Here is a 56,204-nt window from a genome sequence, read left to right as displayed (position 1 = left end):
GACTGAGGAACAACCAAGGGAAGCCGCATGACCATCAGAACCATTCTCGTCGATGACGAGCCTCTGGCCATTCAGGGCCTGCAGCTTCGGCTCGAACCGCACGAGGATGTCGAGATCGTCGACACCTGTTCGAACGGGCGGGAAGCGATCCGCTCGATCAAGACCAACAAGCCGGACCTCGTCTTCCTGGACGTGCAGATGCCCGGCTTTGACGGCTTCTCGGTCGTCCAAGGACTGATGGAAGTCGAGCCGCCTTTGTTCGTCTTCGTCACCGCCTATTCGGACCACGCAGTGCGCGCCTTCCAGGCCGATGCCGCCGACTATCTGATGAAGCCGGTCGAGGAAGACCGGCTCGCCGCGACGCTCGACCGCGTGCGCCAGCGGCTAGCCGAGAAACGCGGCGTCGAGGAGGTCGATCGGCTGAAGGAAGTGCTGGCCGAAGTGGCGCCCGAGGCGGCCGCCGAGATCGGCGATGGCGGCGGCGAGGCGCCTTCTGCGAGCCGCTTCGAGAAGATGATCAACATCAAGGATCGCGGCCAGATCTTCCGCGTCGACGTCGATACGATCGAGCGCATCGACGCGGCAGGCGACTATATGTGCATCTACACCGCCGAGAACACGCTGATCCTGCGCGAGACGATGAAGGACCTGGAAAAGCGTCTCGACCCGCGACGCTTCCAGCGCGTCCATCGCTCCACCATCGTCAATTTGGATTTGGTTAAGCAGGTGAAGCCGCACACCAATGGCGAATGCTTTCTGGTGCTCGACTCAGGCGCACAGGTGAAGGTTAGCCGCAGCTACCGCGATGTCGTCGCCCGCTTCGTGCATTGATCGACCGCCTCACCTTCGTCATTCCCGCGAAAGCGGGAACCCAGGAGTCTTGATCGCAAGCTTCGGGAAGCTGGGTCCCCGCTTTCGCGGGGATGACGAGACATGATGAACCAGAGCGAGAAAGCACGCGCCTTCGCGGCGCTCCATAAGCCGGGGCAGCCCCTGATCCTGTTCAACGCATGGGACGCAGGCTCCGCCAAAGCGATCGCCGACGCAGGCGCAAAGGCGATTGCGACTGGTAGCTGGTCCGTCGCCGCTGCATACGGCTTTGGAGACGGCGAGGGTCTGCCATTGGACCTCGCGGTCGCCAATGCCGCCCGGATCGTTGCCACCGTCGAACTGCCGGTCACGCTCGATTTCGAGGGCGGCTATGCGGTCGATCCGTCCCGTGTCGGCGAGAATTTCGGACTGGCGCTCGCGGCCGGAGTAATCGGCTGCAACTTCGAGGATCGCGTGGTTGGCGGCGAGGGTCTGCACCCGGTCCATGTCCAGGCAGCCCGTGTCGAGGCGCTGCGCCGTGCCGCGGAGCGGGCCGGCATTCCCGCCTTCATCAACGCGCGCACGGACATCTTCCTCAGTTCCAAGCCCGACACGCACGACCGCGCCGCCGCCGATCATGCGCTGGAGCGGGCTCGCGCCTATGCCGGTGCGGGTGCCAGCGGCTTTTTCGTGCCTGGCCTTGCCGATGAAGGCCTGCTCGCCCGAATCTGCGAAGCCTCACCGCTGCCGGTCAACGCGATGATGTTCCCCGGCATGCCGAGCGCGAAGCGCCTCGCCGAACTGGGTGTCGCGCGTATCAGCCATGGCCCCGGCCCTTATCGCCAGGCCATGGCGGCGTTGACAGATGCGGCAAGGGCGGCGTTCGCCTGACGGCAACATTTCAGCCATTGAGCGTTTCTCTCGGAAGAGAATGCCGGAGGCGAAATGATCCTGTTCCTGCTGCTCCAGGCCTCAGCGCCCGACATCGAGTTCAACGCCAATGTCCGCGCCCGCTCCGTGACGATCGAGAAGCAGGGCGATGCCCGGCTGACCGTCCATGCCGAGCCCGAGGGCGAGAGGCTGGTCGATGTGCAGGCTCCCAAGGCGAACGGGCGCAAGACGCTCGACAATGTCGAGGTCACCATTCGCGCTCGCGCCAGCGTCGCCGATCCACAGGCGGCGCGCGTCCAGGTCGAGAGCGGTGAAACCTCCCCGCCGCAATGACGTTACGGCTGCACAACAGGGAGAATAAGATGCGCAAGACTGCCCTTTTTGCCGCCGCGGCCGCTATCCTCACCATCGCGGCTCCCGCCGAAGCGCAGGACCGCAATCGCCGCATCGTTGGTGGCGGCCAGCCCTCTCAGCTCGCGCAACAGGCGCTGTCCGGGCAGAACCAGCCCGACGTGCTGCTCGATGTGCCCAACCTCTCCGTCGACGAGATCAACCTGGAGGTGAACAACCTGCAGGTGCACATCGCGCTCGATGCGCGGCTCGCCAATCTGCTGAAGCTCACCGCGGGCGCCGATGCGTCGATCGACCAGGTGAAGATCGGGATCAAGGGCGTGCAGGCGCAGGCGACGTTGATCGTCCGGCTCGAAAATGTCCGCGCGATCATCGAGCGCACGCTGCAGACGCTCGACAACAACCCGCAGCTGGTCACTCAGCTGCTCAATACTGTCGACAACACCGTGAACACGGTCGGCGGCGTCGCCAACAACACGGTTGGGACCGTCGGCGGCATCGCCGGGACGGCGCTGCGCAGCGGCCAGGTGCTCGACCTCGCCCGCTCCGGGCTAACCGAGCTGTCCAGCACCGTGAACAATGCCGGTCAGACCGTTCGCCGTCTGCGGGACCGTGGCGGACGCCTGATGGAGGTGATCACCGATACGGCCGGCCGGATCGTGTCATCGCGATCAGTTAGCCAGTAGACTTCCCGTTCGTATCGAGCGACGTCGAGATACGCTTCTCGACTTCGCTCGAAGCGAACGGACTATTTCGTGGCGGCGGCCGCCACTACCTTCGGCGCCGGCGCAAACGGCTTGATGCCGAACTCGGGATAGACTTCGGCCGGATAGTAGAAGGCGCCATCCTTCACGACCATGGCGATGCGCTTGATCGCCTTCAGTTCCTTGGTGGGATCACCCGGCACCAGGAAGAAGTCCGCGAACTTGCCCTTTTCGATCGAGCCGAGCTGCTGATCCTGGCCCAGATAGGCGGCCATGTCCCAGGTCGCGCGCTTCAGGATCTGCGCCGGCGTCATGCCGATATCCTGATAGAGTTCGAGCTCGCGATGATAGGTGAAGGAGCCGCCAGTGTCGGTGCCAGGCACGATCATCACGCCGCGATCGTGCAGCATGCGGATGGTCTGCACGATTTTATCATAGGCGCCGCGATAGGCGGCATCGTCGCCTGGTGCCGATGTGTCGATCCAAGCCTGCTTGAGCGATCGTTGGGTGCCGATCGGCATATGCTCGAAATAGTCGGCGGCGCCGCGCGCGACCGCGCCGTTGCGATTGGTGAGCAGGTTTTCGTGAATGCCCAGTGTGACGTCGATCGGCACTTTCCGCTCGACCATCAGATTGACCGTATGCTGGACGCGCGGGCTGTTCAGGTCGAGGCCCGGCAGGCGCTTGAGCGCAGTCAGGCGGAAGAGGGTGCGCGTGTCCTCGGTCGGCTGGATCACCCAGCCGAGCATCAGCTGATTGATGTGCGTCAGCTCGTCGAAGCCGGCGCCGATCATCGCATCGGCATTGGTGAAGGCGGGCACATGGCCCAGCACCTTCAGACCCAGCTTCTTGGCCTCGGCGACCATCGCAGGCACCCAGGCCGGGTTCATGCTGTTATAGGATTTTATCGCCCAGAAATCGCGCGCGGCATACCAGCGGGCGGCGTCAATCGCTTCCTCCTGGCTATTTACCAGCATGCCGTTGTTGGAGCTGAACGGGCTCTTGCCTTCGATGAAGCCGGTGCGGGTGATGCGCGGGCCGGCGATCGTGCCGCTCTCGATCCGCTCGATCAGCGCCGCAAGGACTTCGTTGTTGTTGCCCATGTCGCGCATAGAGGTGACGCCAGCCATCAGGTTCAGCAGCGCGCCTTCCTGGCTGGTATGGGCATGCATTTCGTAGAGGCCGGGGATCAGCGTGCCGCCGGCGCCGTCCACGACCGTCTCGCCTTTGGTCGCGGGGCTGCCGAGCGGTTCGACGGCGGCGATGCGGCGGCCGTTCACGACCACTGCGACAGGCCCGGTCAGCGCCTGCGTCTTGGGATCGAACACTCGCACGTTGCGGATGCGGACGGGACCCGCATAGCGGTGCGCGACCTTCTTCTGGATATCGACGAAGCGGTCGGTGGACCACTTGGCGGCCAATTCTTTCAGCCGGTCGGCCTCCGCTTCATAGCCGGCGCGGATGATGGCGAAATTAGGGCTGACCACCGCGAACATGTTGCCCTGCGGGTCGAGCAGCACGGAATCGGGCGACGTTTCGATCCCGCTAATGTCGTAGCGCGTGATCTGGAGCGGTCCGCCGGAGCCTGCCACGCTCAGCGTCTCGCCCTTGGTCAGCCGGAGCGTGCCGCCAGGCAGGGCCGCGATGCTGTTGCCGCCCGCCTTCATGATAGCCCGGGCATAGAGCCCGGTCGCCCAGGGGCTGCCGCTTTGCGTCACATAGACGCCTTTGGCGGGCGCGCTGCCCTTGCCGGTCGAGTCCGTCCACGTCGCCTTGGCGCCCTCACGCGCGAAACGTTCGTCAACCTTGGAGCCGAAGGTGGTGGTGCCGGTCACGTCCCAAGCAACCGGCAGACCTTCCGCGCCGAAGCGGATCGTCTCCTTCATCGTCGGCCCGCGGCCGTTATTCTTGAAGTCATAGTCGATCGTCGCGCGGTCGCCCTGCACATCGGCCTTCAGGTGGCCGACGCGGGTGGTGCCAACGATGACGCTATAGTCCTGCAGTTCGGCGGCGGCGGGAGTGGCGATAGCGGCGGCGAGTGCGGCCCATGCCGCGGTGCTGAAAAGCTTCATATCGCAACGACTAGGCCGCGCATTCGGCGCTTGCAACGGGATCGGATAAGGGCGCTAGGTGGTTGGGCCAGATGATGAGTTCCGCAGTCTCGACCACGCAGCAGCGTCGTATCGGCCTGACCCTGGCCGCCGCGATCATGGCTGCCTGGCTGACGGTGCATATCGGCGGCATCTTCTTCTGGCGATTGGAGCTCGGCCATGCGCCCGCTCTGCTGGCGGTAATCCTGCTGCAGGCTTGGCTCAGCACGGGGCTGTTCATCATCGCCCATGACGCAATGCACGCTGCACTGGCGCCGGGCCAGCCAAGGCTGAACCGCGGTATCGGCACACTGGCGCTCGCCTTCTATGCGGGTCTTTCCTATCGGCAGCTCGCGCCCAAGCACGCGCTTCATCACCGCCATGTCGGTACTGAAGGGGATCCGGACTTCCACGCGCCCGAGCCGACCCGCGCGCTGCCCTGGTTCCTCAGCTTCTTCCGCAGCTATTACACTCATGGCCAGCTCGCCCGCATCACGCTCGCAGCGATCGTCTATCTGCTGCTGGGCGCGGGCCTGTTGAACATCGTCATCTTCTGGGCGGTGCCTGCCTTACTTGCGCTCTGGCAGCTCTTCTTCTTCGGCACCTATCTTCCTCACAGGCATGAGCAGGGTGGGTTTGCCGATCATCACCGCGCGCGCAGCACGCGCCTTTCGCCTTGGCTGTCGCTCGTCACTTGCTTCCACTTCGGCGGCTATCACCACGAGCATCACCTGCACCCGGCGACACCCTGGTGGCGGCTCCCCCGATTGCGGCGGGAGCTTGGCTGAACAGCCGATGGATCAGCGCGGCCGCTTCTTCGACGCCTCCCAGCCTGCGCATCGCATAGGCCATCCGCTCGGCATTTTGCCGGTGGGAAGCGGTCTCCAGCAGCGTTCTTAGCTCTCCGGCGATAGTATCCGCGTTCCGCCGCCTCGGCAGCAGCCTTCCGGCACCGGCATGGACGACCCGCGCGGCGGTGCCCGGCTGCTCGAAGGCGATCGGCGCCATCAGCATCGGCACACCCGCGCCAAGCGCATCAAGCACGGTGTTGAACCCGGCATGGAGGGTCGCAGCGGAGCAGCGGGGCAGCACCGAAGGCTGGTGCCAATGCGAACGCACGATCGGATCGCCAGGCAGCTGCCGCGCCGCAGCGTCGTCGAGCTTGCCGCCATGCGCCACCACGGCGCGAGCACCCACCCGCGCGCACGCTTCCGTCATCTCGGCGAACAGTCCTGCGCGCCCTCCTTGCAGGCTGCCAAGCGAGCAATAGACGAGCGCACGACTGTCGTCAGGAAGCTCCGGGTCTGTCGGCGGCGTATCGCGCCAGGGTCCGCAATAATGGAAGTTGGCCGGCAGTTCGCGTCTGGGAAAATCCAGCGCCTCCGGACATTGGGCGACTTGCAGATGCGGGGAGAAGCCTTGGTTCTCCTGCGGATCGAGCGCCCACGCAGAAGCGGCTCGCTCGACCACGCGGGTGATCGGCCGGGCGAAGAGATCGGCAAAGCGATAGCCGGTGGCGTTGCGCTTCAGCCCGGCCGCGTCGTGCCTATAGGGCCAGCCGATGAAGGGCGGCGGCACGGCCGGCTCGCGCAGCAGCGGCAGGCCGGTGACGCTCGTCGCCCAAGGCAGTCGCAGATGCCGCGCGGCCAGCCCGCCTGCAGCCTCTGTCGAATCCGCAATCACCGCTTCCGCCCCGATCCGCTCCAGAGCAGCAGGCAGGTCTTCCAGCAACATGCGCGTGATCGCCGCCGTCTCGCTGATCATCCGAAAAAAGCCGAACGGCCGCGACGCTCGCGCCAGCACCTGCGTGTATCGCGCCAGCGCGCCCGGTCCATGGGTGCGCGCGCCGACCGCTTCGAAGGAAAAGCCTGGCACCAGCGCCGCCGCATCGGCCATGTGCACGAAAGTGACTCGATGCCCCCGCCGCTCCAGCGCCCGCGCGAGCACTTTCAGCGGGTCGTAATGGCCCGGCACCGGCGGCGCGATGATGGCGATGTGGCGAGGCATATCGCTCGCTAGCAAGCCGCTCGTATCAAGCGAAGTCGAGATACGCTTCTCGGCTTCGCTCGAAGCGAACGGGAAAGATCTATCGCCGCCCCCGATACCGTGCCGCGTCCACCGCTTCGGCCAGGTCCGCGACGGCGTTCAGCCCAGCCCGAACGACATCTCCCGGCGTCGGCAGCGCCAGTTTCTGCGCCTGGAGCAGGAAGCTGGTCTTGCGGACATTTGCTTCCTGCGCGCCGTCCACCGTGCCGTCGGGCTTCGGCTCGTGCAGATTGTCGCGGCGGTTGAGCACGCCGGGGTCCCCGGGACTTTGCTGCGCTTCCACGCCGAAGGCCTGCATGGCGAGGTCGGTCAGCCGCGGCGCGACCTTACCGGCGAGGGAGATCGCATAGCCGCCACCGCCGACATAGAGCTGCCGCCGCGGATGCTCGCAGGCGAACAGGATCGCGTCGGCCACCAGCCGCGGATCGTAGAGGGGCGGCGGCAGTCGCGGGGGCGCGTCCATATAGTTGCGGGCATGCTCCGGATACGGCGTGTGGATGGCCGCTGGCTTGATCAGTGTGACGGAGATCGGTGCGCCTTCCTGCTCCAGCTCCATCCGGAGCGCATCGGTGGCTGCCTGCACGGCGGCCTTTGACGCCGAATAAGCGCCCTGCAGGATCATCGCGCGGTCGGACAGTACGGACCCCAGATTGACGATCGCGCCGCCCTTAGCGCGCAGGTGCCGCGCGGCGGCGAGCGAGCCTTGCAGCACGCCGAAATAGTTGACGTCGAAGATACGGCGGTGATCGGCGAGCGTCACTTGCTCCATCGTCCCGTAGGTCGCCGCGGCGGCATTGTTCACCCAGGAGTCGAACCCACCGAACTGCTCGATCGCGGTGTCGGCGATCCGCTCGACATCGGCGGGGTCGGACACATCGGCGGCACAGACGGCTACGCGTGCGCCCCGCGAGCGCAGCCGTACGGCGACCTCTTCCAGCGCATCGAGGTTGCGCGCGGCAAGCACGACGGTGGCGCCGCGGGCAACCGCCTCCTCGACAGTCGCCAAGCCGTTGCCGCTGGTGGCTCCGGTGACGACAATGGTCTGCTGCTCGATCGGCTTCAGTCTAACGGCCATGCGAGGCTCCTTTCGGGAGCCGAACCGCCTCCTTGCCCGGCTGGTTCCTACGCGGCCCTGCTGCGCCTGGAGGTCAGTTCGTGCAGGCCCTGGAGGGCAGCGCCGAGCGCATGCTCCCGGCTGCCCATGGCGGCTGTCAGGATAGGCCGCGCTCTGGCCAGATACTCGCTCGGGCTCAGCCCCATGAAGCGCTTGAAGTCGCGGTTGAAGTGCGAATGGTCGACATAGGCGCCGTCGAGCAGCTGCCCGATCGGACGGGGTTCCTCGGTGGCAAGCACGGCGAGAGTGCGCAGGAAACGTTGGCGGCGCAGCAGCAGCTTGGGTGTGAAGCCGAAACTGCGCAGGCAGATGCGGACCAGCGCGCTTTGCGAAAGGCCGGTGCGGGTGGCGAGGCCCTCGACGGTCGCAGTCGTGGGATCGAGCAGGGCGGCGTGCACGGCGCGGATCTGCGGTTCCTTCCGGTCACGAGTCTTAGCTCGCCGGGCGAAGAAGGCGTCGAGCCGGTCGAACATCGCGGCCTCGCTCGCATCGCCGAGCAGTTGTTCCCGAAGCGTCGCCACTTCGTCGCCCAACTCGCCGACGGGCTGGGTGATGGCATCGGCGAGAGCGTCCGCCGGCGTGCGGATCAGGGTCGTCCAGCCAAGTGGGGTCAGGCCGATACCGAGAAGCTTGCCCGGCCGCGCCACGACCGGGCGCGCGCGGCTGGTGGGGCCGAACAGGGCGACGGTCAACCCCTCGACCGGCCGGCCGTCAGCATCGAGCGCGTGCCACTCGCTGTGCAATCGAATGCGCAGATTGCCCCATTCCGGATGGAGCAGGTCCTCGACAGTGGCGGAGGGCGGGCCCTGCAGCTCGATCACATAATAGGACGTGATCAGGTCGCGCACCGATTCGGCCGGCACGCGAAACCGCATCGTCACCGCGATTTGTTCGGTCATCCCGCACCCACCCCTGTTGCACCCCTTCAACCGGGTAAGTCGCGTCGTTGCAATAGCTTATTCGGGCACGGCCGATCTTGTCCGTGCCGGGACGGTACAGCCCCGTCTACGGCAGCTGCAGTTTCGTCGACGCGGCGTTCACAGACCGGGGGATTGCGGCCAGTCAGGCCCTGCGACCCGAGGCATTCGAAAGAATGCTGACTCTAAAGCCCGGCTGGCCCCACGCCATGCCGGGCTTTCTTTTTCGCCCCTTCCACCTTCGTCATCCCCGCGGAAGCGGGGACCCAGCCCTTCTTGTTCTTGTCGCTGGCGATGCTGGGTTCCCGCTTTCGCGGGAATGACGAAAGAGAGGCAGTATCAAGCGGCCAAGGAAGGCTGCTGCTGCGAGGAAGCGGGCCGTCGCACGAGCGGCATTCCGAGCACCACGCGGAAGCCGGATTCGTCCCGATGGACCGCCATTTCGCCCTGAGCGCCGAAGCTGAGGCGCAGCCGTTCGCGGACGTTGGCGAGGCCGACGCCAGTGCTGGATCCTGACGCGGCGTCGCCGGCACCGGTGTCGCTGACTTCAAGCTCCAGACGGCGGTCCTTCTCGCGCGCCGCGATGCCAATCATGACCGGCATGCGCGATGGCGCCACCGCATATTTGACGGCGTTCTCAACGAGCGGCTGAAGCAGGAAAGGTGGCACTTGCGCGTCGCCGAGATCGTCCGGCAGGCTGATCGAAGGCGCGAGTCGATCGCCGAAGCGGACGCTCTCGATCTCGAGATAATTCTCGAGCATCTCGAACTCTTCCTCGACCGTAACCAGTCGGTCAGGATCAGCCGCCAGGCTGCCGCGCAGGAAGGAGGAGAGCCGGTCGATCATCGACTCCGCGTCGCGCGGACGGCCGGACACGACCAGGCTGGAGATGGCGTTCAGCGTGTTGAACAGGAAATGCGGGTTGAGCTGGAAGCGCAGCGCCAGCATCTGCGCCTCCCGCTCGCGCTGACGGGCCTCGTCCAGCAGATGCTGGTTCGACTTGAGCGCCGCATAGGCCGCCTGAAAAGCGAGAAGCGCCGCCAGCATGCCGCTATTATAGGTGTTGATCGTGGCGGCGCGGACAAAGGCCTGGCGATAGTCGGTCACCATCGTCCCGGCCCAGATGCGTAGCTGCGTGTCCCAGAGCGCCTGAAGCAGGGCGACGATGACCACCGCCACCGTGACGATTGACCAGCGCAGCACTGGCTGCAGCGCAGCCGTGCCCTTCAGCACAAAGTAAAGATGGAAACCGATGAAGCCGTCGACCAGCATCATCGGTACGCCGATCGTCAGCGACTCCCGAAAGCTGTCGGGTCCGCGAAAGAAGCCGGACAAGGTGAAGACCAGCAAAGTGAAGCAGTTGAACGCGATGGTCAGCGCGATGGCCGCCCGAAGCTGCTCCCGATTCTGCCCCCCGCTCATGCCTGGAGCCTATCAGCGGCAGACGCGTGAACAAAGGCTTAGCTGCGTTCTTTGGTCGCCGAAAACCGAAGCGCCGGATTGCGCTCCTTCACATAGTTCAGCTCCCAGGCGTCCTTGGCCATGAAGACGAGCGCACCGTCGCGGTCCTCGGCCAGCGCGCCGCGATGAATGGAGGCGAAGGCGTCCAGGTCCTTCGCGTCGCCGGCGATCCACCGCGCAGTGTCCCACGGCGAAGCCTCCAGCTTCGCGTCGACCTTATATTCGGCCTCCAGCCTGGAGATCAGCACCTCCAGCTGCAGCTGGCCGACCACGCCCACCACCCAGTTGCTGCCGACCTGGGGGTAGAAGACCTGGATGATGCCCTCCTCGGCAAGATCGTCGAGTGCTTTCCTGAGCTGCTTGGTCTTGGTCGGGTCCTTGAGCGCGACGCGGCGCAGCAGCTCCGGCGCGAAGTTGGGGAGGCCTGTGATCGTGCGCGGCGGCCCGTCCGTCAGCGTATCGCCGACGCGGAGCGTGCCATGATTGGGAATGCCGATGATGTCCCCGGGCCAGGCCTCTTCCGCCGTCTCGCGGTTCTGGGCGAAGAAGAGGATCGGCGAGTGGACGGCGATCGCCTTGCCGGTGCCGACCTGGTTGAGCTTCATGCCGCGGCGGAACTTGCCCGAACAGAGCCGCATGAAAGCGACCCGGTCCCGGTGCATCGGATTCATGTTCGCCTGCACCTTGAAGATGAATCCAGTAACGGCCTTGTCGTCGGGCGAGACCGGCTCGGGGTCGGCCGGCTGCGGGCGAGGCGACGGAGCGAAGCGGGCCAGCGCCTCGATCAGGTCCTGAACCCCGAACTCCTTCAGCGCCGAGCCGAAATAGACCGGCGTCAGGTCGCCGTTGCGATAAGCGACTTCGTCGAACGGCGCATAGCCGGCCTCGATCAGCGACAGCTCTTCCAGCACTTCGTCGGAAAGGGCGGGAGCCGGATCCACGCTGCCGTCAGGACGGAGCAGGGACTTGGCCGCCAGCTCATAAAGTCCCTGATAGGTGCCGCCCATGCCGACCGGCCAGTTCATGGGGCTGACGTCGAGCGCCAGTTGCGACGCGACTTCGTCGAGCAGGTCAAACGGGTGCCGGCCTTCCCGGTCGACCTTGTTGATGAAAGTGATGATCGGCACCGAGCGGAGGCGGCACACCTCGAACAGCTTGCGCGTCTGCGCCTCGATGCCGCGCGCGGCGTCGATCACCATGACAGCGCTGTCGACCGCGGTCAGCGTGCGATAGGTGTCTTCCGAGAAGTCCTCGTGGCCGGGTGTGTCGAGCAGGTTGAAGGTGAGACCGTCACGCTCGAACGTCATCACTGACGAGGTGACCGAGATGCCGCGCTGCTGTTCGATCTTCATCCAGTCGGACCGGGCGCGCCGCGCCTGCCCACGCGCCTTGACCTCGCCCGCCGCATGGATCGCGCCGCCGAACAGCAGCAGTTTCTCTGTCAGCGTCGTCTTGCCCGCGTCGGGGTGTGAGATGATCGCAAAGGTCCGCCGATCTGGGCGGTCGATGGGGCGTGATGACATGGAATGGAGCCTGGGATGATCGGCGCTGTCGAAGCGAGCGCAACGCGCGCCCCTTAGCGGCATTGCGGCGGCTTGGCGAGTATCCGCCGGACCGCCGCTCGTTTACCATATTGCTTCGGAACCGGAATGAGTTGCTGTGGTTGTTCTTCCGAGATCATCTGCAGTTTCGTCGCGAAGGTGGGAACGTCGCGTGCTGAAAAGAGTGCATCACCGAGGTTTGTGGACGCCGGCCGAGGACGAGACGCTCAGGCGGATGCTGGCCGGCGGGTCCTGGCTCCACGAGATAGCGGACGCGCTTGGCCGCTCGCAGGAGGCGGTGCGGACCCGCGCCAACATCCTGCACCTGCCGGTCAAGTCTGCGCCGCGTCACGTGCTGCAGGGCCAGAGATTGCGGCTGCGGCTCGGCTGAACGAAGAGACGCCGCCGGCCAAAGCCGGCGGCGTCGAGTCCGCCTGAGAGGGTCGAGAGTTCAGGCGTAGGCGATGCGCGTGTTCCGCCGGCGCGCAGCGGTGCCGGCAAGCGCAAAGCCGCCGATCATCAGGGCCCAGCTCGCCGGTTCCGGCACGGCGGTGACATTCTGGGTCACGGTAAAGCGCAGGCCGGTGGAGTCGCCGGCGAAGTTCCCGGCATTGTTGACGCCGATCCCGATTACTTCCCCGGCATCGAGGTCGAAGGTGCCGCTGAAAGTGCGCGTGGCCCCCGGCGTGCCGAGAAAGCCACTGGCGAAGACGTTGGTGCTGCCGCTCGCGTTGGTGAGCGCGAATATGCCCACCGATGTTGAGGTCGTAAGCGCGTCCAGCGTGGCCTCGAAGCTATATTCCCCTGCAGTGGGTGCGATGAAAAAGCCGATCAGCGAGCTTGCCGAGCCAGGATGAACTAGCAGCCGGTCGAGCGGCTGATACGGATGGCTGGACGAGGGAATGCCGGTCGACTTGAAGACGCCAGGCAAGCCAAAGGCGCCGTTCTGCAGTCCGAGACAGATCGTGTTGTTGATCACGCAGCTGACGGAAGTCAGCGGCGTTAGGTTCTGGTCGACGGCGGAGACCCAGCCGAATCCGCCTGCTCCTTGTGTGCCGTTGAAGCTGGTGAAGGCATCATAGGTGACGGCCTGCGCGCCGCTCGAGAGCAGCAGCGCCACGGCTGCGACGATAGACTTCCTCATAACTCTACCCCTGTTGACCCGAAGCGGAACGACTCGGTCCGCGCGAGAATAGTGAAATGGTTAACCATTGAGGATCAGCCACATGGCCTATTTTTATATGCTGATCCGATATGGGACAGGCTTGACCGGAGCGCTCCTTTCCCGTCCGGGAACCGGATGGACCTGGACGGACTGCTGATCCATTATTTCGGCACGGCCGAGTTGGCCGGGCTAGACGATCCGGCGCTGGCCGATGGAAGCGCGGCCCTGCTGCTGGACTTCGGGCTCGAGCGGGAGCCGGGCCGGAAGTTCGCGCTGTGGGCGCTGCTGGACGCGATCGGACGCGCGCCCTTTCCCGCGGATGCTTTTCCTGATCATCCGGAGCTCAAGCGGGCGGCTGAAGATTATCTGTCTGCTTCGGAGCGGCTGTTGCCCGATGATTGAGCGGCTTCATTCTCGGCGAGATTGGCCCGGACGATCGCCGCTGCCGCTTCGATCAGGGCCCGCGCGGCGAGGATGTCGTTCCGCATCACCTCGTCAATCTGCACCGCTAGCCGCGCGACGATCTCCTCGGCCTCGTCTGCGCAGGCGAGCAAGCGTTTGTCACCTTCGATCAACCGAGCAGCTGCACGCTCGTCATCACGGATCGCCGCCGGAAAGCAGCTCGCGTCGGTTTCGGCCAGCCTCAGGGCCGTGTCCTGCAACTCGGCGAGGCGCGCATCATTGGTGTCGATCCCCGGCCGGTCAGGATTATGCTTCAGCGTGATCGCCGCTGCCTTGCGCGCGCAGGCGATCCCAAGGGCAAGGGCAGCCGCCGCAGCGACGCCTGACCCCGGCGCTGGTGCGCGCGAGGCAATGGCGCTGGCCAGCGCCTTGAGTGACTGATCCGCAATCGACTCCATGCGCGCTCCCTCGCTAAGGCCCGCCGCCATGACGGCTGCCGATCTCCGCGACCTGTTCCTGACAACGCTTACCCGCCGCTTCGGGGGCAATCGCCGGCGCTGGCGCATGGTGATGGGGGAAGTGAAGCTCTATTCACGCGCCACCCACCCGCACTGCAACTGGGCGGTGACTCCCTCGGGCAGCGCGTCCGAGAATAGCGCCGTGGAGGCCGTTGCGGACGATCTCCGCGCCGCCCACCCCATTATCGGCTAGGCCGCGCGGCTGGTGCTGGCCGTCGTCCAGGCGAGATGAGGCAGGGCGATGGACCGGCCGCCGCCCAGATCGTTGCGGATCACGATCACGCCCCGCTCCTCCATATAGCCGAGCAGGCGCTTGACGCGCCCCAGCGACGCCGTGCCGTAGATCCGGGCGAGTTCCCCGTCTTCAGGGCACGCGGCGCCGTCCCGGGCTGCCCGGGCGATTGCCATGAAGGGTGCCAGCATGTCTTCAGGAAGTGCGGCGCCGATCGCCAGCGCCTCCGACCAACTCTCCTCGTCATTGATGCCGGCCAGCGCCAAGGCGAACAGCTTCCGGAACTCCGAAAGGCTCGGCACTGGGGCAATGCCGCCCATGCGGCAGCCGATGGTGAAGTCCTGGTAAAGCGCCGGCGCGGGCTGGCCGGTGAAGCTGGCGGCCAGGCTGCGCAACACGCCCTGCAGTCTGTCGCCACGATCTTCGTCGCTGAGTTGCGGCAATTCGGGAAGTGCGGGTGGCGCCTGGATCGCATGGATCAGCTCGGCAGGCCGGGGTGGCGGAGGCGGCGGCGCAATTTCGCGCGCTGGCGCCGGTCCGGGCTTCAACAGCAGTTCGCTGTCCGCTGCGCCGGGTAGGGGCAGCAGCACCGGAGCCGCATGGTTCGTGCCCGTCTTCACCGCGCCGACGCGCACGAGAACCGGCCGCCGTGCTATGGCAGGGCCTAAGCCGAGGAACTGCCCTCGCTCCAGATCGCGGATCGCTTCGGCCTGACGCCGCTCCATGCCCAGCAGGTCGGCGGCGCGCAGCATGTCGATGTCGAGAAAGGTGCGGCCCATCAGGAAGTTGGAGGCTTCCGCCGCTACATTCTTGGCGAGCTTAGCCAGCCGCTGCGTGGCGATCACGCCGGCGAGTCCGCGCTTGCGGCCGCGGCACATCAGGTTGGTCATCGCCGAAAGCGAGGCCTTGCGCGCGTCGTCCGCAACTTCGCCGGCAGCGGCGGGCGCGAAAAGCTGCGCTTCGTCAACCACGACCAGCGCCGGAAACCATTGTTCGCGCGGGGCATCGAACAGCGCGTTGAGGAACGCCGCCGCGCAACGCATCTGATCGTCTACCTCCAGGCCTTCGAGGCTGAGCACCGCCGACGCCCGGTGCTCGCGGATGCGCGCGCCGATCGTCGCAACTTCGCTGAGCGAATAGGCGGGGGCGTCGATCACCGTGTGCCCGAACGCGTCGGAGAGGGTGACGAAGTCGCCTTCGGGATCGATCACGACCTGCTGGACCGTGCCCGCGCTGCCTTCGAGCAGGCGGCGCAACAGGTGCGACTTGCCGGAGCCGGAGTTGCCCTGGACCAGCAGCCGCGTCGACAGCAACTCCGCCAGGTCCAGCCCGACGCTCCCGCCGCGCTCATCGGCGCCCAAATCCACGCTCACGCTCATGCCGCCGCGTTTCCGCCAGCCGCCCGAGTCCGGGCAAGGCCAAGCCTCGAAAAAGCTGGGGACTATTTGGCTACGGCGAGCATCCGCACGATCCGCACGATCCGCACGTTCCGCACATTTTGCACGTGCAACTGCAAACTTCCCGCTCGATCCAGATCGGAACAGCCCATCCACATTTCAAAGAGCCAGGCATAGCGGCAGCGGCGCGGCGCGAAGCCTATCCGAACGCCGGGCGTGTAGGACAGGAGAAAATATCGGTCAGCGTGACGCCCGAATTCAGCGTTTGCGCCGCCTCGCCCGCCGCTCTTATGGTCGCCGCCTGACCTGATCCCTGGGGGACCGATGACCCGTTTCGCCGCGCTGCTGCTTGCCTCGACGCTGTTCGTTTCGCCGGTCCTTGCCGCCGAGCCGCCTGCCAAGGTGCTGGCGGGGACCGCCACGCAACCTGGGCTGATCCCGCTCAACGTCGATCGTAGGGGCGGGCGCATCCTGGCCTCGCTTCCTGCACCGGACCCGGAGGGCGTCTCCGGCCGCTTCATCTACACGAGTGCTCTGGAGACGGGTCTCGGCTCGCCCGCACTGGGCCTGGACTATGCGCTCAATTCGGGTTCGCGCATGCTGGTGTTCCGCCGCGTCGGCAAGAAGGTGGTGGCCGAGCTGGAGAATCCGCGTTTCCGTGCGTCAGGAGCGCCTGAGCAGGAGCAGGCAGGCGTCAAGCGATCCTTTGCGACTTCGACCATCTGGATGGGCGATGTCGCAGCCGAGAATACGGACGGCAGCTTTCTGGTCGATCTCGCGCCCTTCGTCGCCCGCGACGATCTCGGCATCGCGCGCGCTCTGAAGGAGCAGGAGAGCGGCGATTGGAAGCTGGTGCCCGAGTTGAGCGTCGCCGACCCGAACGCCGCCCGCGCCTTCCCGAACAATGTCGAACTCGAAGCGCGACTGACCTTCACCAGCAACAAGGCGGGGCCGGAGATCGAGAATATCGCACCCGCCTCGGGCAATGTCAGCTTCACGGTCCGCCATTCGCTGATCGCGCTGCCTGAGCCGGGCTATGTGCCCCGCCGCTTCGATCCGCGCGCGGGCAGCTTCGGCACCCAAGTGGTCGACTTCAACGCGCCGCTAGGCGGGCAGCTGGTCTATGAGCTGGCGAACCGCTTCCGGCTGGAAAAGACCGATCCGAACGCCGCCCGCTCGCCGGTCAAGAAGCCAATCGTCTTCTTTATCGATCCGGCCGCACCCGAGCCGATCCGCACGGCGCTGCGCGAGGGCGTCGCCTGGTGGCGCGACGCGTTCGAGGCAGCAGGGCTGGTCGATGCCTTCCGCGCCGAGATGCTGCCGCCGAGCGCCGATCCGCTCGATATCCGCTACAACGTCGTCAACTGGGTCAATCGCGCGACCCGGGGCTGGTCATATGGCCAGGCGATCACCGATCCGCGCACCGGCGAGATCATCAAGGGGCAGGTGCTGCTGGGATCGCTGCGCGTGCGGCAGGACCTGATCATCTATCAGGCGCTGGTCGGGGCCAATCTGACCGGCACCGGCGATCCGAACGATCCGGTCACCGCCGCGCTGGCCCGCATCCGCCAGCTTGGCGCGCACGAAGTCGGCCATGCGCTCGGATTTGCCCATAATTTCGCGGCGAGCATCGGCGGCAGGCAGTCGGTGATGGACTATCCGGCGCCCCGCGTGCGGCTGGTCAATGGCCGTCCGGACCTCAGCGATGCCTATGGCGTAGGCGTCGGCGATTGGGACAAATTCGCCGTTGCCTGGCTCTACGGCGCCCGCACGGACGCGGAGGCGCAGCCGGTCATGGCGGCGGGGCTGGCGCAAGGTCTGCGCTATGTGCCGGACCAGGACGCCCGCTCGCCCGACGCCCCGCACCCGATCGGAAGCCTATGGGACGATGCCGCCGATCCGGTCGCCGAGCTGCGGCGCGTGATGGAGGTGCGGCAGGCGGCGGTCGCCGGCTTCGGTCCGGCGGCGCTGCGCTACGGCGATCCGCAAGCGCAGCTGCGCCGATCCTTCGTGCCGATCTGGCTGCTCCACCGCTACCAGGTGGAGGCTGCGTCGAAGCTGCTCGGCGGCGTCGACTTCAACTACTCGCTGGTGGGCGATCAGACCGCGGCGGCAACGCCGGTCGATGCAGCGCGGCAGAACGCCGCACTCGACGCACTGCTGGACACGCTAACGCCCGCCGCATTGGCGGTTCCGGCGCAGCTTCAGCCTTTGCTGTCCGCCGGCTGGTCGGGCGAGAATGACCGGCAGACCGATATCGAAGTAATTCGCACTGCCGGCGGCCCCATCTTCGATCCCTTCGCCGCGACTGAGACGGCGGCGGCGGTGACGCTGATCGACCTGCTCGCGCCCAACCGGCTCAACCGGCTGGAGATACAGAGCCAAAGCGATTCGTCGCTGCCCTCGGCGCACGACCTGATCGACCGGCTGATCGACCGTACCACCGGCCGGCCCGACAGTGCGGTCCAGCGGAGGATCGCGACCACCACGGTGCTGGCGATCGCCCGCACCCAGCGCGACGCGACGCTGTCGCCGACGATCGCGCTGGCCCTGTCGGAGCGGCTGAACCGGCTCGCCACGCAGCTGACCCGGGCGAAAGGCGACGGCGTGCAGGGGGACTGGAGCCGGGGCCTTGGACGCCTGCTTCTCGACCGCGAGGCGCTGAACGCCGCGCTCAACGACCAGCGGCGACTGCCGCGCGTCCCACCGGGCATGCCGATCGGCTGAGCCAACCTCTTATCGAACGCCCCTGTCCCAAAAGGGACGATGTTACGATGACATAGGCCAGATGGGTGGTTGACGAGTCCGCGCGCCCGCATGCAGATTGCCGACGGCTGGCCCACGGTCAGTACACTCGACCTGCGCAGCCTCGCCATCTCAGACCCGCGCGCGCGCACCTTCATTCAGCTTCTCGACGGCAGCCGCGACCGCGTTGCTCTGGCCGCGGACTGGGCAGCGACTGGCCATGACGTGCCGATCGAAGCGGCGCTCGCCATGGTTGCCAAGGCAGGCCTTCTGCGTGCCTGAAAAGCTTGATCTTTGGTGATGCGCGGCACAGACTTGAACCTCAGCCCAAGGGATTAGGCACACCATGGGGCAGCCGGCCGCGCGCATCACCGATATGCATACTTGCCCGATGGTGACGGGGCTGGTGCCGCATGTCGGCGGACCGATCTCACTGGGCTCGCCGAACGTGATGACCGGTTTTCTCCCCCAGGCGCGGGTGACGGACATGCTGGTCTGCGTCGGCCCGCCGGACATGATCGCCAAGGGCTCGGCGACAGTCAGGGTCAATAATCTCCAGGCCGCCCGCCTTGGCGACAACACCGCGCATGGCGGCGTGATCGTGGTCGGCCTGCCGACCGTTCTGATCGGTGATGCCGGTGGCGGCGGGGGCGGCGGAGGCGGAGGAGGGGGCGGCGGCCCTGGGGGCGGCGGCGAGGCAGGCACCAACACCACCGACATCGCGCCCGGCTGGGCGGTGATGAAATATTCGAACATCCCGTTCCAGCGCGAGACGCTCAAGGCCGCGGCGGCGAACGGCACGCCGTTCTGCGAAATCTGCATGGGCGGCAAGAACGCGTGAGCCTTCAGCGACTGTACGCGGTCGTCGACCCGGCGGTGGAGCCGCGCCTCTATCCGCTGCTGAAGGTGATGGGTGAGCCGGATGCCCAATGCCTCTTCGCCGGCGACATCCCCGAAGGGCTGCGCGAAGTCTCGCCTCACATCTTTCCTCTGGAGCGCGGCACGGAGATCATGCGGCGGTGGGTCCAGCATGGCATCGGCCAGCCTTGGGGCGTGTTCCTCGAAGCGCCGGGCGATCTGGCCGAGGTGCGCCGCCACATTCGTCGTTTTCTGCAGGTTCGCCTGCCCGACGGCGAAGGTCCCGTGCTGTTCCGCATCTGGGACCCGCGCGTGCTCCCCGTGTTTCTGAAGGCGAGCGAAGCCGATCATCTGCAGCAGCTTTACGCGCGCTGCACCGCCTATATCGTGCCGGTCGCGACGCAGCTGGAGCGCCTCAGCTGGTCGGGGGGAGCGGTCCAGGCCACGCCGCTCACCTGGAACCAGCTTGCGGCCGCGGCGGGTGCCCTCGCGCAAGCGGCCTGACTCTCGTCGGAAAGCCGAGTTCGTTTGTCTAACCCTGCTCGCCTCGATGCCGCAGCTGGTTGAAGCGCACCGCTCCCGTTCGATGGAGTGTGCGTTGAGACCGTTCCTGCTTGCGACCCTGATGATCTCGACCGCGGCGACTGCGCAGCCGCACCCGCCCGGCCAGCCGCCGCGCACGGACCTCAGCCGGCATGACGACGAGTTCTCGGGTGCGGCGCTGGACGCGAAATGGACGCGCTTCGACCAGCGTTACGGCTGGCCGGACAAGCTGAAGCGCTTGGATGTCGGCGCCACGGTGCCGGGCGCGCTGCACCTTCAGCCTTATCACGGCGCATGGGTGCGCGACCTGAACGCGCCCTTCCTGTTCCAGACGATCGACGGCGATTTCGATGTTCGGGCGCGGGTGCGGGTCAGAGGCGCCAGTGGCGCGATTCCCGGCGGCACCTGGTCGCTGGGCGGCCTGATGGCGCGAACGCCAAACGGCCTCGATGCTGCCAGTTGGGAGCCGCGGCGTGAGAATTGGCATTTCGTCACCACCGGCGCCGGCCTGGAGCGCGGTGTGCCGGTGACGGAGACCAAGGGCACGTACAACAGCTTTTCCTCGCTGAAGCTGCGGCCGTTCCGCTCCGGTTGGGTCGAGCTTCGGCTGGTGCGGGTCGGCATGACCCTATTCGCCCTGGCCCGGGAGGAAGGCGGCGCCTGGCGCGTGCGCGACCGCTTCTATCGTATGGAGCCTAACCCGGTGATGCAGGTCGGCCTGATCGCCTACACCACCAGCGACGCCGTCCCGCCGCAGCGCGAGGACCCGGTGCGGGAGAACAAAACGGTGCTCGCCGACGCTCCGGTCGATATGCTGATGGACGTGGACTGGATCCGTTTCCGGCGGCCCGCTCCGGCGATCGACTGGAAGTGGCAGACCCAAGTCCGCGAACATCCACTCGCCGATCCCAATCTCAGCGAGGCAGAAATCCTGGCTGCACTAGGAAGTTGAGCTTGCCGGGCCAAGCGGGTCGGGCTCGCATCAGCGAAGGGGTTAACATTTCCGTGCACGCCCGACCTCTCCGTGGGCGCGGACGCAACTTTATTACCTGGTTTGAAGATGCAGCGCAATGAAACAACGGCGCGGAAGATCAAGCACTTAGTCGACGTCCTATTTTGGGACGCGGGCAAGTTAGACTTTGACAATCCTGGTTAACAGGCATGAACTGTCGCCTGGCTCATTTCGAGTCGGTTTGCGGGGCAGGGGGTTACCGTCCATCAGTGGCGCTGTCCCCGCATAGGGGTAAGGGGAACATCAACATGATCGTCAGAAGCATTGCCTCGCTGGCAGTGGTCGCGTCCGTGCTCGCGGGCACGGCGGCGCTTGCCCAGGATACCAAGTCGGCGCGGCTCACCGCCCGACTGCCGCGCGCCATTGTCGATCCGGGCGCGCCGGGCGTCGATCCTGCCGTTGTGACGCAGGGCCAAGGCTTTTTCGCGCCGAGCCCGACGGTGTTCGGCAATCAGCCGCATTCCGACAAGCGTGTGCTCAAATCGTTCAACGCGCTCGGCGATTACGACACGCGCCTGCTCGGCCGCGCACTCGTGCCGCCCGACACGATGGGCGCCGTCGGCACCACCCAATTCGTGCAGCTGATCAATGGCGCCTTCGGCGTGTTCGACAAGAACACCGGCAATCTGCTCGGCGGCACCAGCGATGTCGGCTTCTGGCAGCAGGTGGGCCAGGCCGGAACCGGCGGCGACCCTCGCATCCTGTTCAACCACCAGAACCAGCGCTGGATCGCGATCGGGTTCGGCGCGCAGAACAAGGATATCAACATTGCGGTGTCCGACACCGCCGACGCGCTGGGCAACTGGAAGTCGACCAAGTTCGAAGGGCTGGCGGAGTTTGCGCCCGGCTTCGCGACGATCGCAGACTATCCGACGCTCGCAATGGACAATAACGCGATCTATATTGGCACCAACAACTTCCGCCAGGAAGTCGCTGGGGGGCCGACTGGTTATCGCGGCACCAGCCTGTTCGTGTTGGACAAGGATAATATCTTTGACGCGGCTGGCCCGAGCCTCACGAACATGCAGGTGTTCAACACGCCCTTCGTTTCAGGCGGCGTGAACGACACCACGCGCGGTTTCGCGATTCAGGGCGTCAACTCGAACGAAGCAACCGATGGAAAGGGGCACATTGTCGCCGCGTCCGCGTTCGTGAACGGCGTGCTGGCCTATGACATCCTGAACGCCGGCACTGGTGCTGCGACGCAATCCGCGTCTCAGCTCATCTACACCGACTATACCGGCAACGCGCCGGCTCGTCAGCCGGGCCGGCCGGGCCTGACTCCGCTCCGCAACATCGACACGCTCGACGACCGGATCGGCAGCAATGCCTGGGAAGTGAACGGCAAGACCTATTTCACCCACACCATCACGATCCCGGGTACCGACCGGACCACCGTGCGGGTGACGGTGATGGACTCGAACACCAAGGACGTCATTCAGACGCTCGACCTGGGTGAGGCCGGTTACGATTATTACCAGGCGGCGTTGGCGGTCACCAACGGTACAGCGGTGGTGGCCTATAACCGCTCCGGCTATGACGCGACGGACGGCAAGATCCGCATCTATGCGCAGACCTTGGGCATGCTCAGTGACGGCCGCCTCTACCTCTACGGCGACGCCATTCTGGCCAAGGAAAGCCACACCGCCGGCTATCTGAACGGCAATCCGGAAGCGACCGGCGTGCCCAACGGCCGCCAGCGCTGGGGCGACTATGCCGCCGTGACGCTCGACCCCACCGACGACCACACCTTCTGGGTCATCGGCGAATATGCCGCTGATCCCTATGAGGTGACGCGGCCCGGCTATCCGGCCGCGTCCGGCTTCTCGCGCTGGGGCCAATATGTCGTGGCGGTCGATGCCTCGGTTCCGGAACCTGCGACTTGGGCGATGATGATCGCAGGCTTCGGCATGGTCGGTTTTGCCGCCCGCCGCAGCCAGCGCGTCACCGTTCGCGTGACGATGGCCTGACCAGGTGCGGCCGCGCATACTCGAGGGCGGCCGCAGCTTGTTTGCAACCGGAAGGGCGTGGCGTTTCGGCGCCGCGCCCTTTCTGCTTGGATTGACCGCAATGACCCTTGCGCCAGCCACTCTGTCCGTCGGCGACTGGGGCGGCGAGCAGGTTATGCTGACCGTCGGTGCCGACAAGGCCGTGCTGCGCCTCGGCTGTGCGGAGGGCGAGTTTGCGATGCCCGTCGCGCTCGGCCGTGACGGCCGCTTCTCCCAGGCGGGAACGTACATGGCTCATGGCGGCGGCCCATCCACCGCTTCCGATCGGCCCGCGCGCGTGCGCTATGAAGGGACGCTGAGTGGAAGCCAGCTGACGCTGACTGTCCGAAACGGGAAATCGGTGGACAGCTATCAGCTCGCCCATGGCGTGCAGTCCAAGGTCATTCGCTGCCTTTAGCGGAAGGATCTTCCGACGCTGAGCTCCAAATTCTTGCCCCGCGCGTCAGCGTCCGCGGCGCTTGCGGTGGCTTTCCAGGTCCAACACGGCATTCTCGCCATCTTCGGGCAGCAGGCCGAGGCGGCGGGCGACTTCCTGATAAGCTTCGACTTCGCCGCCAAGATCGCGGCGGAAGCGGTCCTTGTCGAGCTTTTCGCCTGACTCCATGTCCCAAAGGCGGCAGCCGTCGGGGCTGATCTCGTCGGCGAGGATCACACGGGCATAGTCATTGTCCCAGATGCGGCCGAATTCGAGCTTGAAGTCGACCAGGCGGATGCCGATGCCGGCGAACAGGCCGCACATGAAGTCGTTAACCCGGATTGCCATGTCGGTGATGTCGTGCATCTCCTCCTGGCTGGCCCAGCCGAAACAGGCGATATGCTCTTCACTGATCAGCGGATCGCCGAGCGCATCGTCCTTGTAGTAATATTCGACGATCGTCCGGGGGAGCTGGGTGCCTTCCTCAATGCCGAGCCGCTTGGACAAAGTGCCGGCGGCGACGTTGCGCACCACCACTTCGATCGGGATGATCTCGACCTGACGGATCAGCTGCTCGCGCATGTTCAGGCGGCGGATGAAGTGGGTCGGCACACCGATGGTGCCGAGCAGGGTGAAGATATGCTCGGAGATGCGGTTGTTGAGCACGCCCTTGCCACTGATCGTGCCCTTTTTCTGAGCATTGAAGGCGGTCGCGTCGTCCTTGAAATACTGGATCAGCGTGCCCGGCTCGGGGCCTTCGTACAGAATCTTGGCCTTGCCTTCGTAAATCTGGCGGCGGCGGGCCATGGCATGCTCCTCGGGCCTAGGCCCAGACTTGAAAAGAATGCGCCCCGGAAGCGCGGAAAAGGGCGCGGCCGAGGCGGGGGCGCCCTCTTAACGCAACGCCGGAGAGGGTGCAATCGAGCCGCTCAGATCACCCGCTCGCCGATCACGTTGCCGGACACCATGTAGCGGCAGACCAGAATGTCGTCGGCGCTGGTGCTGGCGATGCCGCAGCCGATGCGGGTCGTCTGGCGCCAGATCAGCTGGGTATAGTGGCCGACCGCCTGCAGGTCGCCGCTGCGCGATACGGCAGGAAAGACGCCGGGCTTGAAGTCCGCCTTCTCGTCAATCCAATAGCCGACCATTTCCTCGGGCGAATAGGCGCCCTTGGTGCCGGTCCAGAGATTCTCTCCGGCCGTGGCGCCGTCGAATGGATTGGCCGGCGAATGCTCGAACTTGCCGGTGCGGGCGAGATGGTCGGCCCAAGCCTGGGCCTGGGCGGCGAGCCGGTCGTCCCATTGGAGCGGGCGGACACCGAGCGTGGTGCGCTCGCGATTGTGGCTGGCGAGGATGCGCTCGGCGAAGGCGGAGTCGCGGTCGATGCCGCCCGTCATGAGCGGCATCGCGGCTGCCAGCGCCGCGGCCATAATCCCCTTCCATCCCCGCACGTTGGTCAAGATGCCCCGCAGATCCTTGCTACAGCCTTACAGTTCGGCTGCGTAACATCTCGGCTCATGCCCATCAGTGCTTCAGGTCACCGCTTCGCCGATGACGTTGCCGCCTTCGGAATAGCGGCAGACGAGGATGTCTTCCTTTTGGGAGCGCGCGAGCGCGCAGCCGACCTTGCGCGTGCTGCGCCAGATCAGCTGGGTGTAATGACCGACCTTCTCGAGATCGCCGGAGCGCGACACGGCGGGGAAGATGCCGGGCCTGTAGTCGTGCTTTTCATCGACCCAGTATCCGACCATCTCTTCGGGCGCCCAGGCGCCGGGCGTGCCGGCCCAGAGATTCTCGCCCTGAACATCGGGATCGGACGGGTCGGCCGGTGAATGTTCGAAGCTGTTGGTGCGGGCCAGCGCATCGGCCCAGATCGCGGCATCGGCGGCAAGTGCCTTGTCCCAAGCGAGCGCGGGTACGCCGACGCGGAGGCGCTCACGGTTATGCGCGGCGAGCAGCCGCTGCTCCAGACCGGCAGTGCGGTCGACCGCTCCGGTCATCAGCGGAGCTGATGCGGCGACGGCCGCCGCCCAGAGAATCCGGAGCGATTTCATCGCTCTCCACTCTGCGCGGCAGCCGGTAAAATGCCGCCTGATCGTTACGGTTAAAGCGTGGTGAACCCTTTGCCGCATTGCCCTTCAACTGCCCTGTTCCCTTTGGACCAGGGCGCGTCGTAGAGGCGGGCCGTGAGGCGATCGAAGGCGTAAGCGACCGATTTGACCAGCCGGGCGATATCGTTGCCGAGCTGTCCACGAAAGGCCTGATAGATGCGATCATCATGTTCGTCGCGCATTTTGCTGCTCCTGTCTGCGGGGGCTGAGGTGCAGCCTCTTGATGATCGTTGCGGGAACGGAATGCCAACAAAGCGTTGGACGCAGGGCATAAGGCTGGCATATCAGGAGAGCTGATGCGCAGACTGCCTCCCCTTGCCGCCGTCCGGGTGTTCGAAGCCGCTGCACGGCATCAGAATTTCACCAGCGCCGCGCAGGAACTGGGCATGACCCAGGCGGCGGTCAGCTATCAGATCAAGCTGCTGGAAGAGCGGCTGGGCGTCAGCCTGTTCGTGCGGGAGCGCGGGCGCGTGGCGCTGAGCGAAACGGGGCGGCGGATCGGCCCGCTGGTCGCCAAGGCGTTCGACGATCTCGACGGCGCCTTCGATGTCGCGCGGTCCAGCAACGAGTCGGTGCTGACGGTGAGCTGCTCGACGACTTTCGGGCCCAACTGGTTGGCGCCGCGGATCGGCGCGTTCCAGATCAGGGTGCCCGATGTAGCGGTGCGGCTGCACACGTCCAACAGCCTGGTCGATTTCGCGCGCGACGATGTTGATGTCGCGGTCCGGGGCGGCCGAGGCGGCTGGCCGGGACTGTGCGCACATTTCCTGATGCGCATGCCGCTGATGGTCTTCGCCAGCCCTGCTTTTCTGGAGGAGCATCCCTCCATCCGCACGCTCGAAGGGGTGATGCGGCACGCGCGGATCAGCCCGGACGACAGCTGGTGGGAAGTCTGGCGCAAGCAGATCGGCGGCACGCCTTCGCCGGAGGCGCCGCGGGGGATACGGCTCGACACCCAGATCGCCGAGGGTCAGGCCGCGATGGCGGGGCTCGGCATTGCGCTTCTGAACCCGATGCTGTGGAGGACGGAGATTGCGGCCGGGCGGCTGGTGCCCGTGCTCGACGACGTCGCCTATGACCCAAGCGATTTCTGGCTGGTCTATCCTGAGCATCGCCGACAGGTCCGTAAGGTGAGGATGTTCCGCGACTGGATGCTGGAGACGATCGCCGCGGAAGCGAAACTGGGGCCGACCGAATATTTCCGCCAACCGGTTGGCGCTGGCGCATAGGCCCGACTATCAGAAGCGCGATGCGCGCCAGCGATGCTCCGGGACCTTCGATCACGCGCCGGCGGCTGCTGGTCACCGGCGGGCTGGGCGTGGGGCTCGTCGTCGTCTGGAGCCTGTGGCCGCGCGACTATCCGGTCAATCTCGTCGCCGGGCGCGGCGAGCACATCAATGGTCCTTACCTGAAGATTGCCGAGGATGGCCGCGTGATCGTCGCGGTGCCGCAGGTGGAGACCGGGCAAGGCGCGTTTACCACCCTGCCGCAGATCATAGCGGACGAACTGGGCGCGGATTGGCGGACGGTCGCCGTCGAGGCAGCGCCGATCAATCCGCTTTATGCCAATCGGCTGTTCCTGCAGGAGCTCTCCCAGGGCGTAGCTCCGTCGTTCGCTTCGTTCGCGGACACGCTGGCGACGCGGTCCGCGGCGATGGTGACGGCGGGCTCCACCACCGTGCGAATGTACGAGCAGCCGATGCGCGAAGCGGCGGCCGCGGCGCGCGTGCGGCTTTGCAAGGTGGCGGCACGGCGTTGGGAGGTGGACTGGCAGGAGTGCGAGGCAGAGGGGGGCTTTGTCGTTCATTCGGGCAAGAGGCTGCGCTTCGCCGATCTCGCCGCAGATGCGGTGGAAGAGGATGCGCCCGAGCCGCTGCCACTCCGCATGGGCAAGCTGACCGGCCAGTCGCTGCCGCGCCTCGACACGCCGGCCAAGCTCGATGGCTCGGTCGATTTCGCCGCCGACGTGCGGCTGCCGAACATGGTCTATGCGGCGATGCGCCAGGGTCCGGTCGGCGTGCACCGCTATGTCGGTGGCGACGTCAAGGCTGCGGAGCGGGTGCGGGGCGTGCTGCAACTGGTCAGCACGCGCGAATGGGTCGCGGCGGTCGCCACCACCAGCTGGGCGGCGGAACGGGCTCTCGACGCGCTCCGCCCGCGTTTCGAGACACGCGATCCGCTGCTCGACGACGCATCGATCGCGAAGGCGCTGAGGGACGCGCTGGACGGCGATGGCTTCCGGATCGTGGACCGAGGCGATCTTGCCGCCAGTTTCCGCGACGCGACGGTGATCACCGCGGAGTATCAGGTCGAGGCGGCGGCCCATGCAGCGCTGGAGCCGGTCACCGCCACGGCGTCGTGGAGCGACGGCGCGCTGTCGCTCTGGCTGTCGACAATCGCGCCGGAAGCGGCGCGGCAGGTGGTCGCGCGGTCGCTGGACCTCGATCCCTCTAAGATCGTCATCCACCCGATGCAGGTCGGTGGCGGCTTTGGCCGGGGCATGAGCAGCGAAGCGGCGGTGCAGGCAGGGCATCTCAGCCGCGAGCTGAAGCGCCCCGTGCAGCTTTTCTGGAGCCGTGCCGAAGCGATCTTGCAGGGGCGCTTCCGGCCGCCGGCAAGGGCACAGATGACCGGACGGGTGAGTGGCGGCCGCGTGGCCGGGTTGCTCGCCAAGGTCGCGGCGCCTGCCTACGGCGCGGCGGTGGCGCGAACGCTGCTGCCGAACGAAGCGGTGGCGCGCTCGCTGATCGGCGAGGCGGATGGCTTCGCCGTAGCGGGGGCGGAAACTCCCTATGGCATCGCCAATCTCGCGGTCGATCATCATTTGGCCGACCCGAAGCTTCCGATCGGCTATTGGCGCTCAGCCGCGCATAGCTACACCTGCTTCTTCACCGAAAGCTTCGTCGACGAACTGGCGCGAGCGGCGGGCACCGAGCCTTTCTCCTTCCGCATGGCGATGCTGGGCCAGCAGCCGCGGCTGGCGCGATGCCTGTCGACCGTCGCCGCGCTGGGCGGCTGGCAGGGTGGCGAGGCGGGGACGGGGCAGGGGATTGCCGTTCATGCCGCGCACGGCAGCTTCATCGCCGTGCTTGTCGAGGCGCGGACCGAGAGCGGACGGGTGAGGTGCGACCGGCTGGTCGCGGTCGCCGATGTCGGGCGGATGATCCATCCCGACATCGTACGCCAGCAGATGGAGGGCGGGCTGATCTTCGGCCTTGCCGCGGCGATCGGCTGCGCGCCGGGGTTCGAGAGCGGGCTGACGCGGGCGCGGCGACTGGCCGACCTGAACCTGCCGCGGCTCGCCGACACACCCGAGATCAGCGTCGAGCTGTTGCCGAGCAATGAAGAGCCGGGCGGCGCGAGTGAGCTGGCGGTGCCGCCGGTCGGGCCTGCGCTTGCGAACGCGCTGTTTGCGGCGACGGGGCGGCGGTTTCGGCGGCTTCCGATAAGGTCGAACGCCTAAACACCGTTCGGCCTGAGCTTGTCGAAGGCCTGCTTTTCTTGCTTAGGGGACAAAGGAGACAGGGCTTCGACAGGCTCAGCCCGGACGGAGTGTGTTGATGAGGCCCGCAGACCACCCGCACATTCCCATGCCCAAGATCGGCGTTCTGCTGATCAACCTGGGCACGCCCGACGCGCCGACGGCACCCGCCGTGCGGCGCTACTTGGCCGAGTTCCTGTCGGACCGACGCGTGGTCGAGATTCCGCCGATTGCGTGGCAGCCGATCCTGCGCGGCATCGTGCTCAACACGCGCCCGAAGAAATCGGCTCACGCCTATGGTCTTGTTTGGACCGAGCACGGCTCCCCGCTCGCGCGCTACACAAAGGCAAAGGCGGAGAAGCTTGCCGGAGCCTTTGGGAGGGACGTCGTGGTGGATTGGGCGATGCGCTACGGTTCGCCTTCGATTGCGGATCGGCTTGGTGCGATGAAGGCGGCCGGATGCGAGCGCATTCTGCTCGCGCCCATGTATCCGCAATATTGCGCAGCCACGACGGCGACGGCCAACGACAAGGCGTTCGAGCTGCTGTCGCGCATGCGCTGGCAGCCGGCGATTCGTACGCTGCCGCCTTACCACGACGATCCCGCCTATATCGATGCGCTCAAGGCCTCGATCGAACAGCAGTTGGCGGCGCTGCCATTCGAGCCGCAGCTGATCCTGGCGAGCTTTCACGGCATGCCGCAGCGGACGCTGGAGCTGGGCGATCCCTATCACTGCCACTGCCAGAAGACGGCGCGGCTGTTGCAGGAAGCGCTCGACCGGCCGCTGGAGATCAGCTTCCAGTCGCGCTTCGGTCGCGCCAAATGGCTGGAGCCGGCGACGGATAAGGTGCTGGAGGCGCTGCCCGGCCGAGGCGTGGAGCGGGTGGCCGTGGTGGCGCCGGGCTTCAGCGTCGATTGCCTGGAGACGCTCGAGGAGCTGGCGATCCGGGGCCGGGAAAGCTTCCTGGGTGCGGGCGGCAAGGACTTCGCCTATCTCGAATGCCTCAATGACAGCGATGAAGGCATGACGCTGCTGCGCACCTTACTTGCGCGTGAACTTGCGGGCTGGGTGCCGCCTTCGTAGGGAAGCTTCAAACCCATCAGAGGGAGAGGAAGCGAATGGCACGAGTAGCGATCGTCACGGGCGGCACGCGGGGCATCGGCGAAGCGATCAGCCTGGCACTCAGGGACGCCGGCATGACCGTGGCAGCCAATTACGCAGGCAATGACGAGCGCGCGCGCGAGTTCACCGAGCGCACCGGCATCAAGGCCTATAAATGGGACGTGGCCGACCTCGAAGCGTGCCTCGCGGGCGTCCAGCAGGTGGAGGCTGAGCTCGGACCCGTCGACGTGCTCGTCAACAATGCCGGCATTACCCGCGACGGTACGATGAAGCGGATGAATCGCCAGGCCTGGGACGAAGTGATCGACACCAATCTGGGCGGCTGCTTCAACATGGCCAAGGCCGTGTGGGACGGGATGAACGCGCGCAAATATGGGCGCGTCGTCAATATTGGCTCGATCAACGGTCAAGCCGGTCAGTACGGCCAGGTGAATTACGCCGCGGCCAAGTCGGGCATTCACGGCTTCACCAAGGCGCTCGCGCAGGAAGGCGCGCGCGCCGGAATTACAGTGAACGCGATCGCACCGGGCTATATCGACACGGACATGGTCGCCGCCGTGCCGCCGGACGTGCTGGAGAAGATCGTCGCCAAAATCCCGGTCGGCCGGCTCGGCAAGGCGGAAGAGATTGCCCGCGGCGTTGCCTTCCTGTGTGCCGAGGATGCCGGCTTCGTCACCGGCTCGACGCTCAGCATCAACGGCGGGCAACATATGTACTGACGGCGCGAGGCGTGCCGGTGCGAAGCACGCGCCGGCACGGCCGGCGGGCCGGCCCGAGCCGAGCCCGGCCGACGGTTTTGCCGTCCGCAGCATATCTCTCGCTCGTCATTCCCGCGAACGCGGGAACCTAGAAGGGAAGTGAAGAGGCTGGGTCCCCGCTTACGCGGGGATGACGAGCGGAGGTGGTCAGAAGTGTGGCGTCAGTCCACGACCACCCGATCGCCCGCAGCAAGGCGGCCGCGAACCAGCGCCACTTCGGCGGTGCCGTCCGAACGCAGCGCCGTTACGCGGACCTTGGCCGCCTTGCTCCAGCGGAAAAAGGGTGCGCGGCCCGGCGCGCCCGGCGCAGGCTCCAGCCGCTGCACCGCAAGCGTTTCGCCGACTGCGACAGCGCGCGACGGCCGCACCAGCGCACCGTCACCGCGCGTTTCGATGACCTGCCCTGTGGCGGCCGCGAAGAGCATCAATGCCGAAATCATGATCTGCTCCCGAACTTTAGATGGGCGGGAGATAGCGCTGTCATCTGCTCCGGCAACATGCTGGCTGCCGCAGCAACATTTTCTTACATTCGCCCGGTGAGCACGCCATTCCACTCTCCGGTCAAGCGATCGATCACCATAGCCGGGCACCCGACCTCGATCAGTCTTGAGCCCATCTTCTGGTCGGCGCTTGAACAAGCGGCGCGGGGAGCGAAGCTGCCCTTGTCAGCGCTGGTCGCGCAGATCGATGCGGAGCGGATTGCGCTCACTGCGCCCCCCAATCTTGCCAGCGCCATCCGGGTCTGGCTGTTCGCGCAGGCTCTAAGTCATTCATCGGCCACTCAGTTGGAACCGGTATAAGCACCCGATCTTTCTTGCGGGGATGGAGTGTTTGGCATGAACAAGCTTGTACTGGTCGCAGCCTTGGGCGCGACTTTGGCGGGCAGCGGCGCTGCCTCTGCGCAACTGGTGGATCCCGCGCTGTCGCGCGACATAGGCCGCGCCGTCGGCGAAGCGGCGGTGGCTGCCGAGCGTGCGGCAGCCGACGCCGCGGTGTCGGCGCGCGAGGCCTGGCGGGCTGCCCGCGAAGGCTATGCACGCAGCGGCGGGCGTTTCGCCGATCGCGCCGCGCCCGCGCCGGTCTTTGCCGGATCGGAAGATGGCGCCGTCGACGCCTGCGCCCAGGCCGCCGAGCGCGAGGGCTATGACCGCGGCTTCCGCGCCGTGGTGCGCGACATCAACGGTGTCGAGCGCACCTCTGGCGGGTGGAACGTCGACGGCGTGGTCGATGCGCGCCGCGGCTGGCGCGACCGCCCGGAAAGCTGGAGCTTCCGCTGCTCCGTCCGCGACGGCCGCGTGGTCGATGTCGATCTGGGAGACGCGCTCGCACGCAGGTGAGTTGCTTCGCTCAACACGAACGGGGTTGATGATAGCCGGTCAGGCTTTAACAGCCTCGGCGCATGGAAATCCATGCGCATGACTCGATCCTGATTATCGATTTCGGCAGCCAGGTCACGCAGCTGATCGCCAGGCGGGTGCGCGAAGCGGGCGTCTATTCCGAGATCGCGCCGTTCAACGCGGCCGCCGAAGCCTTTGAGCGGCTGCGGCCGAAGGGCATTATTCTGTCCGGTGGGCCGTCTTCCGTCACTTGGGAGGACAGCCCGCGGGCGCCGCAGCACATCTTCGATGCCGGCTTGCCGATCCTCGGCATCTGCTATGGCCAGCAGACCATGTCGCACCAGCTCGGCGGTGCCGTCGCGCCGTCCGAAAGCCGGGAATTCGGGCGCGCCTATATCGAGATTAGCGGGCGATCGGCGCTGTTCGACGGGCTTTGGGCGGAGGGCGAGAAGCATCAGGTCTGGATGAGCCATGGCGACCGCGTCGAGCGGCTGCCCGAGGGCTTCAGCGTCGTCGCTCAATCGGAGGGGGCGCCCTATGCAGTCGCGACCGACGAGGCGCGGCGCTTCTACAGCCTCATGTTCCACCCCGAGGTGGTGCACACGCCCGACGGCGGCAAATTGCTGTCCAACTTCGTGCGCCACATTTGCGGCTGCCCGGGCGACTGGACGATGGCCGAGTACCGCCAGACCAAGATCGCCGACATCCGCGCCCAGGTCGGCAAGGGTAAAGTGATCTGCGGCCTCTCCGGCGGAGTAGACTCGGCGGTTGCGGCGGTGCTGATTCACGAGGCGATCGGAGACCAGCTGACCTGCGTCTTCGTCGACCACGGGCTGATGCGCAAAGGCGAGGCGGAACAGGTCGTCTCGCTGTTCCGCAACAGCTACAATATCCCGCTCGTCCATGTGAACGCCGAGACGCTGTTCCTCTCTGGCCTGGCGGGCGTGAGCGATCCCGAGGCGAAGCGCAAATTCATCGGCAAGACCTTCATCGACGTATTCGAGGATGAAGCGAAGAAGATCGGCGGCGCCGACTTCCTGGCGCAAGGCACTCTCTACCCGGACGTGATCGAGAGCGTCAGCTTCACCGGTGGCCCGTCCGTCACGATCAAGAGCCACCATAATGTCGGCGGGCTCCCCGAGCGGATGAACATGAAGCTCGTCGAACCCTTGCGCGAACTGTTCAAGGACGAAGTGCGCGAGCTGGGGCGCGAGCTGGGACTGCCCGATGCGTTCGTCGGCCGGCACCCGTTCCCCGGCCCCGGCCTCGCGATCCGCATCCCGGGCGAAGTCACCAAGGAGAAATGCGACATCCTCCGCAAGGCGGACGCGATCTACCTGGAGGAGATTCGCAATGCCGGGCTCTATGATGCGATCTGGCAGGCGTTCGCGGTGCTGTTGCCGGTGCGCACCGTCGGCGTGATGGGCGACTACCGCACCTATGAATATGTCTGTGCGCTGCGGGCGGTGACCTCGACCGACGGCATGACGGCCGACATCTTCCCCTTCGACCCGCATTTCCTGTCGCGGGTGGCGACGCGGATCGTCAACGAAGTGCAGGGCATCAATCGCGTAACTTATGACTATACGTCAAAGCCGCCCGGTACCATCGAGTGGGAGTAGGCGCGGCGGCCTGCGCGGCGTAGAATGAGCGGATGGAGACTGGTTCCGGCAGAGCGATGATCGACGGCTATGGCCGGCGGATCAGCTATGTCCGCCTGTCGGTCACCGATCGCTGCGACCTGCGCTGCCGCTATTGCATGGCGGAGGCAATGACGTTCCTGCCCAAGCAGGACATATTGTCGCTGGAGGAGCTGGGGGCGCTCGGCGAGCTGTTCATTGCGCGCGGCGTCACCCGGATAAGGCTGACTGGCGGCGAACCGCTGGTCAGGCGTGGGATCGAGACGCTGATCGAGCGGCTGGGCGCCCGCATCGGGCACGGGCTCGACGAACTGACGCTCACCACCAACGGCACGCAGCTGGTGCGCTTCGCACCCTTGCTCTTCGAAGCAGGCGTGCGGCGGATCAATGTCAGCCTCGACAGCCGCGACCCCGAGCGGTTCCGGCACATCACGCGCCGGGGCGAGCTGGCGCAGGTGCTGGCTGGCATCGACGCGGCCAAGACGGCGGGGCTGCGCATCAAGATTAACATGGTAGCCCTGAACGGCCTGAACGACGACGAGATTGGCGATATGCTCGCCTGGTGCACGGACGAGGGGCACGACCTGACGCTGATCGAGACCATGCCGCTGGGCGATGTCGAGGGCGACCGCTCCGACCGATACCTCCCGCTCGATCGCGTGAAGCGGGAGCTGGAACGCCGCTTCGAGCTGATCCCGAGCCTGGCGCGGACCGGTGGCCCCGCGCGCTACTGGGACGTGGCACGCAGCGGCGTTCGCCTCGGACTGATCACGCCGCTCACCAACAATTTCTGCGCCGGCTGCAATCGCATCCGGGTGGCGGCGACGGGCACCGTCTATGGCTGCCTCGGCCATGATCAGAAGGTCGAGCTGCGCGACCTGCTGCGCAGGGGCGGAACCGAGGCCGTGAACGCCGCGCTCGACCGGCTGCTCGCGGGCAAGCCGGAGCGGCACCGCTTCGACATCGCCGCCGCCGCGCCGGCTACCGCTCGGCACATGAGTGTCACGGGGGGGTAACTTTCGTCATTGCAAGCGGAGCGAAGCAATCCAGCTCCGGGGCACATGGATTGCTTCGTCGCTCCGCTCCTCGCAATGACGGTGGGGATTAGAAATCAAGCACCTGCACCGTCTCGCCCGCCGCAAGTCCTACCTCTCCAGCCGGACGCCGGACGAGCAGGTCGGCGGCGACGAGCATCTTCTGCGCGCCGGAATCCTGGTTGGAGAGAAGGCAGAGGGTCTCGCCTTCCATTTTTGCGCGGGAGAAGGTCTCCCGATCGCCCGCTGCCTCCAGCGGCTCAGAGAGGGGAAAGGTGCGCCACCGCAGCGCCTCGGCCGGATCGCGGCCGGTCAGCCCTGCGATCAAGGGGGCGAGCAGCAGGCGCGCGGTGACAAGCGCCGAGGTGGGATTCCCCGGCAGCCCCATCACCAGCACCTCGCCCACACGGCCCAGCCAGACCGGCTTGCCAGGCTTGATGGCGACCTTGGAGAAGACCAGCTCCAGCGCGTCACCGAACATCGTTTTGGCAAAGTCGCGCTCGCCCACCGACGCGCCGCCGGTGACCACCAGCAGGTCCACCCCTTCGCAGGCCGCCCGGGCGCGCGGCTGCATCGCCGCGAGATCGTCGCGCAGACGGACGCTCCCGACCGGTTCCGCCCCCCATTGCCGCGCCAGTGCCGCCACGCCGAACGAGATGCTTTCGGGAATGGCGCCGGCGCAGAGCCGGGCAGCCCCCGGATTGGCAAGCTCGTCCCCCGTCGCGAGCAGGCGGACTCGGGGACGGCGGTGCACAGTCAGTTCGGCGATGTCGGCCGCCGCTGCCGCGACCAGTGCGCGGGGGGAGAGCAGCGTGCCCGCCTGCAGCAGCGTCTCGCCGGCACGGAAGTCCGAGCCTACGCGGCGGATGTGCGGCCCTGACCCGATGTCCTCGACGATGGCCGTTTCGCCATCACAGCGCACATTCTCCTGCATCATCACCCAATCGGCACCGTCAGGCACGGGAGCTCCGGTGAAGATGCGGACGCAGGTGCCAGTCTCTAGCTGCCCCGGATAGCCGGCGCCCGGGAAGGACTGGCCAATGATGCGGAGCGAAGCGGGCAAGCCATCGAGACCGGCCTTGCGCACGGCATAGCCATCCATCGCCGACACGTCTGCGGACGGAGAAGAGACCTGGGCTACCACTGGTGCGGCGAGCACGCGGCCATGAGCCTCGGCCAGGCGGACGGTCTCCGCAGGCAGCGGCCTGGCCGTGCCGGCGACCAGTCGCACCGCCTCGTCGAAGGAGATCACGCGCAAATGTCTCGCAGCCTCGGGATTTGGCCGGCGAGCGAGCAGGGGCGGTGGCGGCTGTCTAACTCGAGGCCCAGCACCAGATCCCAGGCGTCGCGGCACGCGCCGGTGGAGCCGGGCAGGCAGAAGATGAACGTGTCCTCTATCTGTCCGGCAAAGGCGCGCGACTGCAACGTCGCAACTCCGACCGTGCCGAGGCTCGCTTGGTGGAAGACGACGGAAAAGCCGTCCATCTCGCGCCGGAACAGCGGCTTCACTGCTTCCGGAGTCACGTCACGCGGCGCGAAGCCGGTGCCGCCGGTGGTGAGGATCAAGTCCACCTCAGGATCGGCGACCCAGGCGCGTACCTGCTGCCGGATCGCCTCGACATCGTCAGCGACGATGCGCTTGCCTGCGAGCACGTGCCCGGCCCCTGTCAGCCGCTCGGCGAGCGTACGGCCTGAGCTGTCCGTCTCCTCCGTCCGTGTGTCGGAAATGGTGAGCACGGCGATGCGCAACGGATGGAAGGTGAGGGTCTCGTCGATGCCCGGCACGGCCGATCTTCTCCAAAGCTGTGTCGTAAATGACTGCGCGCAATCGAAGCTCTGGACAAGCTGCTCAGGCTCGCTTCAAATCGGCAGCGAGAGGGGGAAAGGCGTGAAGATCAGATTTTGGGGAACACGCGGGTCCTTGGCAAAGCCGGGGCCCTCGACCGTGCGCTATGGCGGCAACACCTCGTGCGTCGAGGTCATGTCGAACAGCGGCACGCGGCTGATCATCGATTGCGGCACCGGCGCGCACGAACTGGGTCAGGCGATCCTGCGCGAGGGCGGCAATACCCGCGGCCATATCCTGATCAGCCACACCCATTGGGATCATATTCAGGGTATTCCCTTTTTCGCGCCTTTGTTCGTGCCCGGTAACAGCTGGGACATCTACGCCCCCCAGGGCTTCGGCGAGTCGCTGAAGGACACGCTCGCCGGGCAGATGGAATATACCTATTTCCCAGTCTCGCCCGACGCGTTCGGCGCCAATGTCCGCTACCATAATCTGGGCGAAGGCTGTTTCCAGATTGACGATTTCGCGATCTGCACGCGCTATCTCAACCATCCAGCGCTGACGCTCGCTTTCAAGGTCGACTGCGACGGCGCCAGCTTCGTCTATTCCTGCGATCACGAGCCACATTCGCGCGAACTGGCGGTTGGGGAAGGCATGATCCATGGCGAAGACCTTGCCCATGCCGAGTTCATGGCCGGTGTCGATCTGGTCATTCACGACGCGCAATATGTCGCCGACGAGTATGCGGCGAAGCAGGGCTGGGGACATAGCACGGTCGAATATGCGGTGACGATCGGCCGCGCCGCCGGCGCCGATCATCTTGCGCTCACGCACCACGATCCGATGCGCAGCGACGCGCAGATCGACGAGATCGTCGCCCGGCTGCAGGCGCAGATCGGCCAGGGCAAACCGCAGGTCTTTGCCGCTTATGAAGGGCTGGAGCTGAGCCTCGGCGCAAGAGACGTTCAATCGGCGGGACAGCTGCAGACCAACCTCGTCAGCGCGGTGCGGACAGGCGGCGCGCAGGACGACGCGGTCCTGCTGCTGATCGCGACGGACACGGACGTCGCCGACCGGATCGGCAAGGCCATCGCGCAGGAGCCCGTGCGTCTGTCCGTCGTCAGGGACTTGGACGAGGCTGCTTTGTTTGCGGCGACGTCCATGCCGTCGCTGGTGCTGGTGCAGGATGGGCTCGCGACCCAGCCCTTCGTGCCCGCTCGGCTGAGCGGAGCGGCGGGCGCCACGGAATTGCCGTTCGTGCTGCTCGGTGGCACCGGAGCGGCGGATCGGGGGTATTCGGACCGGCTGGAAGAGCCCTGGTCGGTCGAATATGCACGGACCCGCGTCCGCACCTGGCTGATGCGCGCCGAATGCCATTGGGCGCGGCCGCCGCTGCCTGACGACGAACAGGAACGCGTCGCGGCGCTGCATCGGCTCGGCATCCTCGACACGGCTGCAGAGGAGCGGTTTGACCGTCACACGCGAATCGCGGCTGCCTTGTTCCGCGTGCCGATTGCGCTGGTAAGCCTGGTCGATGCGGACCGGCAATGGTTCAAATCCTGCTTCGGCACCGACGTCTGCGAAAGCTCCCGCGAAACGAGCTTCTGCGCCCACGCGATTGCGGCAAACGAGGACATTTTGATCGTGCCCGACGCACTGCAGGACGATCGCTTCCGCGACAATCCGATGGTTTCGGACGGTCCGCGCATCCGCTTCTATGCGGGATCGGTGCTGCATTCGCCGGAAGGCAAGAGGATCGGCACAGTCTGCATCCTCGACGTGCGGCCGCGCAACTTGTCGGACGAGGAAAAGAAGCTGCTCGCCGATGTGGCGGCCGCGGTGGAAGCGGAACTCTGCATGCCGCAGCTGAAGGCCGCCTGAGCCCGTGAACATTCAGAACACCAGGCTGCGACGGCGCACCCATGCACAAGCAGGTGGCGACAGCGCGCGCGCGTTGCTGTGGCGGCTGATCTGGATTTACCAGGGCGGCTGCGCGGCGGCGGTTGTGATCACGCTGACCCTGGTGCTGCTAGGGCTGGAACTGACCGGCTATCAATGGCTGGTCATCCTCCTCATGCTGCCGATTGCGGTCGCCATCTACAATCTGGCGGACGTGTATGTGCTCCGGCGCCATGCCGTCCCGGTGATGAACGGGCTACGGTCGCTCGATCGCGGCGGCGACGCGCCGGAGCCGGTGCTCGCGGAAGGCTTGGTCCGCGCGCTGAACCTGCCCTATTTTTCGTTTCTGCGCGTGACGTTCCTGCATGGGCCGCTCGTCACCGTGCTTGTCTATCTGGTGCTAAGTTCAGCCAACTGGCTGGTCGGGGCCGGTTACGAGCAATGGCAGATCCTCGCCTTTTGCGCGATGACCCTGTTCTTCGCCTCGCCGACCCACGCCATCTTCGAATATTTCGCGGTCAGCCGCGCAATGGAGCCGGTGATCGTCCGCTTGAGCGGTGCGCTGGGCGGCACCATTCCCCAGGATTATCGAGAAGGCCTGATCGCCGTCCGGCTGAAGAGCAAGTTGCTCTATCTCGCCATCTTCGTGACCACGCTGCCGCTGATCTTCTTCGCGGCATCGATGGTGTTCAAGGTCCAGCGCATGTTCGCGCAGGTAGGCGTCACCGCATCCGAAGGCATGATGTGGCCCTTCTACACGTGGATGGTCGGCATCGTGCTCGCCTGCGGCCTGGGCTCGGTGATGATGGCGCTGCTGACCGCGCAGGAAGTGTCGCGATCGGCGATGCGGCTGATCGATTCCATGCGGCTGGTCGAAAGCGGCCGCCTCGACGATGTCGAACTGCAGGTCTTCTCGACCGACGAATATGCCGACATCTTCCACGGCTTCCAGCACATGCTGGACTCGCTGCGTGAGGAGCAGCGCATCCTTGCGATCAGCCACGATCTTGCCGGCGAACTGCAGCTGGACCTGCTGATCGCGCGGATCATGCGGGAGACGACGGAACTGCTGAATGCCGAACGTTCGACGCTCTTCCTTCACGATCCGAAAACGGACGAACTCTACTCGATCTTCGCCGAAGGGGACTCGATCACCGAAATTCGCATCCCAGCCGCTCGGGGCATAGCCGGCGCGGTTTTCACCAGCGGCCGGGCCGAAAACATCGCCGATCCCTATGCCGACCCCCGCTTCGACCAGAGCGTCGACCAGAAAACCGGTTTTCGCACGCGCTCGATCCTCTGCCAGCCGATCGTCAACAAGCATGGCGGGCGCATCGGTGTGACGCAGGTGCTGAACAAGAAGGGAGCCGGCTGCTTCTCCGAAAAGGACGAGGCACGCCTGCGGGCGTTCTCGGCGCAGATCGCCGTCAGCCTGGAGAATGCCAAGCTGTTCGACGACGTGCTCAGCATGAAAAACTACAATGAGAGCATCCTCGAGAGCACGTCCAACGGCTTCATCACGCTGGATGCCGAGAGTAGGATCGTCACTGCCAACACCGCGGCGCTCGAACTGCTCGGCGTGCGCGAGAGCCTGGCCGGCAAGCCGGTCGATCAGGTGTTCGCGGGCGAGAACCGCTGGGTGGTGGAGAAGCTCGAACGCTCCGCCCTGTCGGGCGAGACGCAGCTGGCGGTGGATGCAGAGCTTGTCCGCACCACCGACGTGCCTGCCTCGGTCAACCTCTCCGCCGCGCCGCTCATCGATGCGAACGAGCAGCGGATCGGGTCGATGCTGGTGATGGAGGACATCACCGCGGAGAAGCGCGTCCGCTCGACAATGGCGCGCTATATGTCCAAGGAAGTGGCCGACCAGCTGCTTCAGGCCGGCGAGGACGTGCTCGGCGGGCGCGACCAGACGGTCTCCATCCTCTTCTCCGACGTGCGCGGCTTCACCACCATCGCGGAGGCGATCGGCGCCCGCGAGACGGTCGCCATGCTCAACGAGTATTTCACGGAGATGGTCGACGTCATTCTCGAGAATGGCGGCATCCTCGACAAATATATCGGCGACGCGATGATGGCCTTGTTCGGCGCGCCGTTCGCCGGGCCGAGCGACGCCGACAATGCGCTTGCCGCCGCGAACCGGATGCTGGTCTGCCTGGCCGACCTCAATGCCAGGCGCGCCGCCGGTAACAAGCCGCCGCTTCAGGTGGGCGTCGGCATCAGCACCGGCGACGTGATCGTCGGAAATATCGGATCGTCGAAGCGGATGGAGTACACCGTGATCGGCGACAATGTGAATTTGGCCTCCAGGCTGGAAGGCGCGAACAAATTCTACGGCACCAGCATCCTGCTGTCGGAATCGACGCGCGCGAGCCTGACCCGGCCGGCGCTGACTCGCGAACTCGATCTGATCCGGGTCAAGGGCAAGGACGATCCGGTGGCGGTGCACGAGTCGCTCGACCATGCCCATGAACGGCTGAACGGGGCCTTGGACGAGTTGCTCGGCGCCTATAGCGAGGGCCTGAAGGCCTATCGCGAGCGGCGCTGGAAGGAGGCCGAAAGGTCCTTTGCGGCCGCCTGCCGCGTGGTCGCCGGCGACGGACCGTCGGCAATGTATATCGAACGCTGCCGCCAGTTCGCCAAGGCGCCGCCGCCCCCGGAGTGGGACGGCGTCTGGTCGCTCACGGCCAAGTAGATGGAGCTCGTTGCGGCCGATATCGGCGGCACCCATGCGCGCTTTGCGCTGGCGACTGTGACTGACGGCAAGGTCGCGTTGGGGCCGGAGACCGTCCTCAAGACGGGCGAGTTTGCCGGCCTGCCCGAGGCATGGCGTGCGTTCGAGCAGGCGCTGGGCCGGCCGCTTCCGCCCGCCGCAGGGATTGCGCTCGCCGGTCCGGCAGACGGCGATGTCGTGCGGCTGACGAACAGCGGCTGGGTGCTGGAGCGGAGCCGGCTCAACGCTCAACTCGGGGTGGATCGGCTGAGCCTGGTTAACGACTTCGCCGCGGTGGCGCATGCCGTTGCGCGTTGCGAAACCTTCACGCACATCTGCGGACCCGAACGGCCGCTCCCCGAACGCGGCGTCGTCAGCATCGTTGGGCCAGGCACCGGGCTAGGCGTCGCGATGCTGGTGCGGGGGCCGGAAGGCGATCGGGTCATCGCGACTGAAGGGGGCCATATCGAGTTCGCGCCGCTCGACCGTGAGGAGCAGCGCCTGCGCGACGATTTAGCCGGGCGGTTCGGGCGCGTCTCGGTCGAACGGGTGCTGTCCGGTGCGGGATTGGGCGAGATCTATGCCTCTATCACCGGACGTGATCCCCCGGAGCCGGCCGAGCTGTGGCGCCTGGCGCTGACCGGCGCTGCCCCGGTTGCTGTCACCGCACTCGACCGTTTCTGCCGCATCCTCGGCTCGGCCGCCGGCGATCTTGCATTGGCGCAGGGCGCCGATGCGGTGGTGATCGCTGGCGGACTGGGCCTGAGGCTTGCCGAGCATCTGCCCGCGTCGAGCTTTCCGGAGCGGTTCGCGGCCAAGGGCCGGTTCCAGGCCCGAATGGAGACGCTGCCGGTCAAGCTGATCACTCACCCGCAGCCGGGGCTGCTCGGCGCCGCGGCTGCCTTCTTGTCCGAGCACGGCGGATAAAAGAAGGGCCCCGCTCCAGGGGTGGAAAGCGGGGCCCCATCTCAGGGAGTCGTTCTGCAGCGGGGGGTGAGTTCGCTGCGTCTGGACAGCTTATCGTTGCAAGCTGTCACCAAATCATGTCGGGTAAAGGTAAATTTTGTCTCAATCTGTCGCATCTTTCGCGACGGCTTCGAGACGGCGTTTCGGCGCTTCGGGCTGTGGACGCTGCTGCATGGTGCTGAACTGGATGCCCGGTAGCTCGCGGCGGATCAGCGCCTCGCCCTCCCGGACCGTCGGCACCGGATGTTCGGCGATCACTTTGTCGCCCAGGCGGAAGACTGCACTGTAAGGCTGCGGGCCTTCAGGCGTCAGCCGGACCCGCCCCAGCACCACCTCCGGCGGCTTGATGAAGAAGAGTCCGGATTTCTCGTCGATGCTCATGCGCTCTCCAACAGGCTCAGCGGCAACAATGTGGAACGGCGCGCGGCGTTCCATTGGCAACCATGCGGGGCTCCAAGCATTGCCTGCCCATGCAACGATTCTTCATCCATGTCTGGAACGGCACCGGCTTCGTGCCCGACGAAGAGGGCCAGGAGCTGCCGGGGCCTGAGGCGGCTGTCGAAACGGCCATCGACAGCGTCCGCTCGATCGTCAGCGAGGATGCGCGTTACGGTCTCATCGACCTCGACGGGCGGGTGCGTGTTGACGACGCCCGCGGGCAGACTGTGGCGGAACTTGCTTTCCGCGATGCCTTCACCCTGCGCCTGGAAGGCGACGGGTCATGATCGATACGTTGCTGATGAAGCTGCGCAAGCGCGACGAGATCGGGCCGGACGAAGAACAGGCGTTGCGCGATGCGGTGTCGCAGGCGCGGGACTATCCGGCCGATCTGACCTTCATCCGCCGGGGGGAGGAGCTTGACCACAGCACATTACTCGTGAGCGGCCTGATGTGCCGCTACAAGGATCTGCGGAGCGGCGAGCGTCAGGTGACCGAACTACATGTCGCCGGCGACTTTGCCGACCTTCACTCCTTGACCTTGAAGAAGCTCGACCACGAGCTGATGACCCTGACGCCGTGTAAAGTCGCGATTTTCCCGCACGACAATCTGAAGCGGATTACCGAGGAGTTCCCGCATCTGGCGCGCGTACTCTGGTTCTCCACCAATCTCGACGCCGCGATTCACCGGGAGTGGGAAGTGTCGCTCGGTCGCCGCGATGCGGTCGCGCGGCTGGCGCATCTGTTTTGCGAGCTGCACACGCGGCTGGAGATCGTAGGACTGGCCGATCGGGGCGGCTATGATCTGGCCCTGACCCAGACCGACCTGTCCGAATGCACAGGGATCACGCCGGTGCATGTGAACCGCAGTCTTAGGCTGCTGCGGGAGGACCGGCTGGTCGAGTTTCGCGAGCGCCGGGTGATCGTGCTCGACCGTCCGGGGCTGGAGCGCATCGCGGAGTTCGATCCTGCCTATCTCTACCTGGAGCGCCGCCCCCGCTGATCCGATGCGGCGTCTTTTCGAGCACGCTCCTAATCATATGATAACGCGGCGGTGTCGCACACAAGCTACGCATCTGATCTGCCTATCGAATCTTGAGGTGGACCGGCACAGCGGCAAGCACGCCCCGCCACGGTCCTGACGGGGGGTCATGAGCCGCACTTCGTTCGACGTGATCATCCGGAAATTCGAGACGCGGGCTGAGCTGGGGCCGTTGGAGCGGGAGGCGCTCCGTTCACTGCCCTTTCGGCCGGTCGCGTTCGAGCCTCAGGCCTATATTTCACGCGAGGGGGAGCGGCTGCAGAATGTTCATCTGCTGCTGTCCGGCTTTGCCTATCGGCAGAAATCTCTGGTCGACGGCGCGCGGCAGATCATCGCAGTCGGCATACTCGGCGATTTTCTCGACCTGGAATGCGCCCTGCTCGAAGTGGCGGATCACAATATCCAGGCGTTGACCCGGTGCGAGGCGGCGGCCATCCCGCGCGCGGCGATCGACAGCCTGATCATGGCTCACCCGGTGCTGGCCCGCACCATGTGGACCGAGACATTGGTGCACGGCTCAGTTTTCCGGGAGTGGATCGCCAATGTCGGCCGCCGCGATGCCCGCTCCCGCCTCGCCCATCTGCTTTGCGAATTTGCGCGGCGGCTGGAGGTGGCCGGCCTTTCCGGCGAGCATGCCTATGAGCTGCCGATGACGCAGGAGCAGCTTGCCGACACGCTCGGCCTGACGCCCGTTCACGTGAACCGCGTGCTGAAGCAGCTGGCGAGAGAAGGCCTGATCGAGCGCGAAAAGCGGTTCGTTCGAATACTGGATTGGGAGGCGCTGCGTCGCATCGCGGGGTTTAACGAGGTCTATCTGCATCTAAAGGCCGGAACGGTGGGCGTTCGTCCGGGCCGGGTGGGAACTCTTTAGCGCAGAAAAGAGGTGATCTCGGCCGCGACACGCTCGGGAATTTCGAGGTGCAGCCAGTGCGTGGCGTCCAGGATCACCGCTTTGCCCTGCACGCATTGGTCGGTGCTGAGGCGCGCAAGGGCGGTGTCGAGGAAGCAATCCTCCTGGCCCCAGAGCAGCCTGGTCGGCACCGGAATTCGACTGATCTGCTGCCGGGAGAGTGGCAGCGCCCGATAGTAATTGAGCATGGCAGTGAGCCGGCCCGGCCGCGCCCAGGCTTCGGCATAGCGATCCAGTTCGGCGCGGGTAAAGGTGCCGGGCCTGGCCGAGGACTGCATCGTCGAGCGCAGCATCGCGAAACCGAAAGCCCGAAGCGCGGCTTCGGGCAGCAGCGGGAGCTGGAACCAGCCGACATAAGAACTGCGCAGCGCCTGGGTGGGATGACGCAGCGCATAGCCGGTCCACACGTCCGGGTGCGGCGCGTTCAGGATCACCAGTCGCTCGACCCGGTCGGCATGGCGTGCCGCCGCGGCCCAGGCGACCAGCCCGCCCCAATCATGTCCTACCAGGTGAAACTGGGCCAGCCCGAGCGCGGTCGCAAGGCCGGCGATGTCGTCGGCCAGCCGCTCGATCCGGTACTCGCTCACTCTTTGCGGCGCATCCGACAGATTATAGCCACGCATATCGGGCACGATCACTCGCAGGCCCTCGGCGGCCAGCGGATCGATCACCCGTCGCCACGCCCACCAAAACTCCGGAAAGCCGTGCAGCAGGAAAACGGCCGAGCCGTCGGCGGGGCCTGCCTCCACGACATGAAGCTTTATCTCTTCGACGGACATGCGGCGCTCGCGCCATCCGGGCTGCATCAGATCGGCCATGCCGCCACAGCGCCTGGTAAGGCGTGGCGTTCCCCTGACATGCCGAGAACAAAGGACTGTCGACCGCGCGACTCCATCCGACGAGCACAGCCAGCCGGCGGGCGAGCGCCGTGGACAAATAGTGGACCGCTCTCGACCCTCCTGACCCGCTCGGGCATGGTCGCGCGGGACGGGATTGCGGGAAGGGGTTTATGATCGTCTGGACCGCCGTGATGGGCGCGCTCATCGGCTGGATCATGGCCGGCTTTGACGGCTGGGGCATGTTCCCGGGCGGCCTGGTCGGTGCGTTGGCGGGACTGGGCCTTCGGGCCGCGGTCCGCTCCGAGATCGAGCGTGCCGTTCAGCAGCTGCGGTCCGAAATGCCTGCTCCGGTGCCAGTAGCGCCGGAGCCCATGGCCGCCGCACCGCCCGCCCGAACTACCCTGCGCGCGCCGGTAGTGGAGCGCACGCCCGGGCCCGCCCTCGAGGAGCCGGTCGAGCCCGCAGCCGAAGTTCTTCCCGAGCCCGTACAGCCTGGCGCATTGGAGACGGCGCTTGCCGCGGCGCGCGACTGGCTGTTCGGCGGCAATACGGTGGTGCGGCTCGGTCTCGTCATCCTGTTCGTGGGCCTGTCCTTCCTGATCCGCTATGCCGCCGCCGCCGGACTATTCCCGATCGAGCTCAGGCTGGCCGCGGTGGGTCTCGCCGGCGCCGCCTTGCTGGCGATCGGCTTTCGCACGCGGACGAAGCGGCCGGGCTTCGGCCTCGCCCTGCAGGGCGCCGGCGTCGGCGTCATCTACATGACGATCTTTGCCGCGCTGAAGCTGGTTCCCGGCTTCCCGATGGCGGCCGCCTTTGCGCTGATGGTGCTGGTCTGCGCCTTCGGCTGCGCGCTGGCGTTACTGCAGGGGAGCCAGGCGCTGGTGCTGACCGCCTTCGCCGGCGGCTTCGCGACGCCGCTGCTGCTGAGCGACGGCAGCGGCGATCCGGCGGGGCTGTTCGGCTATTACACCCTGCTTAACCTGGCGATCCTGTTCATTGCCTCGCGCCGCGCCTGGCGCATGCTGAACCTGCTCGGCTTTTTCGCCAGCTTCGGCATCGCGACCTTGTGGATGGCGGGCGGCTACACGCCTGCCCAACTCGCGGTTACCCAGGCGTTCGTCGGCGCGTCTGTGCTGATTTATCTGGCCGCCGCCCTGCTGTTTGCCCGGCGCACGCCGGGACGGCTCGGCGCAGTCGTGGACACCACGCTGTTGTTCGGACCTGCGCTGGCCGGTTTCGGCCTTGAGGTAGCGCTGGTCGGCGACCGGCCGTTCGGCTCGGCCTTTGCGGCGATCGGCTTTGCGGCGCTTTATTTGGGCGTCGCGGCCATGGCGACGCGGCGAATCGGCGACCGCTTCCGGGTTTTACACGAGGCGATGCTGGCGATCGGCATCGGCTTCGTCACCATGGCCGTGCCGCTGGCGCTCGGCGCGCGCTGGACGTCGGCGACCTGGGCGCTGGAAGGGGCCGGGGCCGTCTGGATCGGCGCGCGGCAGGCGCGCTGGGTACCGCGGCTTTTCGGTCTGGCGCTGCAAGCCGTTGCGGCGCTGCTTTTCCTCCGCAGCATCGGCCCGAACATCGACGCGCTGCCGCTCGCCAATGCCGGGTTCGTCGGCGCGATGTTGATCGCGGGCGCATTGCTGGGATCGGCCTGGTGGCTTCGGCGGCCGCTGGCGAGCCCTGACTCGCAGCTTGGCCGACGCTATGCTGGCGTAGAGGCGATGCTTCCGCGACCCCTGTTCCTGCTCGGCTTTTTCTTCTGGTGGCTGGCCTGGACGCTGGAGGCGACGCGGCTGGTGCCGGGGCCGACCGACCCCGATGTGCCGCTGCCGGTCTTTCCCTTGAGCCTGCAGTTGCAGCTGCCGATGCTGGCTTTCGTCGCCAGCGCCGGGCTGTGGCGATGGATCGGGCAGCGAGCCGATTGGGAGGTGGCACGTTGGCCGAGCCTGGCCACTCTGCCGGCGCTCGCCTTCGGCTTTTTGGCCATGCTGAGCGCCGGCCGCCATCTCCTGTTCGCGCCCGACTGGATCGTCTGGGCCGTGGCAATCGGCATTCATGTCTTGCTGCTCCGGCTGAACGACCGGGACGATGTCGACGGACGCTATCGACGAGTGCTCGCCGCAACGCATGTGGGCGGCGTGTGGCTCGGGATTGCGATGCTGGCCGATTGCCTGTGGCTGGGCATTGATCGCGCGCAGTTGTGGAACACGTCTTGGGCGGGCGTCGTGCTGCTCGTCAGCGTGACCGCGATGCTGCTGGTCCTGACGCTCTGGGCCGGCCGCGCGCTTGGGTCCGTGCAACGATCCTGGCCGCTCGACCGGCATGCGGTCGGCTATGCCTGGACGGCCGCGATCCCGGCGGCGGCGCTGGTCGCGTTCGGCGTGCTGTGGACGGCGCTTGATGCGGCAGGCGAGACGAGCCCGCTGCCCTATTGGCCTTTGCTCAACCCGGTCGATCTGGCGTTGGGGCTCGGCGTCGTCGTGCTGCTCTTGTGGCGCCGGACGCTGCTCGCCGCCGAACTTGCCCCCTCGGGCGCCGAGCAGCTGCGGTCGCCCTTCTTCCTGGCCGGCACCGGACTGCTCATCTTCACGGCCGTAAACACTGCCTGGTTCCGGCTCGCCCATCAGTGGCTTGCGGTCGCGTGGACGCCGGAGGCGCTGCTCGGCGACGAAACGGTCCAGACCGGACTCGCGATCATCTGGACGTTGATTGCGCTGACAACGATGGTGGCGGCGAACCGCCGGGGTGTGCGGCCGCTTTGGCTGGCGGGCGCAGGCCTGCTGGGTTTGACCGTGGTCAAGCTGGTGCTGGTCGATCTCGGCGGCTCGGGCGGCGGTTCGCGCATTATTGCGTTCATCGGCGTCGGCGCTTTGATGTTGGTGCTGGGCTATCTGGCGCCGCTCCCGCCCCGCCGAGAGGAAGCGACCGCATGATCCGGAAGTGCATCGCTCCGTTACTCGCCATCTTGACGCTGGCGGCGGCAGCACCCGCGGGTTCGGACGCGGAGCCGTCCGGCTATGCCGCCCGTTTTCCGCTTACGACGTCAGGCACCGGCCCGCAGCGCTTGACGCTGCCGGCAGCCGTTCTCGTCAAGCTGCAAGAGCCGGATGGGCGCGATCTGCGCATCTTCGACTCGCGCGGCCGGGCAATGCCGATCGCCCGGGTGGCGCCCAGCGCACGCCTGGAGAGCACGGTGCTTGCGGTGTCGCCGATCCTCGGTCCGGCAAGCCTGTCCGAGGCGGCGCGAGTGTCGGTCGAGATCGACGAGGAAGGCCGCGCCCGCTTCGCGGAGGTTCAGGGCGGGGCACCTCCGTCCCGAACCTCCACCGCCGTGCTCGGTGCCTTGCTCGACGCCCGCCGGACAAGGGGAACCGCCGAGCGGCTGGAGATCGACGCAGATCTCCCCCAGGGTCAGCCCGTCAGGCTCCAAGTCGAGGCGAGCCGCGATCTGGACGTCTGGCGCCCGATTGCCGAGCGGGTCGTCTACCGCGCGCCGGGTTCCCAGATGGTTCGGGAAGCCATCCTGCTTCGGGCGACGCTGGACCGTGAATATCTGCGGCTGACCTGGCGCGGCAATCTGCGACTGATTGCGCCTGTGGCGATCCGTGGTGCGACGCTGGTCACCCGCGCGGGCAGCGGACAGGTGAGCATCGAGACGAGACCGCCCGCGCCGTCCGATCCGCATACTCTCGAGTTCGTGCTCCCGTTCGGGACGTTGGTGACGTCGGTGAAGATCACGCCTGCAGCTGGCGAAGGCCCGGTCCCCGTACGCATTTTGGGGCGGGACGAACCCGAGCAACAATGGCGGTTGTTGGGCGAGGGTTCGGCGGAAGGCGCGGACATCCGGTTGCAGGGAACACCGGTCCGGACGATCAGGATCGAGGCGGATCGGCGCACGCCGGGCTTCGAACGCGCGCCATCGCTCCAACTCGGCCTCGCGGCGCAGGACCTTGCCTTTCGCCCTGCAGGCCGCCCGCCCTTCATGCTTGCCGCAGGACGGAAAGAGGCGTCCGATCCGTTTCTGCCGCTCCGGGCGGTGACCGGAGGTAAGGCTGACCTGGCCCAAGCGGCGGTGTGGACCGGCCCCACCGCTGCTCTCGTGCTGGCCGCGCCAGATCCGGCCGCCGGCGAGCGGCGCAAGGCGCTGCTCTGGGCCGTGCTGCTGGCCGCGGTTGCGCTGCTCGGCGGGCTGGCTTGGCTGCTTTGGCGCAGGTCTCCCAAGCCAGCCTGAGCGCCGCTTCCTACATCCCGACCTGGAGCGACACGCGGAAGGCGAGGGTGGCTCGGCCATATTGTTCTTCGGCGCTTGCTTCGCCGCCCAGGGTAAAGCCGGGATTTCCGCCGACCAGCCGTGCCCGCCCGATCCAGCCGCTGTCCCGCTCTTCGGCACGGAGCGTGAAGGCATTGCCGCCCTCGAAGCGCGCGACTGTGTCGCCAAGCTCGCCTGAGAGAAGCTCCCGCCGGCCGCCTTCCAGTTCGATACGCAGCCAGCCATCGCGCCGGTCGCCGAAATCATAGCCAAGCGTCGCCGTGGCGTTCGCCGCTACTTCATCGCTCGTCCGGCGGCGCACGGTCAGGTTGATGCCCTTGCCGCCCTGCTTTTCGGCATAGCCCTTCTCGGTCAGGCGATACCAATCGAGCGACGCGGCCGGGCGGAGCGTGAAGCGGCCAAACTCCAGCGCATAGGATGCGCCCAGCGCGGCGCTATACAGCTGGCCGTCGCGCGAGGCGGTGGCGAAGCGGCGTACTTCCTTGCCGTTCGCGCTGCCTTCGAAGTCGCGGCGGCTGTCGATGTTGAGCATCGCGGCCGATGCGCGGGCAAAGGCGCGGAACTTGCCGAAACTGCCCCGCCAATAGCCGCCCAGCTCATATTGCTGGATGTCGACCTGGTTCTTGCGCTGGCCGTCCTTCACGTCGCCGTCGAGGAAGGCCAGGGAGACGCCGAAGCTGCCGATATCGGTGATCAGCTCGGCGCCGCCGGAGACGCCCCAGCCGCGCGTCCGGAAGCGAGCGGTGTCGCCCTTGCTCTTGCTGTTGCCCCAGGCGACCTGCTGCAGGAACCAGCCCCAGCGGCCGTGGTCGTCGAAGGGCGCGGTGGGGTCGGCAAGGAAGCGGGCCGTGGCACGCGACCCTTGCGTCACCGCGTCGAACACGCCGCCGGCATGGTCCGGCATCAGCTGGCCCAGCGAGTTCTTGAACCCGGCTTCGCTGGTGCGGCCGAGGAAGACGCCGCCGACATCATTGTCCGCGATCATGGCGGCGAAGGCCGCGTCGTAGATCGCTGTTTCCGAGCCGTTGAGGTTCAGCTCCGTCGCCGTCTTGCGCTTGATGTCGACGGCGATCTCATTGGCGGGCGTTCCCGCTGCAAGCGCGCCCTTGAACATGAAGGGCAGCGTCGAGTTGTTCACGGACAGCGCCGGGGAGCCGGTGAGCGTGCCCGCGCGGAGAACGGTGAAGCGGCCTTCGGCCTTGGCCAGGTCGGTTACGCGGACGGTGAGCTCCGAACCTTGGGCGAAGGCGGCCGTGCCGGCAACGTTGACCAGGGTGCTCTGCCCGGTCGTGCCGTTCACGGTCACGCCGAGCACGCCGCCCTGCGCCACGCTAAGGGAGCCGAGCGCGACATTTCCGGCGTTGGTTAGCTCGACACCTCCGCCAGTGATGTTGACCGCAACATCGCCGGCATTTGAGAGCGCGCCGCGATAACGAGCATTCCCGGTGGTGTTCAGCGCGCCGCCACCGCCACCGAAGTTGACTTCGCCCGTTAGGGTCGAGGATCCGCCCAGCGACACCTGATCGGCCCCCGCGCCGAGATCGACGTCGCCGATCAGTGAGCCGGCCTGGAGGTCAAGCAGGTCGGCACCGGCGCCGAACAGCAGCCGGCCTTCGATCTTTGGAGCCGCGGCGCCGGATGCCCCCGCGACCTGGCGCAGCACGATGTTCGCCGTGGAGGTGCGCGCATCCAGGGCCAAGTTTCGCTCGGGCGCCGCCGCGCCGTTTGCGCGGATCGTGCCGCCATTCTCGATGAGCGTCAGGCTGTTCGACGCGTCGGCGATCGCGGTGGCCGCACCGGCGCCGCTCGCCTTCGCTTCGACCGTGCCGCTGTTGCGGATGGCGGGCAGGCTGCCGTTCGCCTGAATCGACACGGCGCGGCTGGTCGTGCCGGCAACGCTCGACCCTTCGGCGGTGACTGTCCCGGAGTTGCGCAACTCGGGCGTCGTCGCGCCCTGCCCGATGCGAACCGCCGTCGCATCCGCACCGAAGCTCACGGCCTTGACGGAGCCCTGGTTCTTTACGCCTCCTGCAATGGTGACGCCGCCGCCGGTGCCGCCGAGCTGCAGCGCCGTCGCCGCAATGTCCTTGTACACGCCGTCGGCCAGGATCGAGCCCCGATTGACGAAGCCATGGCCGTTCGCTTCGCCCGGCAAGGCGCCGATGGTGATTGCCCTGTCGGCGGCGCCGACCAGCACCGCGGGCGCTGCGCCATAGGAAGCGATCGCCGCGCTGCCTTCCTTGGCGTCTTCGATGCCATCCTTGTCTTCATCCTTGTCGTCGGCCTTTGTGTCCGCCGGCGGCACGTCGAACAGCACGCCTCCGGCCACATTGCCCGCGATGCGCAGCGCGGGACCGCTCTGCAGCAGGTCGTCGGCGTCGAGCTTCGATGTGTCGCCAGGCCGGGTGGTGGCGCGATAGCCGGTGGCAGCGATACCGCCCTGCACGGTGACGCGGCCGCCCACGTCGCCGCCCAAGAGCACACCGGTCGCATTGGCGCCGCGCGCCTCGACCGATCCGCTGATGCTGACATTGCCTGTCACGTCACCGGCGCGGATGCCGACGCTGTTGTCGCCCACCACGGCGACGCTGCCGCTATGCGCGAGCGAGCCGACCAGCCGCGCATCCGAAGCGATGCCGGCCGAGTTATTGCCCTCTACAGTGATGGCGCCGCTATTGGTCAGGTTGCCGGTGACGTTGCCGCCGGGCGCCAGCCGGATGCCGAAGCGTCCCGACCCTTGCGCAAAGGGGCCGTCCAGATCGCCGTCCTTGTCCGCATCGGCCGCGGTATAGTCCTCGTCGATGGTGATCTTGCCGCTGTTGGTGATGTTGGTCGTCGTCCCAGCATCGGCGAGAATGCCCACGGCATTGTTGGCGCCGCGGATCTCGATCGCGCCTTCGTTCGCGACATTGTGGTTGCTGTCGATGGTGACCGCTGTGCCGCCGGTCGGTGCCACGGTGCCCGCCGTTCCGATCTTGATCGAGTCCGGAGCGCCATTGGCGGCGGTCGCAGTGCGCAGGGGCGTGGTCACCTTTGTCGAGATGACGGTCTCGGCATGAGCGAGCGAGCCGAGGGCGATGGGAGTGAGGCAGGTAAAGGCAAGCAAGCGACGCACGGTTCTTCCTTCTGGCTGTGCCGCTCTAAGTCCCGGCTGGGCAGCGGCTTGTCGTCAGTCAGACGGAGACGGGTGCGGAAATCCGCCGCGGCTAGAAGCGAAGCTCCCAGCCGAGCCGTACGGTGCGCGGCACCAGCGGGGTCAGTTGCGGCTGCTCGACCAGGGTGAAGGGCGAGCCCAAGGCGAAGCGATTGCCGGCCTGATCGAGCAAGTTGGTGACGATCAGGCTGACCGCGTGGCGCTCGAACTCGACTCGCGCATTCAGCGAGACGTCGAGCCAGTCGCCCTGCTTCTCGCCCAGCACTGGACCGATGCCCAGCCGCGAGCGGCCGACATAGCGCCCGGCTGCGCCGACCCTGACCTGCGCATCGTCAAGGTCGAAGCGGTATTCGGCCCAGAGGCGACCGTTCCACCGCGCCACATTGGGAAGCTCGGACCGAGGCGTGATGATGATCGTCAGCGCGGGGTTGATCACCTGGCTGTCGTTGAACAAGCCCGCGGCCTCAAATGACAGTCCCGGCAACGGCCTCCAGCCGATCCGCGCATCGACCGAATAGATGCGGCCGTCGCCGATGTTGGAGGTGGTCGGAAAGCCGCCGAAATCGACGACGTCGGCCTGGATGTTCTTCCAGCGCGTATGGGCGAGCGCGACCGAAGCATCGAAGCTGCCTTCGCCCGGCAGCCCATAGCGAAGCCCGGCTTCGAGAGTCTTCACCCGGTCGCTCCGGAAGCGCTGCACCGAGATGTTGGACGCGGCGAGGCCGCCGGGCCGGAAACCTTCCTGATAGCGGAGATAGCCGAACAGCGGCCCTTCCGGCTGGATTGTGACGGACGCTGAGGGAAGCAGCGCGAACTGGTCCCGTTGCGCGAAGGTGCGGAGCGCTGGAGCAAGGAAGGGTTCCGCGTCGAGTGCTTCGTCGGACAAATGGGTGTAGGCGAGCCGCGCGCCCGCACCGAGGCTGAGCCAGGCCAGCGGCCGCACCGATGCCTCGCCGAACAGTGTCGCTTCGACCACTTCGTTGCGCGTGCCTGGAATGGGCGTCGGCGCCTCGGGTGCGCCGAGCGCGCGGCGCTGGGTGGCCCGATTCTTGACCAGACTCGAGCCCAACAGCCAGTTCACTCCGTCGCTGCCGGTGCGCGAGAGTCGGAGCTCTGAAGAGAGCATGTCGACAGTGGTCAGCTGGTCGAAGACGGTCGGCGGACCGCCTCGGCGGGTCGAGTCGTAGCGCTCCCTCAGGCTTTGGCTCACCAGGCCGGCGGAGGCGACCAGCCGATAACCGTCCCATTCACGCGTGAGGGTCAGGTCGGCAAGGTCATAGCTGTTGCGGAATGGCTGGGCGACCGGGCTGCTGCGGATCAGAGGAGGTGCGTCGCGGTCCGCGAACTGCGCGTCGTCGCTGCGCGCGCGCTGGGTCGTGCCGCTCAGCTGCAGTCGCCAGCCGCCGCCGAACTCGCCCGCCAAAGCCGCGCGCCCGCCCCAGATCTCCGTCGAGTTGATGTTGTTCAGGCCGCGTTGCCTGTCGTCGATATAGCCGCCCTGCCGAATGCCATAGCCGACGACGCGCAGACCGACGGCATCGAAAACGATCGGCAAGTTCAGCATGGCAGCGCTGTCGTATCCGGCTTCGCCGTGCGCGGTGAGCGCGGCGCCGAGCGAGACCACGCCCTCCGCCGCATCCAGCCGCGGCCGATTCGGCACGACGCGGATGATCCCGCCGAGTGATCCGGCTCCGTAGAGCGTGCCCTGTGGTCCCGCGAGCACTTCCACTCGCTCGATGTCGTAGAGCCGGAGGTCCGGGTCCGGCGCATTATAATTGATCCGGGTCTCGCCAAGATATTGACCGACGGTCGCCTGGGTCGGGCCGTTGAAACTCGAATCCGCGATGCCGCGGATGAACAGTTTGTTGCGGCCCGAACCGAAGTGAGTGGAAGTGATGCTGTGCAGACGCCCAGTCAGCGCATCGGTCCCGCGCGACGCGAGATCGAAAGCCGGGTCGCCGCCCGAGACCACGGTGATCGAGCCGGGCACGTCGCTCAAAAAGACGGGACGCTTCAACGCCGTAACGACGATGTCCGTCTCCAGCGCCGCCGTCTCGATCGGGCGCGGGGGAGGCGCCACGACCGCGGGCCGGACGACAGGGCGGGGCGTCACGCGCCGGATCTCGTCGCGGACGATGCGGTAGGTGCGCGCATCGATGCGCACGGCTCTGGCTCCCGTCCCCCGCAGCAGTTCGGCGACGGCGCGGTCCAGCGTCATCGTTCCGCGCACCCGGCGCGCCGGCCGATTGGCCAGGCTCAGGTCGGTCAGGCCGATGCTCGCCCGGGCGGTACGCGCGAGTTCGATCGCCGAGCGGCCGAGCGGTCCCGCAGGTATGTCGAAGGCGATCCGCTGCGCTGCTGCCGGAGCTGCGCAGACGGTAAGGGCGACGGGAAGAAGAAGGCGGTTAGCGGCGATCACCTGCAGTCAGCATCCAGCCCGCGCCCGAACGGACCGCGCGCACTCCCATCAGGGCGGAAAGGCGCTCGAAGACCGTTTCGGTGCCGCCGTCAAGCTGGACCATTCCGGTGAAGCGCCGCGCCTGCAGCGACGGATCGACGCCGACCGGCACACCCAGATTGCGGTGCAAGTCCGCGGCCACACGGGATATCGGCGCGCCGGTATAGCTCAGCCGCTTGTCCCGCCAGCTCCCAACGGTGGATGCGTCCACCTGCGTCAGCAGCACGCGGTCGCCGCCATCGTCGCTGAGCTTGCGGCCCGGATCGATCCGTACCGCTTCGCCATCCGGATTGTAGAGCACCGCACCGTCCGAGACCGCCACTTCCGTCGCGCCTGCCTCGTGGAGCACCGCGAAGACGGTGCCAATGTCCTGCAGCACATCATCGCCGGCGCGGACCTCGAACGGGCGGTCGTCATCATGGACGACGGTAAACAGCGCCTCGCCGCGCTCCAGCTGTGCGAAGCGCTCATTCTTGCGGTCGAGGATCAGGCGCGTGCCGCCGTTCATCGCAATGCGGCTGCCATCGGCAAGCGCGACCGTCCGCATTTCGCCCGGCCGCGTCTCGAGCGCGTAGGTGGCGGGCGTCTGGACGAGCAAAGTGGTGAGCACACCTCCCACGACAGTCGCGAAACCACCGCCGACCAGCCACCCGCGCCGGCTGCGGACCGGGGCATGGGCGGGCGGCCGATCGACGATGACCGGGCGTGCTGGCGGGAAGGGGAGAGTGTCCAGCGCCGCGTCGGTTCGTTGTACTTCGTCATAGGCGGCGAGGTGATCGGGGCTCGCCTCCAGCCAAGCGGTGAAGGCGCGCCAATCCTCGGGCGCGGCATCGCGCAGCCGGATCGTCCAGCCGATCGCCTCCTCGAGCGCGTTGTTGTTCATGGTTGCAACCCTTCGATCTCGGCGCCGCTTTCGGCTGCCTCGGTGCGGCGGCGAAGCGCGACTAGCGCGCGATAGGCACGCTGCAGATGCTTCTCGACCGTGTTGATGCTGATGCCCTGTTCGGCGGCGATCCGCTTC

The 56,204-nt window shown here is 66.5% G+C and carries 54 protein-coding genes (2 of these 54 only partly in view); 32 read left to right on the top strand and 22 right to left on the bottom strand.

Annotated features, from left to right (window positions below):
• The 5 genes from VGT77_RS09930 to VGT77_RS09910 form a co-directional block, all read left to right on the top strand.
• Positions 1–31 carry the end of a sensor histidine kinase gene (locus tag VGT77_RS09930; protein ID WP_327462075.1) on the top strand. The gene continues 1,067 nt to the left of window position 1, outside the view, so only the last 31 of its 1,098 coding nucleotides appear in the window; its start codon lies beyond the left edge, outside the window; the stop codon is at positions 29–31.
• Positions 28–831, top strand: coding sequence for a LytTR family DNA-binding domain-containing protein (locus VGT77_RS09925; RefSeq protein ID WP_327462073.1), 804 nt, complete (start codon positions 28–30; stop codon positions 829–831). Before VGT77_RS09930 ends, VGT77_RS09925 begins: the two co-directional genes overlap by 4 nt.
• A gap of 102 nt (positions 832–933) precedes the next feature.
• Complete coding sequence (locus VGT77_RS09920) at positions 934–1,701, top strand: isocitrate lyase/phosphoenolpyruvate mutase family protein (protein WP_327462071.1); 768 nt, start codon at positions 934–936, stop codon at positions 1,699–1,701.
• A 54-nt stretch (positions 1,702–1,755) separates the two neighbouring features.
• On the top strand, positions 1,756–2,034 hold the full coding sequence (locus tag VGT77_RS09915; RefSeq protein ID WP_327462070.1) for a hypothetical protein: 279 nt from the start codon (positions 1,756–1,758) through the stop codon (positions 2,032–2,034).
• 29 nt (positions 2,035–2,063) lie between these two features.
• Positions 2,064–2,738: a hypothetical protein gene (locus tag VGT77_RS09910; RefSeq protein ID WP_327462068.1), complete on the top strand. Its 675-nt coding sequence runs from the start codon at positions 2,064–2,066 to the stop codon at positions 2,736–2,738.
• Positions 2,739–2,800: 62 nt separating this feature from the next.
• Here the strand turns inward: VGT77_RS09910 and VGT77_RS09905 are convergent, their stop codons facing one another.
• Complete coding sequence (locus VGT77_RS09905; protein WP_327462066.1) at positions 2,801–4,828, bottom strand: amidohydrolase family protein; 2,028 nt, start codon at positions 4,826–4,828, stop codon at positions 2,801–2,803.
• A 71-nt stretch (positions 4,829–4,899) separates the two neighbouring features.
• Between VGT77_RS09905 and VGT77_RS09900 the strand changes: the two genes are divergently transcribed.
• Positions 4,900–5,634, top strand: a complete 735-nt coding sequence (locus VGT77_RS09900; RefSeq protein ID WP_327462064.1) for a fatty acid desaturase — start codon at positions 4,900–4,902, stop codon at positions 5,632–5,634.
• Here VGT77_RS09900 and VGT77_RS09895 read toward each other — a convergent pair.
• The 5 genes from VGT77_RS09895 to VGT77_RS09875 form a co-directional block, all read right to left on the bottom strand.
• Positions 5,537–6,853, bottom strand: coding sequence for a glycosyltransferase (locus tag VGT77_RS09895; RefSeq protein WP_327462062.1), 1,317 nt, complete (start codon positions 6,851–6,853; stop codon positions 5,537–5,539). The genes VGT77_RS09900 and VGT77_RS09895 overlap by 98 nt on opposite strands.
• 79 nt (positions 6,854–6,932) lie before the next feature.
• Positions 6,933–7,967: an SDR family oxidoreductase gene (locus tag VGT77_RS09890; protein WP_327462060.1), complete on the bottom strand. Its 1,035-nt coding sequence runs from the start codon at positions 7,965–7,967 to the stop codon at positions 6,933–6,935.
• Between the two features lie 47 nt (positions 7,968–8,014).
• The gene (locus VGT77_RS09885; RefSeq protein WP_327462058.1) at positions 8,015–8,905 is read right to left on the bottom strand and encodes a helix-turn-helix domain-containing protein; all 891 of its coding nucleotides are present in this window, start codon (positions 8,903–8,905) and stop codon (positions 8,015–8,017) included.
• Between the two features lie 357 nt (positions 8,906–9,262).
• Positions 9,263–10,345, bottom strand: coding sequence for a sensor histidine kinase (locus tag VGT77_RS09880; protein ID WP_327462056.1), 1,083 nt, complete (start codon positions 10,343–10,345; stop codon positions 9,263–9,265).
• Between the two features lie 38 nt (positions 10,346–10,383).
• Positions 10,384–11,907, bottom strand: a complete 1,524-nt coding sequence (locus VGT77_RS09875; RefSeq protein WP_327462054.1) for a peptide chain release factor 3 — start codon at positions 11,905–11,907, stop codon at positions 10,384–10,386.
• Positions 11,908–12,097: 190 nt separating this feature from the next.
• Here VGT77_RS09875 and VGT77_RS09870 point away from each other — a divergent pair, with 190 nt between their 5' ends.
• Positions 12,098–12,316, top strand: a complete 219-nt coding sequence (locus VGT77_RS09870; RefSeq protein ID WP_327462052.1) for a hypothetical protein — start codon at positions 12,098–12,100, stop codon at positions 12,314–12,316.
• 60 nt (positions 12,317–12,376) lie between these two features.
• Here VGT77_RS09870 and VGT77_RS09865 read toward each other — a convergent pair whose 3' ends face one another.
• On the bottom strand, positions 12,377–13,069 hold the full coding sequence (locus VGT77_RS09865) for a PEPxxWA-CTERM sorting domain-containing protein (RefSeq protein WP_327462050.1): 693 nt from the start codon (positions 13,067–13,069) through the stop codon (positions 12,377–12,379).
• Positions 13,070–13,225: 156 nt separating this feature from the next.
• Between VGT77_RS09865 and VGT77_RS09860 the strand changes: the two genes are divergently transcribed.
• Complete coding sequence (locus VGT77_RS09860; RefSeq protein WP_327462048.1) at positions 13,226–13,492, top strand: hypothetical protein; 267 nt, start codon at positions 13,226–13,228, stop codon at positions 13,490–13,492.
• On the opposite strand, the gene VGT77_RS09855 is transcribed toward VGT77_RS09860, so the two are convergent.
• Complete coding sequence (locus VGT77_RS09855) at positions 13,453–13,950, bottom strand: cyclodeaminase/cyclohydrolase family protein (RefSeq protein ID WP_327462046.1); 498 nt, start codon at positions 13,948–13,950, stop codon at positions 13,453–13,455. The genes VGT77_RS09860 and VGT77_RS09855 overlap by 40 nt on opposite strands.
• Before the next feature lie 28 nt (positions 13,951–13,978).
• Between VGT77_RS09855 and VGT77_RS09850 the strand changes: the two genes are divergently transcribed.
• Entirely contained in the window at positions 13,979–14,203 is a 225-nt protein-coding gene (locus VGT77_RS09850; RefSeq protein WP_327462044.1) for a hypothetical protein, read from the top strand.
• On the opposite strand, the gene VGT77_RS09845 is transcribed toward VGT77_RS09850, so the two are convergent.
• Positions 14,200–15,621 carry an ATP-binding protein gene (locus VGT77_RS09845; RefSeq protein WP_327462042.1) on the bottom strand — a complete coding sequence of 474 codons (1,422 nt, stop codon included), beginning with the start codon at positions 15,619–15,621 and terminating at the stop codon, positions 14,200–14,202. The two genes, VGT77_RS09850 and VGT77_RS09845, sit on opposite strands and share 4 nt — an antisense overlap.
• A gap of 342 nt (positions 15,622–15,963) precedes the next feature.
• Here VGT77_RS09845 and VGT77_RS09840 point away from each other — a divergent pair, with 342 nt between their 5' ends.
• From VGT77_RS09840 to VGT77_RS09810, 7 genes are all read left to right on the top strand, one after another.
• Entirely contained in the window at positions 15,964–18,366 is a 2,403-nt protein-coding gene (locus VGT77_RS09840) for a zinc-dependent metalloprotease (protein ID WP_327462040.1), read from the top strand.
• Positions 18,367–18,456: 90 nt separating this feature from the next.
• Positions 18,457–18,666, top strand: a complete 210-nt coding sequence (locus VGT77_RS09835) for a hypothetical protein (RefSeq protein ID WP_327462038.1) — start codon at positions 18,457–18,459, stop codon at positions 18,664–18,666.
• 64 nt (positions 18,667–18,730) lie between these two features.
• Positions 18,731–19,225 carry a PAAR domain-containing protein gene (locus tag VGT77_RS09830; RefSeq protein WP_327462036.1) on the top strand — a complete coding sequence of 165 codons (495 nt, stop codon included), beginning with the start codon at positions 18,731–18,733 and terminating at the stop codon, positions 19,223–19,225.
• Positions 19,222–19,746: a DUF4123 domain-containing protein gene (locus VGT77_RS09825; RefSeq protein WP_327462034.1), complete on the top strand. Its 525-nt coding sequence runs from the start codon at positions 19,222–19,224 to the stop codon at positions 19,744–19,746. The genes VGT77_RS09830 and VGT77_RS09825 overlap by 4 nt, the downstream gene beginning before the upstream one ends.
• 94 nt (positions 19,747–19,840) lie before the next feature.
• A complete protein-coding gene (locus VGT77_RS09820; protein ID WP_327462032.1) occupies positions 19,841–20,737 on the top strand; it encodes a hypothetical protein in 897 nt (298 codons plus the stop codon).
• Positions 20,738–21,045: 308 nt separating this feature from the next.
• Positions 21,046–22,767, top strand: coding sequence for a PEPxxWA-CTERM sorting domain-containing protein (locus VGT77_RS09815; protein ID WP_327462030.1), 1,722 nt, complete (start codon positions 21,046–21,048; stop codon positions 22,765–22,767).
• 91 nt (positions 22,768–22,858) lie between these two features.
• A complete protein-coding gene (locus tag VGT77_RS09810) occupies positions 22,859–23,203 on the top strand; it encodes a hypothetical protein (RefSeq protein WP_327462028.1) in 345 nt (114 codons plus the stop codon).
• Positions 23,204–23,248: 45 nt separating this feature from the next.
• Here VGT77_RS09810 and purC read toward each other — a convergent pair whose 3' ends face one another.
• The 4 genes from purC to VGT77_RS09790 form a co-directional block, all read right to left on the bottom strand.
• Positions 23,249–24,028, bottom strand: a complete 780-nt coding sequence (gene purC / locus VGT77_RS09805) for a phosphoribosylaminoimidazolesuccinocarboxamide synthase (protein ID WP_327462026.1) — start codon at positions 24,026–24,028, stop codon at positions 23,249–23,251.
• A 122-nt stretch (positions 24,029–24,150) separates the two neighbouring features.
• Positions 24,151–24,651 (bottom strand): CAP family protein, encoded by a 501-nt coding sequence (locus VGT77_RS09800; protein WP_327462024.1) that lies wholly within the window; start codon positions 24,649–24,651, stop codon positions 24,151–24,153.
• Positions 24,652–24,753: 102 nt separating this feature from the next.
• On the bottom strand, positions 24,754–25,275 hold the full coding sequence (locus tag VGT77_RS09795) for a CAP domain-containing protein (protein WP_327462022.1): 522 nt from the start codon (positions 25,273–25,275) through the stop codon (positions 24,754–24,756).
• A gap of 50 nt (positions 25,276–25,325) precedes the next feature.
• Entirely contained in the window at positions 25,326–25,514 is a 189-nt protein-coding gene (locus VGT77_RS09790; RefSeq protein ID WP_327462020.1) for a hypothetical protein, read from the bottom strand.
• A gap of 114 nt (positions 25,515–25,628) precedes the next feature.
• Between VGT77_RS09790 and VGT77_RS09785 the strand changes: the two genes are divergently transcribed.
• From VGT77_RS09785 to phbB, 4 genes are all read left to right on the top strand, one after another.
• On the top strand, positions 25,629–26,561 hold the full coding sequence (locus tag VGT77_RS09785; RefSeq protein WP_327462018.1) for a LysR substrate-binding domain-containing protein: 933 nt from the start codon (positions 25,629–25,631) through the stop codon (positions 26,559–26,561).
• A 20-nt stretch (positions 26,562–26,581) separates the two neighbouring features.
• On the top strand, positions 26,582–28,795 hold the full coding sequence (locus VGT77_RS09780) for a xanthine dehydrogenase family protein molybdopterin-binding subunit (RefSeq protein WP_327462016.1): 2,214 nt from the start codon (positions 26,582–26,584) through the stop codon (positions 28,793–28,795).
• A gap of 97 nt (positions 28,796–28,892) precedes the next feature.
• A complete protein-coding gene (gene hemH, locus VGT77_RS09775) occupies positions 28,893–29,897 on the top strand; it encodes a ferrochelatase (protein ID WP_327462014.1) in 1,005 nt (334 codons plus the stop codon).
• 35 nt (positions 29,898–29,932) lie between these two features.
• A complete protein-coding gene (phbB, locus tag VGT77_RS09770) occupies positions 29,933–30,655 on the top strand; it encodes an acetoacetyl-CoA reductase (protein WP_327462011.1) in 723 nt (240 codons plus the stop codon).
• A 200-nt stretch (positions 30,656–30,855) separates the two neighbouring features.
• Here the strand turns inward: phbB and VGT77_RS09765 are convergent, their stop codons facing one another.
• Complete coding sequence (locus VGT77_RS09765; protein WP_327462009.1) at positions 30,856–31,134, bottom strand: hypothetical protein; 279 nt, start codon at positions 31,132–31,134, stop codon at positions 30,856–30,858.
• Positions 31,135–31,191: 57 nt separating this feature from the next.
• Here VGT77_RS09765 and VGT77_RS09760 point away from each other — a divergent pair, with 57 nt between their 5' ends.
• The 4 genes from VGT77_RS09760 (at position 31,192) to moaA (ending at position 34,687) form a co-directional block, all read left to right on the top strand.
• Positions 31,192–31,494 (top strand): ribbon-helix-helix domain-containing protein, encoded by a 303-nt coding sequence (locus tag VGT77_RS09760; protein ID WP_327462007.1) that lies wholly within the window; start codon positions 31,192–31,194, stop codon positions 31,492–31,494.
• A 36-nt stretch (positions 31,495–31,530) separates the two neighbouring features.
• Positions 31,531–32,031 carry a hypothetical protein gene (locus VGT77_RS09755; protein WP_327462005.1) on the top strand — a complete coding sequence of 167 codons (501 nt, stop codon included), beginning with the start codon at positions 31,531–31,533 and terminating at the stop codon, positions 32,029–32,031.
• 62 nt (positions 32,032–32,093) lie between these two features.
• On the top strand, positions 32,094–33,653 hold the full coding sequence (gene guaA / locus VGT77_RS09750) for a glutamine-hydrolyzing GMP synthase (RefSeq protein ID WP_327462003.1): 1,560 nt from the start codon (positions 32,094–32,096) through the stop codon (positions 33,651–33,653).
• A 32-nt stretch (positions 33,654–33,685) separates the two neighbouring features.
• A complete protein-coding gene (moaA, locus tag VGT77_RS09745) occupies positions 33,686–34,687 on the top strand; it encodes a GTP 3',8-cyclase MoaA (protein ID WP_327462001.1) in 1,002 nt (333 codons plus the stop codon).
• 88 nt (positions 34,688–34,775) lie between these two features.
• On the opposite strand, the gene VGT77_RS09740 is transcribed toward moaA, so the two are convergent.
• Both VGT77_RS09740 and moaB read right to left on the bottom strand, forming a co-directional pair.
• Positions 34,776–35,957 carry a molybdopterin molybdotransferase MoeA gene (locus VGT77_RS09740; protein WP_327461999.1) on the bottom strand — a complete coding sequence of 394 codons (1,182 nt, stop codon included), beginning with the start codon at positions 35,955–35,957 and terminating at the stop codon, positions 34,776–34,778.
• Positions 35,954–36,490 carry a molybdenum cofactor biosynthesis protein B gene (moaB, locus tag VGT77_RS09735; protein WP_327461997.1) on the bottom strand — a complete coding sequence of 179 codons (537 nt, stop codon included), beginning with the start codon at positions 36,488–36,490 and terminating at the stop codon, positions 35,954–35,956. The genes VGT77_RS09740 and moaB overlap by 4 nt, the downstream gene beginning before the upstream one ends.
• Before the next feature lie 103 nt (positions 36,491–36,593).
• On the opposite strand from moaB, the gene VGT77_RS09730 reads away from it, so the two are divergent.
• Genes VGT77_RS09730 through VGT77_RS09720 form a run of 3 tightly spaced genes read left to right on the top strand, consistent with a single transcriptional unit; the run spans position 36,594 to position 42,033 of the window.
• A complete protein-coding gene (locus VGT77_RS09730) occupies positions 36,594–38,375 on the top strand; it encodes an MBL fold metallo-hydrolase (RefSeq protein ID WP_327461995.1) in 1,782 nt (593 codons plus the stop codon).
• A 4-nt stretch (positions 38,376–38,379) separates the two neighbouring features.
• A complete protein-coding gene (locus VGT77_RS09725) occupies positions 38,380–41,088 on the top strand; it encodes an adenylate/guanylate cyclase domain-containing protein (RefSeq protein WP_327461993.1) in 2,709 nt (902 codons plus the stop codon).
• Complete coding sequence (locus tag VGT77_RS09720) at positions 41,089–42,033, top strand: glucokinase (protein WP_327461991.1); 945 nt, start codon at positions 41,089–41,091, stop codon at positions 42,031–42,033.
• A gap of 141 nt (positions 42,034–42,174) precedes the next feature.
• Here the strand turns inward: VGT77_RS09720 and VGT77_RS09715 are convergent, their stop codons facing one another.
• The gene (locus VGT77_RS09715) at positions 42,175–42,453 is read right to left on the bottom strand and encodes a hypothetical protein (protein WP_327461989.1); all 279 of its coding nucleotides are present in this window, start codon (positions 42,451–42,453) and stop codon (positions 42,175–42,177) included.
• 89 nt (positions 42,454–42,542) lie between these two features.
• On the opposite strand from VGT77_RS09715, the gene VGT77_RS09710 reads away from it, so the two are divergent.
• The 3 genes from VGT77_RS09710 (at position 42,543) to VGT77_RS09700 (ending at position 44,423) form a co-directional block, all read left to right on the top strand.
• Positions 42,543–42,797, top strand: coding sequence for a DUF6894 family protein (locus VGT77_RS09710; protein WP_327461987.1), 255 nt, complete (start codon positions 42,543–42,545; stop codon positions 42,795–42,797).
• Positions 42,794–43,513: a Crp/Fnr family transcriptional regulator gene (locus tag VGT77_RS09705; RefSeq protein ID WP_327461985.1), complete on the top strand. Its 720-nt coding sequence runs from the start codon at positions 42,794–42,796 to the stop codon at positions 43,511–43,513. The genes VGT77_RS09710 and VGT77_RS09705 overlap by 4 nt, the downstream gene beginning before the upstream one ends.
• 148 nt (positions 43,514–43,661) lie before the next feature.
• Positions 43,662–44,423, top strand: coding sequence for a Crp/Fnr family transcriptional regulator (locus VGT77_RS09700; RefSeq protein WP_327461983.1), 762 nt, complete (start codon positions 43,662–43,664; stop codon positions 44,421–44,423).
• Here the strand turns inward: VGT77_RS09700 and VGT77_RS09695 are convergent.
• On the bottom strand, positions 44,420–45,280 hold the full coding sequence (locus tag VGT77_RS09695) for an alpha/beta fold hydrolase (protein ID WP_327461981.1): 861 nt from the start codon (positions 45,278–45,280) through the stop codon (positions 44,420–44,422). The genes VGT77_RS09700 and VGT77_RS09695 overlap by 4 nt on opposite strands.
• Positions 45,281–45,471: 191 nt before the next feature.
• Between VGT77_RS09695 and VGT77_RS09690 the strand changes: the two genes are divergently transcribed.
• Positions 45,472–48,234, top strand: a complete 2,763-nt coding sequence (locus tag VGT77_RS09690; RefSeq protein WP_327461978.1) for a DUF2339 domain-containing protein — start codon at positions 45,472–45,474, stop codon at positions 48,232–48,234.
• Complete coding sequence (locus VGT77_RS09685) at positions 48,231–49,532, top strand: DUF3999 family protein (protein WP_327461976.1); 1,302 nt, start codon at positions 48,231–48,233, stop codon at positions 49,530–49,532. The genes VGT77_RS09690 and VGT77_RS09685 overlap by 4 nt, the downstream gene beginning before the upstream one ends.
• Before the next feature lie 10 nt (positions 49,533–49,542).
• Here the strand turns inward: VGT77_RS09685 and VGT77_RS09680 are convergent, their stop codons facing one another.
• From VGT77_RS09680 to VGT77_RS09665, 4 genes are all read right to left on the bottom strand, one after another.
• The gene (locus tag VGT77_RS09680) at positions 49,543–52,686 is read right to left on the bottom strand and encodes an autotransporter outer membrane beta-barrel domain-containing protein (protein WP_327461974.1); all 3,144 of its coding nucleotides are present in this window, start codon (positions 52,684–52,686) and stop codon (positions 49,543–49,545) included.
• 91 nt (positions 52,687–52,777) lie between these two features.
• Positions 52,778–55,144, bottom strand: a complete 2,367-nt coding sequence (locus VGT77_RS09675; RefSeq protein ID WP_327461972.1) for a TonB-dependent receptor — start codon at positions 55,142–55,144, stop codon at positions 52,778–52,780.
• Positions 55,131–56,066, bottom strand: coding sequence for a FecR family protein (locus tag VGT77_RS09670; RefSeq protein ID WP_327461970.1), 936 nt, complete (start codon positions 56,064–56,066; stop codon positions 55,131–55,133). Before VGT77_RS09670 ends, VGT77_RS09675 begins: the two co-directional genes overlap by 14 nt.
• Positions 56,063–56,204, bottom strand: the end of a protein-coding gene (locus VGT77_RS09665; protein WP_327461968.1) for a sigma-70 family RNA polymerase sigma factor. 461 nt of this gene lie beyond the right edge of the window; the window shows 142 of its 603 coding nt (coding positions 462–603); its start codon lies off the right edge, out of view; its stop codon occupies positions 56,063–56,065. Before VGT77_RS09665 ends, VGT77_RS09670 begins: the two co-directional genes overlap by 4 nt.

Origin of the sequence: Sphingomonas sp. (assembly GCF_035944535.1) — a bacterium.
Taxonomy (GTDB): Bacteria; Pseudomonadota; Alphaproteobacteria; order Sphingomonadales; family Sphingomonadaceae; genus Sphingomonas_B.
Note: the sequence above shows the minus strand (reverse complement) of the source record. Positions and strands in the feature narration are given on the sequence as shown.

Bases quoted from the DNA above. Each gene is read 5' to 3' on its own strand.
- VGT77_RS09875 (WP_327462054.1), bottom strand. From the start codon at position 11,907: ATGTCATCACGCCCCATCGACCGCCCAGATCGGCGGACCTTTGCGATC.
- moaA (WP_327462001.1), top strand. From the start codon at position 33,686: ATGGAGACTGGTTCCGGCAGAGCGATGATCGACGGCTATGGCCGGCGG.
- VGT77_RS09835 (WP_327462038.1), top strand. From the start codon at position 18,457: ATGCAGATTGCCGACGGCTGGCCCACGGTCAGTACACTCGACCTGCGC.
- VGT77_RS09785 (WP_327462018.1), top strand. From the start codon at position 25,629: ATGCGCAGACTGCCTCCCCTTGCCGCCGTCCGGGTGTTCGAAGCCGCT.
- VGT77_RS09780 (WP_327462016.1), top strand. From the start codon at position 26,582: ATGCGCGCCAGCGATGCTCCGGGACCTTCGATCACGCGCCGGCGGCTG.
- VGT77_RS09840 (WP_327462040.1), top strand. From the start codon at position 15,964: ATGACCCGTTTCGCCGCGCTGCTGCTTGCCTCGACGCTGTTCGTTTCG.
- guaA (WP_327462003.1), top strand. From the start codon at position 32,094: ATGGAAATCCATGCGCATGACTCGATCCTGATTATCGATTTCGGCAGC.
- VGT77_RS09910 (WP_327462068.1), top strand. From the start codon at position 2,064: ATGCGCAAGACTGCCCTTTTTGCCGCCGCGGCCGCTATCCTCACCATC.
- VGT77_RS09855 (WP_327462046.1), bottom strand. From the start codon at position 13,950: ATGGAGTCGATTGCGGATCAGTCACTCAAGGCGCTGGCCAGCGCCATT.
- VGT77_RS09845 (WP_327462042.1), bottom strand. From the start codon at position 15,621: ATGAGCGTGAGCGTGGATTTGGGCGCCGATGAGCGCGGCGGGAGCGTC.
- VGT77_RS09705 (WP_327461985.1), top strand. From the start codon at position 42,794: ATGATCGATACGTTGCTGATGAAGCTGCGCAAGCGCGACGAGATCGGG.
- VGT77_RS09865 (WP_327462050.1), bottom strand. From the start codon at position 13,069: ATGAGGAAGTCTATCGTCGCAGCCGTGGCGCTGCTGCTCTCGAGCGGC.
- VGT77_RS09885 (WP_327462058.1), bottom strand. From the start codon at position 8,905: ATGACCGAACAAATCGCGGTGACGATGCGGTTTCGCGTGCCGGCCGAA.
- VGT77_RS09915 (WP_327462070.1), top strand. From the start codon at position 1,756: ATGATCCTGTTCCTGCTGCTCCAGGCCTCAGCGCCCGACATCGAGTTC.
- VGT77_RS09880 (WP_327462056.1), bottom strand. From the start codon at position 10,345: ATGAGCGGGGGGCAGAATCGGGAGCAGCTTCGGGCGGCCATCGCGCTG.
- VGT77_RS09800 (WP_327462024.1), bottom strand. From the start codon at position 24,651: ATGGCCGCGGCGCTGGCAGCCGCGATGCCGCTCATGACGGGCGGCATC.
- VGT77_RS09700 (WP_327461983.1), top strand. From the start codon at position 43,662: ATGAGCCGCACTTCGTTCGACGTGATCATCCGGAAATTCGAGACGCGG.
- VGT77_RS09715 (WP_327461989.1), bottom strand. From the start codon at position 42,453: ATGAGCATCGACGAGAAATCCGGACTCTTCTTCATCAAGCCGCCGGAG.
- VGT77_RS09690 (WP_327461978.1), top strand. From the start codon at position 45,472: ATGATCGTCTGGACCGCCGTGATGGGCGCGCTCATCGGCTGGATCATG.
- VGT77_RS09765 (WP_327462009.1), bottom strand. From the start codon at position 31,134: ATGATTTCGGCATTGATGCTCTTCGCGGCCGCCACAGGGCAGGTCATC.
- VGT77_RS09795 (WP_327462022.1), bottom strand. From the start codon at position 25,275: ATGAAATCGCTCCGGATTCTCTGGGCGGCGGCCGTCGCCGCATCAGCT.
- VGT77_RS09815 (WP_327462030.1), top strand. From the start codon at position 21,046: ATGATCGTCAGAAGCATTGCCTCGCTGGCAGTGGTCGCGTCCGTGCTC.
- VGT77_RS09905 (WP_327462066.1), bottom strand. From the start codon at position 4,828: ATGAAGCTTTTCAGCACCGCGGCATGGGCCGCACTCGCCGCCGCTATC.
- VGT77_RS09900 (WP_327462064.1), top strand. From the start codon at position 4,900: ATGATGAGTTCCGCAGTCTCGACCACGCAGCAGCGTCGTATCGGCCTG.
- VGT77_RS09860 (WP_327462048.1), top strand. From the start codon at position 13,226: ATGGACCTGGACGGACTGCTGATCCATTATTTCGGCACGGCCGAGTTG.
- VGT77_RS09890 (WP_327462060.1), bottom strand. From the start codon at position 7,967: ATGGCCGTTAGACTGAAGCCGATCGAGCAGCAGACCATTGTCGTCACC.
- hemH (WP_327462014.1), top strand. From the start codon at position 28,893: ATGAGGCCCGCAGACCACCCGCACATTCCCATGCCCAAGATCGGCGTT.
- purC (WP_327462026.1), bottom strand. From the start codon at position 24,028: ATGGCCCGCCGCCGCCAGATTTACGAAGGCAAGGCCAAGATTCTGTAC.
- VGT77_RS09685 (WP_327461976.1), top strand. From the start codon at position 48,231: ATGATCCGGAAGTGCATCGCTCCGTTACTCGCCATCTTGACGCTGGCG.
- phbB (WP_327462011.1), top strand. From the start codon at position 29,933: ATGGCACGAGTAGCGATCGTCACGGGCGGCACGCGGGGCATCGGCGAA.
- VGT77_RS09895 (WP_327462062.1), bottom strand. From the start codon at position 6,853: ATGCCTCGCCACATCGCCATCATCGCGCCGCCGGTGCCGGGCCATTAC.
- VGT77_RS09920 (WP_327462071.1), top strand. From the start codon at position 934: ATGATGAACCAGAGCGAGAAAGCACGCGCCTTCGCGGCGCTCCATAAG.
- VGT77_RS09710 (WP_327461987.1), top strand. From the start codon at position 42,543: ATGCAACGATTCTTCATCCATGTCTGGAACGGCACCGGCTTCGTGCCC.
- VGT77_RS09760 (WP_327462007.1), top strand. From the start codon at position 31,192: ATGCTGGCTGCCGCAGCAACATTTTCTTACATTCGCCCGGTGAGCACG.
- VGT77_RS09755 (WP_327462005.1), top strand. From the start codon at position 31,531: ATGAACAAGCTTGTACTGGTCGCAGCCTTGGGCGCGACTTTGGCGGGC.
- VGT77_RS09850 (WP_327462044.1), top strand. From the start codon at position 13,979: ATGACGGCTGCCGATCTCCGCGACCTGTTCCTGACAACGCTTACCCGC.
- VGT77_RS09695 (WP_327461981.1), bottom strand. From the start codon at position 45,280: ATGGCCGATCTGATGCAGCCCGGATGGCGCGAGCGCCGCATGTCCGTC.
- VGT77_RS09830 (WP_327462036.1), top strand. From the start codon at position 18,731: ATGGGGCAGCCGGCCGCGCGCATCACCGATATGCATACTTGCCCGATG.
- VGT77_RS09720 (WP_327461991.1), top strand. From the start codon at position 41,089: ATGGAGCTCGTTGCGGCCGATATCGGCGGCACCCATGCGCGCTTTGCG.
- VGT77_RS09925 (WP_327462073.1), top strand. From the start codon at position 28: ATGACCATCAGAACCATTCTCGTCGATGACGAGCCTCTGGCCATTCAG.
- VGT77_RS09790 (WP_327462020.1), bottom strand. From the start codon at position 25,514: ATGCGCGACGAACATGATGATCGCATCTATCAGGCCTTTCGTGGACAG.
- VGT77_RS09670 (WP_327461970.1), bottom strand. From the start codon at position 56,066: ATGAACAACAACGCGCTCGAGGAGGCGATCGGCTGGACGATCCGGCTG.